Annotated in this window: 53 protein-coding genes, 1 tRNA gene and 1 pseudogene; 32 read left to right on the top strand and 23 right to left on the bottom strand. The window is 35.3% G+C overall.

Annotation, left to right across the window (positions count from 1 at the left end):
• The first annotated feature begins 53 nt into the window (after positions 1–53).
• From AB674_RS12905 to AB674_RS12890, 4 genes are all read left to right on the top strand, one after another.
• The gene (locus AB674_RS12905) at positions 54–854 is read left to right on the top strand and encodes a helix-turn-helix domain-containing protein (RefSeq protein WP_117610327.1); all 801 of its coding nucleotides are present in this window, start codon (positions 54–56) and stop codon (positions 852–854) included.
• 464 nt (positions 855–1,318) lie between these two features.
• Positions 1,319–1,747 carry a DoxX family membrane protein gene (locus AB674_RS12900; RefSeq protein WP_047777206.1) on the top strand — a complete coding sequence of 143 codons (429 nt, stop codon included), beginning with the start codon at positions 1,319–1,321 and terminating at the stop codon, positions 1,745–1,747.
• 12 nt (positions 1,748–1,759) lie between these two features.
• Positions 1,760–2,104: a cupin domain-containing protein gene (locus AB674_RS12895; protein WP_047777205.1), complete on the top strand. Its 345-nt coding sequence runs from the start codon at positions 1,760–1,762 to the stop codon at positions 2,102–2,104.
• A gap of 162 nt (positions 2,105–2,266) precedes the next feature.
• On the top strand, positions 2,267–3,412 hold the full coding sequence (locus AB674_RS12890) for a putative phage abortive infection protein (protein WP_047777203.1): 1,146 nt from the start codon (positions 2,267–2,269) through the stop codon (positions 3,410–3,412).
• 734 nt (positions 3,413–4,146) lie between these two features.
• On the opposite strand, the gene AB674_RS12885 is transcribed toward AB674_RS12890, so the two are convergent.
• The gene (locus AB674_RS12885; RefSeq protein ID WP_047777200.1) at positions 4,147–4,365 is read right to left on the bottom strand and encodes a hypothetical protein; all 219 of its coding nucleotides are present in this window, start codon (positions 4,363–4,365) and stop codon (positions 4,147–4,149) included.
• A 250-nt stretch (positions 4,366–4,615) separates the two neighbouring features.
• Positions 4,616–5,467: an AraC family transcriptional regulator gene (locus tag AB674_RS12880; RefSeq protein WP_047777199.1), complete on the bottom strand. Its 852-nt coding sequence runs from the start codon at positions 5,465–5,467 to the stop codon at positions 4,616–4,618.
• 97 nt (positions 5,468–5,564) lie between these two features.
• Between AB674_RS12880 and AB674_RS12875 the strand changes: the two genes are divergently transcribed.
• The gene (locus AB674_RS12875; RefSeq protein ID WP_047777196.1) at positions 5,565–6,494 is read left to right on the top strand and encodes a ketopantoate reductase family protein; all 930 of its coding nucleotides are present in this window, start codon (positions 5,565–5,567) and stop codon (positions 6,492–6,494) included.
• Positions 6,495–6,906: 412 nt separating this feature from the next.
• Here AB674_RS12875 and AB674_RS12870 read toward each other — a convergent pair whose 3' ends face one another.
• A complete protein-coding gene (locus tag AB674_RS12870) occupies positions 6,907–7,302 on the bottom strand; it encodes a hypothetical protein (protein ID WP_047777195.1) in 396 nt (131 codons plus the stop codon).
• A gap of 507 nt (positions 7,303–7,809) precedes the next feature.
• Between AB674_RS12870 and AB674_RS12865 the strand changes: the two genes are divergently transcribed.
• The 10 genes from AB674_RS12865 (at position 7,810) to AB674_RS12820 (ending at position 18,609) form a co-directional block, all read left to right on the top strand.
• Entirely contained in the window at positions 7,810–8,403 is a 594-nt protein-coding gene (locus AB674_RS12865; protein WP_047777193.1) for a TetR/AcrR family transcriptional regulator, read from the top strand.
• A 313-nt stretch (positions 8,404–8,716) separates the two neighbouring features.
• Positions 8,717–9,865 carry an efflux RND transporter periplasmic adaptor subunit gene (locus tag AB674_RS12860; protein ID WP_240478089.1) on the top strand — a complete coding sequence of 383 codons (1,149 nt, stop codon included), beginning with the start codon at positions 8,717–8,719 and terminating at the stop codon, positions 9,863–9,865.
• 11 nt (positions 9,866–9,876) lie between these two features.
• Entirely contained in the window at positions 9,877–13,041 is a 3,165-nt protein-coding gene (locus tag AB674_RS12855; RefSeq protein ID WP_047777189.1) for an efflux RND transporter permease subunit, read from the top strand.
• A gap of 132 nt (positions 13,042–13,173) precedes the next feature.
• Positions 13,174–14,592, top strand: coding sequence for a TolC family protein (locus AB674_RS12850; RefSeq protein WP_047777187.1), 1,419 nt, complete (start codon positions 13,174–13,176; stop codon positions 14,590–14,592).
• 408 nt (positions 14,593–15,000) lie between these two features.
• Positions 15,001–15,606, top strand: coding sequence for a Crp/Fnr family transcriptional regulator (locus tag AB674_RS12845; protein ID WP_047777185.1), 606 nt, complete (start codon positions 15,001–15,003; stop codon positions 15,604–15,606).
• Between the two features lie 73 nt (positions 15,607–15,679).
• The gene (locus AB674_RS12840) at positions 15,680–16,411 is read left to right on the top strand and encodes a GNAT family N-acetyltransferase (RefSeq protein ID WP_047777183.1); all 732 of its coding nucleotides are present in this window, start codon (positions 15,680–15,682) and stop codon (positions 16,409–16,411) included.
• 535 nt (positions 16,412–16,946) lie between these two features.
• On the top strand, positions 16,947–17,327 hold the full coding sequence (locus tag AB674_RS12835) for a DoxX family protein (protein WP_047777181.1): 381 nt from the start codon (positions 16,947–16,949) through the stop codon (positions 17,325–17,327).
• 10 nt (positions 17,328–17,337) lie between these two features.
• A complete protein-coding gene (locus AB674_RS12830; RefSeq protein ID WP_047777179.1) occupies positions 17,338–17,547 on the top strand; it encodes a hypothetical protein in 210 nt (69 codons plus the stop codon).
• Positions 17,548–17,595: 48 nt separating this feature from the next.
• Positions 17,596–18,105, top strand: a complete 510-nt coding sequence (locus AB674_RS12825) for a DinB family protein (RefSeq protein ID WP_047777174.1) — start codon at positions 17,596–17,598, stop codon at positions 18,103–18,105.
• Between the two features lie 42 nt (positions 18,106–18,147).
• Positions 18,148–18,609, top strand: coding sequence for a DUF1440 domain-containing protein (locus AB674_RS12820; RefSeq protein WP_047777172.1), 462 nt, complete (start codon positions 18,148–18,150; stop codon positions 18,607–18,609).
• A gap of 115 nt (positions 18,610–18,724) precedes the next feature.
• Here AB674_RS12820 and AB674_RS22150 read toward each other — a convergent pair whose 3' ends face one another.
• The gene (locus tag AB674_RS22150; RefSeq protein WP_047777346.1) at positions 18,725–18,886 is read right to left on the bottom strand and encodes a DUF1328 family protein; all 162 of its coding nucleotides are present in this window, start codon (positions 18,884–18,886) and stop codon (positions 18,725–18,727) included.
• A gap of 276 nt (positions 18,887–19,162) precedes the next feature.
• Here AB674_RS22150 and AB674_RS12810 point away from each other — a divergent pair, with 276 nt between their 5' ends.
• From AB674_RS12810 to AB674_RS12780, 7 genes are all read left to right on the top strand, one after another.
• Positions 19,163–20,221, top strand: a complete 1,059-nt coding sequence (locus AB674_RS12810; protein WP_047777344.1) for a pesticidal protein Cry7Aa — start codon at positions 19,163–19,165, stop codon at positions 20,219–20,221.
• On the top strand, positions 20,202–22,472 hold the full coding sequence (locus AB674_RS12805; RefSeq protein ID WP_047777170.1) for a glycosyltransferase: 2,271 nt from the start codon (positions 20,202–20,204) through the stop codon (positions 22,470–22,472). Before AB674_RS12810 ends, AB674_RS12805 begins: the two co-directional genes overlap by 20 nt.
• Before the next feature lie 278 nt (positions 22,473–22,750).
• The gene (locus tag AB674_RS12800) at positions 22,751–23,509 is read left to right on the top strand and encodes an MlaE family ABC transporter permease (protein ID WP_047777168.1); all 759 of its coding nucleotides are present in this window, start codon (positions 22,751–22,753) and stop codon (positions 23,507–23,509) included.
• A gap of 2 nt (positions 23,510–23,511) precedes the next feature.
• Complete coding sequence (locus AB674_RS12795; RefSeq protein WP_047777165.1) at positions 23,512–24,291, top strand: ABC transporter ATP-binding protein; 780 nt, start codon at positions 23,512–23,514, stop codon at positions 24,289–24,291.
• Between the two features lie 18 nt (positions 24,292–24,309).
• Entirely contained in the window at positions 24,310–25,152 is an 843-nt protein-coding gene (locus tag AB674_RS12790; RefSeq protein WP_047777162.1) for an MlaD family protein, read from the top strand.
• Between the two features lie 7 nt (positions 25,153–25,159).
• A complete protein-coding gene (locus tag AB674_RS12785; RefSeq protein ID WP_047777160.1) occupies positions 25,160–25,648 on the top strand; it encodes a low affinity iron permease family protein in 489 nt (162 codons plus the stop codon).
• Complete coding sequence (locus tag AB674_RS12780; protein WP_047777159.1) at positions 25,645–26,844, top strand: NAD(P)/FAD-dependent oxidoreductase; 1,200 nt, start codon at positions 25,645–25,647, stop codon at positions 26,842–26,844. The genes AB674_RS12785 and AB674_RS12780 overlap by 4 nt, the downstream gene beginning before the upstream one ends.
• Before the next feature lie 46 nt (positions 26,845–26,890).
• On the opposite strand, the gene AB674_RS12775 is transcribed toward AB674_RS12780, so the two are convergent.
• Entirely contained in the window at positions 26,891–27,913 is a 1,023-nt protein-coding gene (locus AB674_RS12775) for a helix-turn-helix domain-containing protein (RefSeq protein ID WP_047777157.1), read from the bottom strand.
• 210 nt (positions 27,914–28,123) lie between these two features.
• Here AB674_RS12775 and AB674_RS12770 point away from each other — a divergent pair, with 210 nt between their 5' ends.
• From AB674_RS12770 to AB674_RS12755, 3 genes are all read left to right on the top strand, one after another.
• Entirely contained in the window at positions 28,124–28,627 is a 504-nt protein-coding gene (locus tag AB674_RS12770; protein WP_047777155.1) for a DNA-deoxyinosine glycosylase, read from the top strand.
• Positions 28,628–28,850: 223 nt separating this feature from the next.
• Positions 28,851–29,285 (top strand): DUF6526 family protein, encoded by a 435-nt coding sequence (locus tag AB674_RS12765; protein WP_047777154.1) that lies wholly within the window; start codon positions 28,851–28,853, stop codon positions 29,283–29,285.
• Between the two features lie 272 nt (positions 29,286–29,557).
• Positions 29,558–30,472 carry a hypothetical protein gene (locus AB674_RS12755; RefSeq protein ID WP_047777151.1) on the top strand — a complete coding sequence of 305 codons (915 nt, stop codon included), beginning with the start codon at positions 29,558–29,560 and terminating at the stop codon, positions 30,470–30,472.
• Positions 30,473–30,564: 92 nt separating this feature from the next.
• Here AB674_RS12755 and AB674_RS12750 read toward each other — a convergent pair whose 3' ends face one another.
• The 7 genes from AB674_RS12750 to AB674_RS12725 all read right to left on the bottom strand — a co-directional run bounded on the left by AB674_RS12750 (position 30,565) and on the right by AB674_RS12725 (position 40,488).
• Complete coding sequence (locus tag AB674_RS12750; RefSeq protein WP_047777149.1) at positions 30,565–32,583, bottom strand: glycoside hydrolase family 97 protein; 2,019 nt, start codon at positions 32,581–32,583, stop codon at positions 30,565–30,567.
• A 27-nt stretch (positions 32,584–32,610) separates the two neighbouring features.
• Entirely contained in the window at positions 32,611–33,855 is a 1,245-nt protein-coding gene (locus AB674_RS12745) for a glycoside hydrolase family 71/99-like protein (protein WP_047777147.1), read from the bottom strand.
• Positions 33,856–33,865: 10 nt separating this feature from the next.
• Entirely contained in the window at positions 33,866–34,000 is a 135-nt protein-coding gene (locus AB674_RS23155) for a hypothetical protein (protein WP_262487204.1), read from the bottom strand.
• Between the two features lie 287 nt (positions 34,001–34,287).
• Entirely contained in the window at positions 34,288–35,799 is a 1,512-nt protein-coding gene (locus AB674_RS12740) for a RagB/SusD family nutrient uptake outer membrane protein (protein WP_047777146.1), read from the bottom strand.
• Between the two features lie 28 nt (positions 35,800–35,827).
• A complete protein-coding gene (locus AB674_RS12735) occupies positions 35,828–38,845 on the bottom strand; it encodes a SusC/RagA family TonB-linked outer membrane protein (protein ID WP_240478088.1) in 3,018 nt (1,005 codons plus the stop codon).
• Positions 38,846–38,874: 29 nt separating this feature from the next.
• Positions 38,875–39,957, bottom strand: coding sequence for a hypothetical protein (locus tag AB674_RS12730; protein WP_047777143.1), 1,083 nt, complete (start codon positions 39,955–39,957; stop codon positions 38,875–38,877).
• A gap of 9 nt (positions 39,958–39,966) precedes the next feature.
• Positions 39,967–40,488, bottom strand: coding sequence for a DUF5004 domain-containing protein (locus AB674_RS12725; RefSeq protein ID WP_047777141.1), 522 nt, complete (start codon positions 40,486–40,488; stop codon positions 39,967–39,969).
• Positions 40,489–40,937: 449 nt separating this feature from the next.
• Here AB674_RS12725 and AB674_RS12720 point away from each other — a divergent pair, with 449 nt between their 5' ends.
• The gene (locus AB674_RS12720; RefSeq protein WP_047777342.1) at positions 40,938–42,536 is read left to right on the top strand and encodes a DUF6377 domain-containing protein; all 1,599 of its coding nucleotides are present in this window, start codon (positions 40,938–40,940) and stop codon (positions 42,534–42,536) included.
• A 357-nt stretch (positions 42,537–42,893) separates the two neighbouring features.
• Here AB674_RS12720 and AB674_RS12715 read toward each other — a convergent pair whose 3' ends face one another.
• The 10 genes from AB674_RS12715 to AB674_RS12675 all read right to left on the bottom strand — a co-directional run bounded on the left by AB674_RS12715 (position 42,894) and on the right by AB674_RS12675 (position 51,982).
• Positions 42,894–44,117 (bottom strand): sterol desaturase family protein, encoded by a 1,224-nt coding sequence (locus tag AB674_RS12715; RefSeq protein ID WP_047777140.1) that lies wholly within the window; start codon positions 44,115–44,117, stop codon positions 42,894–42,896.
• Between the two features lie 129 nt (positions 44,118–44,246).
• Positions 44,247–45,533, bottom strand: coding sequence for a Glu/Leu/Phe/Val family dehydrogenase (locus tag AB674_RS12710; protein WP_240478087.1), 1,287 nt, complete (start codon positions 45,531–45,533; stop codon positions 44,247–44,249).
• Between the two features lie 455 nt (positions 45,534–45,988).
• The gene (locus AB674_RS12705) at positions 45,989–46,840 is read right to left on the bottom strand and encodes an EamA family transporter (protein ID WP_047777137.1); all 852 of its coding nucleotides are present in this window, start codon (positions 46,838–46,840) and stop codon (positions 45,989–45,991) included.
• 61 nt (positions 46,841–46,901) lie between these two features.
• Complete coding sequence (locus AB674_RS12700) at positions 46,902–47,495, bottom strand: 2OG-Fe(II) oxygenase (RefSeq protein WP_047777135.1); 594 nt, start codon at positions 47,493–47,495, stop codon at positions 46,902–46,904.
• Positions 47,496–47,741: 246 nt separating this feature from the next.
• Positions 47,742–49,205: an AAA family ATPase gene (locus tag AB674_RS12695; RefSeq protein WP_047777133.1), complete on the bottom strand. Its 1,464-nt coding sequence runs from the start codon at positions 49,203–49,205 to the stop codon at positions 47,742–47,744.
• A gap of 104 nt (positions 49,206–49,309) precedes the next feature.
• On the bottom strand, positions 49,310–50,428 hold the full coding sequence (locus AB674_RS12690) for a vWA domain-containing protein (protein WP_047777132.1): 1,119 nt from the start codon (positions 50,426–50,428) through the stop codon (positions 49,310–49,312).
• A 106-nt stretch (positions 50,429–50,534) separates the two neighbouring features.
• Positions 50,535–50,933 carry a YchJ family protein gene (locus AB674_RS12685; RefSeq protein WP_240478086.1) on the bottom strand — a complete coding sequence of 133 codons (399 nt, stop codon included), beginning with the start codon at positions 50,931–50,933 and terminating at the stop codon, positions 50,535–50,537.
• Positions 50,905–51,138 (bottom strand): hypothetical protein, encoded by a 234-nt coding sequence (locus AB674_RS12680; protein WP_047777341.1) that lies wholly within the window; start codon positions 51,136–51,138, stop codon positions 50,905–50,907. Before AB674_RS12680 ends, AB674_RS12685 begins: the two co-directional genes overlap by 29 nt.
• Before the next feature lie 161 nt (positions 51,139–51,299).
• Positions 51,300–51,443 carry a hypothetical protein gene (locus AB674_RS22840; RefSeq protein ID WP_165579378.1) on the bottom strand — a complete coding sequence of 48 codons (144 nt, stop codon included), beginning with the start codon at positions 51,441–51,443 and terminating at the stop codon, positions 51,300–51,302.
• Complete coding sequence (locus AB674_RS12675) at positions 51,443–51,982, bottom strand: hypothetical protein (RefSeq protein WP_047777127.1); 540 nt, start codon at positions 51,980–51,982, stop codon at positions 51,443–51,445. The genes AB674_RS22840 and AB674_RS12675 overlap by 1 nt, the downstream gene beginning before the upstream one ends.
• Positions 51,983–52,071: 89 nt before the next feature.
• Here AB674_RS12675 and AB674_RS12670 point away from each other — a divergent pair, with 89 nt between their 5' ends.
• From AB674_RS12670 to AB674_RS12645, 5 genes and pseudogenes are all read left to right on the top strand, one after another.
• Positions 52,072–52,323, top strand: coding sequence for a hypothetical protein (locus AB674_RS12670; RefSeq protein ID WP_047777125.1), 252 nt, complete (start codon positions 52,072–52,074; stop codon positions 52,321–52,323).
• Between the two features lie 264 nt (positions 52,324–52,587).
• The gene (locus tag AB674_RS12660) at positions 52,588–53,028 is read left to right on the top strand and encodes a KTSC domain-containing protein (protein ID WP_047777121.1); all 441 of its coding nucleotides are present in this window, start codon (positions 52,588–52,590) and stop codon (positions 53,026–53,028) included.
• Positions 53,029–53,288: 260 nt separating this feature from the next.
• Entirely contained in the window at positions 53,289–54,050 is a 762-nt protein-coding gene (locus AB674_RS12655) for a DUF4369 domain-containing protein (RefSeq protein WP_047777119.1), read from the top strand.
• Between the two features lie 18 nt (positions 54,051–54,068).
• Positions 54,069–54,455: pseudogene (locus AB674_RS12650) on the top strand (TlpA family protein disulfide reductase); the annotation flags it as partial.
• 948 nt (positions 54,456–55,403) lie between these two features.
• A tRNA-Tyr gene (locus AB674_RS12645) sits at positions 55,404–55,487 on the top strand.
• A 274-nt stretch (positions 55,488–55,761) separates the two neighbouring features.
• Here the strand turns inward: AB674_RS12645 and AB674_RS22575 are convergent.
• Positions 55,762–55,914: an IS6 family transposase gene (locus AB674_RS22575; protein ID WP_047777116.1), complete on the bottom strand. Its 153-nt coding sequence runs from the start codon at positions 55,912–55,914 to the stop codon at positions 55,762–55,764.
• A gap of 366 nt (positions 55,915–56,280) precedes the next feature.
• Between AB674_RS22575 and AB674_RS12635 the strand changes: the two genes are divergently transcribed.
• Positions 56,281–57,671: SprB repeat-containing protein (locus AB674_RS12635; protein ID WP_047777114.1), on the top strand; the 1,391-nt coding region annotated here is incomplete at its 3' end.

The following is a 57,671-nucleotide window of genomic DNA, read 5'->3' as shown; positions in this document are numbered from 1 at the left end:
CCATAAAACCTAAAATTTCCTACTTTTGATTCAAAGAACTCAATTCACTTCTCATGCAGGAAATGATTACCTTAAAAACATTCGATCAGGCAGTTGAATTAGCGCAGCCAAGACGTGTCTTAAAATACGTTTTGATCTTTTGTACTGCTGGATCAGCAACAATTTCTGTAGACGAAAAGGAATTTATCCTAACCGAAAACTCCGTCCTGACCATTACTTCGGGGCAAATTCATTATTTCAAAAACAGCCAAAATACAAAAGGATATATTTTAGAATTCACCTATAATTTCTTTTGCAAAGACGACACCGACATGGAATTGATTTTCCACAATGGTTTGTTTTGCCATTTTGCAATGAATGAAATGATTCGCGTTGACAACAGTCCCGTAATCATCAAAGAATTAGAAGAAATCGGAAAAGAATTAATCGAAACTCCGTATCAATACCTTATTTCGGTTCATAGTCGGATTGAATTAATTCTAATCGAAATCAACCGTACCAAAATCAATCGTGGCGACGAAATCTATAAACCCGACGCTTTGTTTCTTCACTTTTTAGAAACTGTTCTAAAAAACTTCGACAAGAATCTTTCAGTTACCGAAATCGCCACTTTAATCGGGACAACAGAATCTAAACTAAACGAACTCTCCAAACTTCACACCAATAAAACGGCTCAAAACGTCATTTTCGGATTAATCATTTCTGAGGCTAAACGACTTTTTAATTATGAGAAGTTGTCGGTCAAAGAAGTTGCTTACGCTTTGGGATTTAATGACCCTTTTTATTTCTCTAATTTCTTCAAGAAACACACTAAAATCTCTCCTAAATCTTATAAAGAAAAGGTACTAAATTAATAGTACATGCTTTTTCGGGAATTCTCTATTCTTTACAATCCAAGACTGTTACATCTTTGTATCAGAATCACAGCTAAACTATTTCGCTTAATTTTTTTAACACATAGAGACATAGGTTTTTATTTTCAAAGACATATAAAAGATAAAACATTATTTCACAGAGCTATGTTTTTTTAAACTAGTAAAACGCCTGATATCGATATAGCAAAACTATGTCTCTATGTGTTAGAGAAAATTAAGCTCACAGTTTAGTTACAAATCAAATCATTAAAAAAACACAACTAAACTAGCACGCTTTATTTGAAAGTTATTTTTAACACATAGAGACATAGATTTTTTATTTTCAAAGACATATAAAAGTTTCAATAGCTATGTTTCTTTAAACTAGTGAAACGCCTGCTATTGATATAGCAAAACTATGTCTCTATGTGTTAAAAAAATGTTTAGTTACAAACCAAATCATTATGAAAAAATATCAGGATCATGCCATTTTCCTATTACGAATGACATTGGCAGCAGGATTTTCTTCTGCCGTTTTAAGTCGGTTGGGATTATTAGGAAAATATTCCTCCGGCTGGGGAAAGTTTTTAGCTTACGCCGAAGAAGTAAATTCTTTTGCACCAAAAAGCGCTATTCCAACAATCGCCGTTACCGCAACAACAGTCGAAGCGCTTTTGGCAGTTCTATTATTACTTGGCTACAAAACAAGATTAGCCGCAACCGGAGCCTCAATTCTGACTTTCCTATTTGCACTCGCAATGACCTACTCTTTTGGAATTAAAGACCCATTGGATTACTCCGTATTTGTATTCTCTATGGCCGCTCTTCTATTGTCAACCGTAGAACACTACCGATGGAGTTTAGATGAAATTTTAAACAATAAAACAAACTAAAAAACAATAAAAATGGAAAAACAAATCACAAGAACCAGCGAACTCAATTGGAAACCTTTAATCGAAGAAGGTGTAAACACAGCAGGAATTTCGGCAAAAATTTTATGTTTTGACCCGATTGCCAACAGACCAACAGCTTTTCTATTAAAATTCGAATCCGGTTCTTCCTACCCCAATCACGTTCATCCTGCGGGAGAAGAAATCTTTGTTCTCGAAGGCGAAATTCGTTCCGGAAAAGACGAATTAAAAACAGGTGATTATTTGTACATGCCGCCGGGAAGTACACATTCTGTATTTACTAAAACGGGCTGTACTTTGTTGTTTAAGGTTCCGGAGGAGGTTGTGATATTGAGGTAAGAACCTTTTTAAGCCTTCAAAAAGATAAACTTTTTGAGGGTTTTTTCTGTTTACAAAAAAGCTAATTACAAAAAAATCTTACTTTACGGTTTCTCGTAACCAAATTGATAAAATAATTTTTACATTTAACAAACTGAAATAACCCCAAATAAAAGATTTTAAATGACATTTTTCGCTAGTTTATGTTCTCTAATTGCAGCAATTGCATTGTTCTTTTCTGTATTCTTCCTATTTCACAACTCAAAGAAAAATCAAACGCAGAAAAAAAGCAAAACGATAATTATATCTTTACTGTTATTGAGTATTTGTTCCTTTTTCTTAGCAATTACATTAGATTTTACAAATGACTTATTGACTGAACCTCTTACTACGACAATAGATTATTCTAAAGTAGGCCCTTACGGCGACTTAATTGGTGGAATTTTAAACCCCCTTATTGCTTTTATTGGAATAATAGCTGCCTCTCTTGCTTTTTATGCTCAATATCAAGCCAATCATCAAGTACAAGAACAATTTAAAATTCAACAATTTGAAAGCCAATTTTATGAAATGTTGCGATTGCATAAAGACAACGTAAATGAAGTTTCTATTTCCGAAAAAAAAGTTCTTTACCAATCTTTCAGAAACAGTCAAGCAACACTAGTTGATATTAATGGGAGAAAAGCTTTCGAATACCATGTTAAGGAAATAGAACTATATTATAATGCTGCAAAAACTATCTTCAAAAAAGAAAATAATGAGTATTGGTTAAAAAAGGCCTATCACTTATATTTTTTCGGAATAAATAATGGCGGAACGAATAATTTCTACAGACCTTCCAATAGAAGACCTCCTAAAAACCCAACAGTAGAGCAACTGTTTTACAATGAAATCGCAAAAGCAAATATTAAATTTAATACAGAGAAAATCGAAGGACATGCCACTTATTTAGCACACTTGTATAGGCATCTTTTTCAAATAGTAAAATTCGTTGCTAGTCAGCAAGAGAGTTTTATTTCTTACGAAGAAAAAAGAAAATATTTAAGAATCTTAAGAGCACAATTATCTAATCCGGAACAAGTAATGTTATTCTACAACTGGAAATCCGGTTTTGGTTTTAAATGGGAACAATCCGAAAAAGATAAAAAAGATAATTCAAAACAAAATAGATTTTTTACTGATTATAGGATGATTCATAATGTATATCAAGATATTCTTATTCAAGATTTTAATCTTACTGAAATTTTTGATTTAAAAGGCGATTTTAGAAAAGAGGAAGGGAAAGACCGTGATCCCTTATTTGAGTTTGAAGATTGGGATAATGATTAGTTATTTTTCAATAAAACTATTGTAATTAAGCAACAATTCTTCGCTGACGCGAGCGCAATGTCATTAAGTTAAGAAAAATTTTCACGCAGATTCTGCAGATTTTGCGGATTTTTTTTATTGCATCCTGCTAAAATCTGCAGAATCTGCGTGAGACTTTTTTTAAAGCAATCCTTAACTTAATGACATTGGGTGCGAGCGTCCCGCTCGTGAACTCGCTCATGTATTAAGTACTAGAAAAAAGCAAAAATAACTTAAATTTGATGACGTATAGCACGAGCGGGACGCTCGCTCCAGCAAACAACTAAAAAAAATGATAACGTATACCGCAGTACAAAATGACTTATAAAAAAGAATATCAAAATATATTTTTACTTTCTATCATATCGTCCTGTATAATGCTATTCAGCTTCCTTGTCTCTATAATTACAGGCCCACAAACTGCACACTATATTAATATCTACGCTTTCTTAATTACTATTGGCTCACTATTAATTTTAATTAAAAATAAACTGTTCAGTTTTATGACTATCGCAAGTATTATTTTCAACTTATCACTGGGTATATTCATAGCAAGTTTAAAATATGGATATACGGGATGGCATTACAGTAACTTATTTACCATAGTCATTCCCAAGTGAGAAAACTTTTGTAATGATAATGTAATAATTACAAAGAATAAAAAAACCTCCATCTTTTCAAGATCGAGGTTTAAAAATTTTAAAATCAAACAAAGTCTATTCCTTATCCAAATAAGGATTTAAAACTTCGGCCAATTCATTTAACCAATAAAAGTTATCTTCTAAATCGGTTGCCCCTTCTTCCTTTATAACTACTAAAGCGAGTATATAATTTACCTGTCTTAATACCTTAGCCATGTCTTTTCGGTCTATGGTATTGTTAAAAAAATCGATTAGCCTTGTTTCAGCTTTTTTTGAAAGTGTGTTGGTACTCATAATGTGAAGATTTAAGAATAATAGCCCTCATACGTTAGCAGTCTTACGCTTCTTCACGGCGTCAAAGTCCTTTCGGAGCTTTACTACATAGCACAAGGGCAAATTTAATTTTGTTCTTAATGTGAAGATTTAAGAACTATAAAAATAAGAAAATACTCTCATTTAAAGGTTTGCAATAATATATTAGAAACCTACAATTACATAATTCTAAAGTCACATTAACTTCAAATCTATCATTTCACCAACTTAATTAAATAACTCCAACACCATCCGTACTCAATGTTCTTTTAAAATCAGAGGGGGATTTTCCAGTGCTTTTCATGATAAACTTATTAAAATGACTGCTGTCTATAAACCCCAAATCGTTACTGATTTCTGAAAAAGTTAAATTGCTCTTTTTCAATTTTTCCGTAATAACATTCAGTTTCGTCTGTTCGATATAATCTCTTAAACTGATATTCAAATGCTTTTTAAAATATTCTCCAATGTAGTTTAAAGAAACATTAAAGTGATTCGCCATTTCCTTCTTTTTGAGCAAATGCGGATTTGCAATATGAACACGAATATAATTTAAAATCGTATCAATTTTTAAGATCTCCGTAACTTTATAATCGAGCGTATCGTAATTGTTGACTGCATTTCGTTTAATTAGCTGAATCAGGGTCATCATTAAACACTTAATAACACTTTCGTTTTGATTTTTCTGGTGGGCAACTTCATCGAGAATTTTTAAGATAATCGATTCACAAAAAACCTTGTCATCATCCAGAAAGATTAGATTTCCGTTGGTCTGATTGTGTAAAAAGAATAATTGTTCGATGTCTTCACTTTCACTTTTATCGGAGAAAAAACCCGGAAGAAATCGCAGACAATGAAACTTTGTTGGTTTTGCCGTTTTAAAAGAATGATAATCCTTTGGCGTCAGCAAATAAATATCGTCTTTTTTATACGAATGTTTATTCGAATTTAAAATGTGAATCCCTTCCCCATATTCAATAAACAGTATTTCGAAAAAATTATGTCGGTGCATTTCTTTCTTCCAAGTCAGTTCCTCTACCGAATAGATTTCAAAATCATTGTATATAAAAAAAGTGTTATTCATAATCCTCAATTTTTACAAATATAACCTATATTATTACATCTGTAAATTTCTTTGAATCTGTTTACTTTGTTATTCTATAAATTAAAACAAAAACAAAATGAACTCAGCTACAATAAAAATTGGAATTTTAGGAATTGGTGGTATTGGCGGTTTTATAGGTGCTCCGCTGGCGAAAAAATACCAAAATACCAATGTGCAGATTATTTTTATTTGCAGAGGAGAAACCAAAAACAACATTCAAAACAAGGGTCTGATTTTCGAATCAAAAGATAAAACAGAAACGGTACATCCCTACTTGGCATCCGACAATCCAAGCGAAATAGGAACATTAGACGTGATACTTCTGAGCTGCAAATCGTATTCTATAAACGAAATGTTATCGACTTACAAAGACTGTATTACGACCGATACTCAAATAATTACTTTGCAAAATGTAGTCAACGCTGCAGAGATAATTGGAAGCATCTTACCTGATTCAAAACCAATTATTGAAGGTTGCATTTATGTGGCATCCAATGTAAAAAAACCGGGGCACATACAACATATTGGAGGCCCTGGTAAAATTTTCATCGGAGGCAGCGAAAATTCTAAATGGATAACCGATATACTATTAAACGGAAATCTGGATATCACACAGGTTGATACCATAAAAGAGATTTTGTGGAAAAAGTATCTTTTCGTGGCTCCCGTTGCTGCTATTACTTCAGCTTATAAAGTGTCTTTCGGAGCACTACTGGAAAACAAAGAATTAATGCATATCCTCGAAAATATGATGGTCGAGATTCAATCCCTTGCCGGCAAAAACAATATCGTTCTTACTCATGAAGATATTGAAACGGCTAAAAATTTATTAGACAAGTTCCCTTATCAGTCCAAATCATCATTTCAGCTTGATTTTGAGAATAATAACAAAACCGAGAAAGCCTTTTTGGTTGACTATGTTATTGATGAATGTTTTAAAAATGGTATTCAAACACCGTTTTATGGTGCTGTCAATGATAAGATAAAGAGTTTATACGGGGCGTAATTTGCTCATGCTCTTTATGTGAATTAACTGCAAGGCTTGCGTATAATTTTATAACATTACGACTCCATTTTAATTTAGTACCTATGTTTTTGCACGCAGATTTAGCAGATTAGGCTGATCTATTTACCATATATAAAAAAATCTGCGCAATCTGCTGAATCTGCGTGCAAGAAAAAATATTTTCGAGTCTTGTCTTTAATTTTTTAATCGTAAAGACAAGACTCACAAAGATTTATTATAGCATTACGACTCCATTTTAATTTAATATCTATTTTTTTGCACGCAGATTTAGCAGATTAGGCTGATCTATTTACCTCATATAAAAAAATCTGCGCAATCTGCTAAATCTGCGTGCAAGAAAAAATATTTGCGAGTCTTGTCTTTAAATACACAAACTATATCTAATAATAATCTATAACTCAACAGACAAAAGTTCTTTACCTAAAGTATGTAAAGCATTTTCAATTTTTAAACGTTGCTCCTCTCTTGGATTTCTGTGACCAGAAGCATAATGTTGTATTTGTTTTTGATTTATACCCGTTATACGTTCAAGTGCAGAATTTGTAAATATTCCTTTGTAATAACTTAATAAACTAACGATATCAAACTTATAAACCAATTCATATTCTTTTTCAAGAAACTCTAATTTATTATCAGCATTAAGTTCTTTAAGCGTTTCAATACAATCTAATACATCTTGTTTGCATTCGTGAACGGTATCTCCACCACCCACAATTGCTTTCTCATTTTCGGCATATCCCCAAAAGCCATCCTCGTTTCTTTCGATAATAATTTTCATCTCATCCATTTCCTTCTATTAATTAGTTACGCAATATTACAAATACAAAATCATAAAAGAAAGAAAAATCTTTCTTTTATGATTTTCAATCTGACCTCAAAAGAAGCGATACCTTATTCATTCATCTTATTAAATTAAACTTTCACAATCGTGCCCTTTCGACAAAGGAGGCTCCAATGAAAGCGAATAGACGCAAATCACACAAGAAGCTCACGTACAGTTTGTCATCCTGAGGAACGAAGGATCTCCGTTCGCTGAATCGATTGTGGTGAACTTTACTTTAAGGAGCTACTTCTGAAGATACTTCGTTCCTCAATATGACAAGATTGCGGAAAATTGAAACGGAGCAACCTGTGTGATTTCTCCTTCGTCGAAATGACATTAAGGCTTGTAAAATCAGTCTTTTACAAGGTATTTATAGTGCTATAAGAAAAAACAATCGCAGAAAATTATTTTCTTTTAAAAAATCGCCATACATTTGCCTAACAGTGTTAAGTAATTTAATACTCAATCAAAATGGCAAGTAAAGATCGAATTTTAAGACAAAAAGAAGAAACAAGAAGTAACATTCTTGAAGCTGCTTATGACATCGTTAAAGATGAAGGATGGCAAGGTCTTAGTATGCGAAAAATTGCCGACAAAATTGAATACACTGCTCCGATTATCTATGAATATTTCTCTAACAAAGATGCCATATTACGTGAACTAACGGGTAAAGGCTTTATAAAGTTAGGAAAAGAACTGGAAGTAGCTAAAGCACAATTTGAAAAGCCGGAAGACCAATTAGAAGCCATGTGGATGGCGTATTGGGATTTTGCTTTTACCGATACCGAAATGTATCAAGTGATGTTTGGTGTACAAATGAACTGTTGCTCGGAGCAATGTGATGCTGCTAAAACACCTTATCGATTATTTACTGATGTAATTGCTAAGGTTATGAAAAACAGTAACCCAACTCAGGAAGTTATTACACAAAAATATTATACTTTCTTTTCTGTCATTCACGGTTTGATTGCGATCAATATCATAACTAAAAGTGACGTAATGGAAACAATCAACAATCAGATTCTCAAAGACGCGATTGGTGGTATCATAAAATCAATACAATAAAAAAAATTTAATCGTTACTTAACAGTGATAAATGATTTAATAGAGTAATTTAGACTTTTTTTTCTATTTCACTTAACACTGATAAATAATTTAATAAAGTAATATAGAACCCTTTTTTACTATTTTACTTAACGGTGATAAATAATTTAATACCAATTATGAAATAGATTTGGAAGGCATAATTATATGGAATTTTGCGCCAATTCACTTAACAACGTTAGAAAATTTAATACCATTAAAAATGAACTCAAATACAACTATAAATAAATATTTTAAAAACGAGAATGTCCAACAAATTAAAACCAATATTAAAATGAAAAATGTAATTATAACCAGTTTTATCCTGGCACTAGTATTAACCAGTTGTGCAGATAAATCACAAGGACCAGCTGCTGCACCGGCACCACTATTACCGGTTTTGGCCATAACAAGCGAAAACACTACCACAGATGCTGAATATCCGGCTTCTATACAAGGAACTGTTGATGTTGAAATCCGTCCACAGGTTAGTGGAAATTTAGACCGTGTTTTGGTAGATGAAGGCGCTTATGTTTCTAAAGGGCAGTCTTTATTCAAAATAAACGAACGTCCGTTTCGTGAGCAATTAAACAATGCATTGGCAAATCTTCACGCTGCTGAAGCGGCTTTAATCAATGCGCAGTTAGAAGTCGATAAATTAACTCCTTTGGTACAAAACAAAGTTGTTTCTGATTATCAGTTAAAAACCGCTAAAGCTTCTCAAAAAATTGCTTCAGCCAATATCGAACAAGCAAAAGCAATGGTTGAATCTGCCAAAATTAATTTAGGCTATACCAACGTTACTGCTCCAGTAAGTGGTTATATCGGAAGATTACCTAAAAAACAAGGAAGTTTAGTTTCGGCAACCGATGTAGAGGCTTTGACAACACTTTCAGATGTGCATGAAGTTTTTGTTTACTTCTCTTTGGGTGAAACTGATTTCATCAACTTTAAAGCACAATATGCAGGAAACAGCATTGGAGACAAAATAAAAAAATTACCTCCGGTTTCTTTAATATTAGCAGACAACAACGCTTATCCCCAATCGGGAAAAATTGATATGGTTGACGGTCAGTTTGATAAAACTACAGGTGCCATTACGTTAAGAGCCACTTTTCCAAATGCCAACGGAACTTTACGTTCGGGAAATACAGGAAGAATTCGTTTAGGTCTTCAACATGACGATGCTATTCTGGTTCCTCAATCAGCGACAATCGAAATGCAGGATAAAGTCTTTGTTTTTACTGTGAACAAAGAAAACAAAGTAACCAAAATGCCTATTACTGTTATCGGTAAAAGTGGTACTAATTATCTAATCAAAGACGGTGTAAAATCCGGTGACCAAATTGTATTGAGTGGTATTGACAAACTACAGGAAGGTCAGGCCATTCAGCCTGAGAAATCAAATACAACAAAAGTTGCCCAAATAATTAACAAAAAATAATTTTTACGAAAATGTTCAAAATATTTATACAAAGACCCGTACTGGCAACCGTCATCTCCATACTGTTGGTGATTTTGGGAGTGCTCGGACTTACAAAATTGCCTTTACAACAGTTTCCTGATATTGCACCGCCATCAGTTTTGGTAACGGCAGTTTATCCGGGAGCCAATGCAGAAACGGTTCTGCGTTCTGTTGCTCCTTCCCTGGAAGAATCTATAAATGGTGTTGAGAATATGACTTATATGAGCTCAACTGCCAGTAATGATGGTACTTTGGCTATTACCGTGTTCTTTAAACTGGGTACAGATGCCGATCAGGCAGCGGTTAACGTTCAGAACAGAGTGGCTCAGGCGACAAGTCAGTTGCCTGCAGAAGTGGTTCAGCAAGGTGTAATCACCGCAAAACAACAGAACAGTTTTATCATGGCAATCGGTATGTACACCGATGATGAATCTAAATATGATCAGACCTTTGTTGCCAATTATGCACAAATCAATATTATTCCCGAAATCAAACGTATTCCGGGTGTAGGTTCTGCGAGTATTTTTGGAGGTGTAAAAGATTACTCGATGCGTGTTTGGTTAAATCCAACGCAAATGTCAACTTATAATGTGACGCCAAATGAAGTTATGGCAGCCATTCAAGACAAAAGTTTGGAAGCTGCTCCGGGTAAATTTGGAGAGAGAAGTAAAGAAGTTTTCGAATATGTAATTAAATACAAAGGAAAACTGACCAAACCGGAAGATTATCAAAATATTGCTATTCGTTCTAATGCTGACGGTTCAGTCCTTCGCTTGAAAGATGTGGCTAGAGTTGAACTTGGTGCATATTCGTACAACAGTTTGACCCGTTTAAACGGTAAAAAAGGAGTTGTAATTGGTATCATTCAGTTGGCCGGATCAAACTCCAACGATATTCAGGTGGCGATTAACGAATTGATGGTTAAAGCTTCTAAAGATTTCCCAACAGGAATAAAACACAATATTTTCTACAGTACAAAAGTATCTCTGGATCAATCTATTGCTCAGGTGGAACATACTTTAATTGAAGCTTTTATATTAGTATTTATTGTGGTATTTATTTTCCTTCAGGATTTTAGATCGACTTTAATTCCGGCCATTGCTGTTCCCGTGGCAATCTTAGGAACGTTCTTCTTCATGCAGTTGTTCGGATTCTCGATTAACCTTTTGACGCTTTTTGCTTTAATCTTAGCCATTGGTATTGTCGTCGATGATGCGATTGTGGTCGTCGAAGCCGTGCACGCCAAAATGGAACACAAACAACTGTCTCCAAAAGTAGCAACGCATGAAGCCATGCACGAAATTACGGGTGCTATTATCTCGATTACGCTGGTAATGGCTGCTGTATTCCTGCCGGTTGGTTTTATGGAAGGTTCAACAGGTGTTTTCTACCGTCAGTTTGCTTTCACTATGGCTATTGCTATTGTAATTTCGGCAGTAAACGCCTTGACTTTAAGTCCTGCTCTTGCTGCTTTATTCCTAAAAGATAATCATGGTGTACATGATGATGCAACTCCTTATGTGAAACAAGGATTTAAAGAAAAATTCTTTGCCGGATTTAATAACAGTTTCAACGCTTTGACCAACCGTTATGTTGGTGGATTAAAATTCTTAATTCGCAACAAATGGGTTAGCTTAGGAGGTTTGGTTCTAATTACATTCGCAACGATTGTAATGGTAAAAACGACGCCATCAGGGTTTATTCCAACAGAAGATCAAGGATTTATTGCTATTGCGGTTAATACGCCTTCGGGGACTTCTTTAGACGGAACTCAAAAAGTAATGACTCAAGCCGAAAATACGCTGAGAGGTATGGATCCTTTCCGTTTTGTAACCGCTATTTCAGGTTTCAACTTACTGACCAATTCTACAAGTCCGTCTTCTGCCGTTATTTTTGTATTGCTTAAACCAAATGAAGAACGTGGCAAAATCAAAAATATCGATGAAGTCATGAATGAGGTTCGTGGCAAACTAGGTTCGATATCAGGAGGAAGTTTCTTCGTATTCAGTTTTCCAACTGTACCGGGGTTTAGTAATGTTGAAGCATTAGATTTAGTATTACAGGATAAAACCGGAGGTAAATTGGATAAGTTTAGTGGAATCTCTCAAACATTCATTGGAGAATTAATGAAACGTCCCGAGATTGCTGTGGCCTTTACCAGTTTCAAAGCCGATTATCCACAATTACAATTGGATATTAATGATGAAAAAGCCGATCAGTTGGGTGTAAAAGTCAAAGACATACTACAAACCATGCAAGCCTATTTTGGTAGTGCACAGGCCTCTGACTTTAACCGATTTGGTAAATACTACCGAGTGGTAGTTCAGGCAGATATTGACGACAGAGCAGACCCGTCAGCTATTGACCGAGTATTTGTGAAAAACAAAAATGGCGAAATGGTTCCGATAAATACCTTGGTAAAACTAAGCCGTATTTATGGTTCAGAAACCGCTTCGAGATATAATTTGTTTAATTCCATTTCGATCAATGCGATTCCAAAACCGGGATTTAGTTCGGGAGACGCGATTAAAGCGATTGAAGAAGTTGCGGCTCAACAATTACCTGCAGGTTACAGTTATGAATTTTCGGGACAAACCCGTGAAGAAATTTCTTCCGGAGGACAATCGGCAACTATTTTCTTATTGTGTTTGATATTCATCTATTTCTTACTTGCTGCACAATATGAAAGTTACATTTTGCCTTTGGCCGTAATCTTATCAATCCCTGCAGGTATATTTGGCGTATTCGTAGCCATTGGTTTAACCGGAATTGAAAACAATATTTATGTACAAGTTGCTTTAGTAATGCTTATCGGATTACTTGCCAAAAATGCCATTCTTATTGTAGAGTTTGCGGTACAAAAAAGAAAATCAGGTCAGGCATTGGTCAAAGCCTCGATAGATGCTGCCAAATTACGTTTGCGTCCGATTATCATGACGTCACTGGCTTTCGTAGTAGGATTAATTCCGATGATGAGCGCCACAGGACCATCGGCACAAGGGAATCATTCGATTAGTATTGGTGCCGCAGGTGGAATGATTTCGGGAGTAATTCTCGGGTTACTTATCATCCCGGTTTTATTCATCGTATTCCAACATTTACAAGAAAAAGTTTCGGGAAAACCCGTAGCTGTAATTCATAACGACGAAAAATAAAAATGGAAAACTATATAACGACAATTCTAATGACGGTTATCGTCTTCGTTGCTTATCTCTCCTATAAAGTGTCCAAAGATCTTGACACCAGAGAAGATAAATGTCCTGAAATTTAATTACGATAAAGTAAAAATGAAAAAGTATATAACCAAAATCGTGCTGGTCGCCATTCTGATCACCACTATAATATCCTGTAAAGTTTCGAAGGATATTGAAACTCCAAAAGATGCCTTTCCTGAGAATTTCAGGAATGCATCGGTTTCAAAAGATACGACAAGTATTGCCGATTTGGAGTGGAAAAATTTCTTTACCGAACAAGATATCATTCAATTAATTGACAGTGCTGTAACCCGAAATAATGATTTACAAATCGCTGCCAAAAACATTGAAATCGCACAATACAGATTTACACAATCTAAATGGAATAACGTTCCTCAGGTCAATGCTTTTGCAAATGCAAGCATCAATCGTCCTTCTGAAAACAGTTTCAACGGGATGAATTTGAATCAAGCATTAGGAAAACAACATGTTGAAGATTATTCGGTAGGTGTTTCGCTGGCTTGGGAGGCTGATATTTGGGGAAAGATCAAAAACCAGAAAAAAGGTGCTTTTGCTAGTTATCTGCAATCTGAAGAAGTAAAAAAAGCATTGCAGACCACTATTGTAGCCAATGTTTCAAAAGGATATTACAATCTTTTGATGTTGGATGCCCAATTGGAAATCGCTAAACAAAATGTGAAATTAAATGACAGTACCACCAAAATCATCAAACTAAAATACGATGCTGGACAAGTTACTTCATTAGCCATTCAACAATCGGAAGCACAAAAATTAAGTGCGGCACAATTGGTTCCTTTATTAGAACAAAACATTGCCATTCAGGAAAATGCTTTGAGTGTTTTGACAGGTTCGTTTCCAAATGCGAAAAAAAGAAATCTTCTTTTGACTTCCATTGAGGTTAAGAATAATGCTGCTATTGGAGTTCCTTCTTCTTTAGTAAGCAGAAGACCGGATGTAAAAAGTGCCGAATTGGCCTTAAAAGTCGCAAATGCAAATGTCGGAATCACAAAAGCAGATTTATATCCTGCCTTAAGAATCACGGCTCAGGGTGGATTAAATTCATTCGAAACCAGCAGTTGGTTTAACATTCCGGCTTCTTTATTCGGAACGGCTCTTGGTGGTTTGACACAACCATTATTGAACAATAAAAAAGTAAAAACAGAATATAATATTGCCAAAGTTCAAAGAGAAAAAGCAGTTCTGAATTTCAGACAAACCGTTCTGGTAGCGGTAAGCGAAGTGGCGGATGCTATGGTAAAAATAGAAAAACTGCAACAACAGGAAACGTTTCTTCAGGAACGCGTAAAGACCTTGTTACAGGCTATCAAAAATTCGAATTTGTTATTTAAAAATGGAATGGCAGAATATCTGGAAGTTTTAACCGCTCAATCCAATTTATTGCAAAGCGAGTTAGAATTAGCAAACCTAAAAAGAGAACAATTATCTGCCAATACCGAGTTATATCGCGCATTGGGCGGAGGTTGGAGATAATACCCGTTTTTTAATTATTTATTTGAGTGACGCTGTGAGACTTCGGTTTTGCAGCGTTTTTTTTATTGGGTTATTTGCTGGGTTTTTCGCCACGAATTGCACGAATTAGCACGAATTTTTTAAGTTATTATCATTTGGTGTGTCAGTCTGAGCGAAGTCGGAGGGCTTTTGTGGTAAAAAGGGTCTTCGACTTCGCTCAGACTGACAATTGTGAGTGACATGTGTAATCTTATTTCTGAATCTTGAATTGCCTCAAAACCTTAATAATTATCATTTGGTGTCACCCTGAGCGAAGTCGAAGGCTTTTGTGGTAAAAAGGTCTTCGACTTCGCTCAGACTGACAATTGTGAGTGACATGTGTAATCTTATTTCTGTATTTTTGAATAGTCTAAAAAACCTCAGCAAAAAATGATCTTCGATAAAGAGAAATACCTCAACGATTTAAAACTAAACTTTCAAAGTTATGCTCCTATTTCTGAGGAATCCTGGGAATTACTTGAAAACCTAGTTGAATTTCAATCTGTAAAAAAAGGGGATATACTGCTGCATATCGGTCAGGTTGCTAAAGAACTTTACTTTATTTGCAAAGGCGCTTTACGAGCTTTCATTACCGATACGGCAGGAAATAGCTATAACAAGAATATTTTTCTTGATGGTTATTTTGCAGGTTCCAAAGCCTCATCCATACAACAGACAGCATCTGATTTTTCTATAGAGGCTTTAGAAGATTCTATTTTGATCTGTATCAATTATAAAAAATACAGAGAATTGATTTTCAGCAAGGAAGATCTAAAAAACTTCTACATTGCTTATCTGGAGAAAAATTGGGTGATCGAAAAAGAAAAAAGAGAAATTTCAATAGTGATGGACAATGCAACAGAAAGGTACCTGCAATTGCTTCATAAACATCCTGACATTTCGCAAAGAATTCCGCTACTGCATATCGCATCGCATTTGGGGATTACACCAACTCAATTAAGTCGTATCAGAAAAAATCTGGAAAAAGAGCTCTGAATCAACATATGTAAAGACTTTCGACAAATTCTAAACTTAACTTTGTAGTACAATCCCATTAATTACAACAGCAATGAAAAATAGCAATCTAATCGAAAAAAATATTGATAATCTTACCGGTTTATGGAAAACCGTTGGAGCTTCTTCCCTATCCTATCATAAAAACGAAAACTTAGAATATTCTAAAATTGAAAATTCCGATTGGCCCAATAAGTTGTGGCTTCGTGAAGATATTTCAGAAAATAATGCCCAGAAAGCCATTGAAACAATAAAAGCCAATTCGGATTTAGTTATTCCGTATTTTGATATCTACAACAGTAATTCGAATAAAATTCTGGAAGCCAAAGGTCTGGTTGTAAAATCCGAACAAGTGGCAATGGCTTTAAAATTAGATCAAAAATTCACACTGGAAAACAAACTGAATTATAAACGAATTACATCAGAGGAAGAGGCCGGAATCTGGGCAACTCTTTATCCAAGTGCTTTTGGATATGTGATTGGTAAAAAAATCCTCGTTCAGAATCATACGAAAGTACATTTTTATTTAGTTTCTCTCGATAAACAAGCCATTGGTACGCTGATGCTTTATCAAACCGAAAATTTCGCAGGTATTCACGGTGTGGGCGTCATCCCCGAGATGAGACGCAAAGGTTTTGCCGAAGAAATCATGAAATTTGCTCTTAATCTTTCGATAGATTTAAAAGCGGAATATGCTTTGCTGCAAGCCTCCGCCATGGGGAAAGATATCTATACCAGATTGGGGTTTGTGGACTTATTCGTGATCAAAAATTACATCTTGGGGTAAATTCCAAATTTTTTAAAATTCCAAATTCCAAACTTTTGGTCACTGGTTTCTTTGTTGTGTTTAGGGTGCTTGTTGTTCTTAGAAAATCCACATAAATTTCCATGAAAAATTTCGCACAAAGACGCTAAGTCGCAAAGTTTTTATACTCCTTAAAATTCTAAACTTTTTTGGGAGCTGCAAATCTTTTTTTCTATGTGGATTTTAATAAAAAGTTTGTTTTTGTTTTGTCAACCAAGTAAAAGCAATCCAAATAAATCAGCTAAATCTGCCAAATCTGCGTGAAAATTTCGCACAAAGACGCAAAGCCACAAAGTTTTTATACATCTCAAATTGACTAAATCCAACTGAGACCGAAAACTGAGACTGAAAACTGAGACTGAAAACTGAGACTGAGAACTGAGAACGAGACTAAAAACCAAAGGCAAACACAATTGTCCCAAATGACCCTAAAATAGTCATAAATACGTATTTAATAAAAAGAATAAGATTAGTAGATTTGTAACTCGTTAACCAATAACCATTTAAACAAATTTTTATGAAATCAACCAAAATTATTTTCTGGACTACTACTATCCTTATTTTTTTATTTGAAGGCGTTATGCCGGCATTAACTTCACAAAGTGAACTTGCAAAAGAAGGCATCAGACATTTGGGCTATCCTGAATACTTCGGAAATGCTTTAGTTGTTTTTAAAATTCTGGGCGTTTTGGCCTTAATCATCCCGCAGGTTCCGGCACGCATTAAAGAATGGGCCTATGCTGGTTTTGGTTTTGATTTTACATTTGCTTCTATCAGCCATTTTGCCGTTGACGGAATAGGTTTTCAGGCGTTTTTCCCGCTGATCGTTTTTGCGGTTCTAATCCTTTCTTATGTTTCGTATCATAAACTAGAGCGATTTAAAAGAATTGCACTATAAATCATTTTTTATGATTGAAGTTTTTAAAACAAATGTTCAGGAAGAAGACCAATCGACACTTATTATTGGAAAACTTCTTGAGCATTTTCCAAACAGCCTAATCAGCTTTGATTTGGAAGACTGCGATAAAATTCTGCGTATTCACAGTTCCTCCATTTCAAATAAAAAAATTATAGCAATTTTGAATTCACACGGGTATTGGTGTGAAGCCTTGTTGTAAATCAAAAAACGAAAAAAATAGTTTTAATTTTAATTTAAAGCATTAAAAATGAAAACAGCACTTCAAGAAAATATCGTTAACACCTTTAAAAAACTGAATGATTCGCTTTCTTCTTTTTCAGAAAGTGAATTGAATACGGTTCCTTTTGAAGGTAGCTGGACTGCAGCGCAAGTCATTAGACATCTTATTACAGGTTGTTCCGGTTATCCCGAAATGTTTGCCGGAAAAACGGAAAAAACAATCCGAAAACCGGATGAAAAAATAAAAGATATAGAAGCTCTTTTCTATGACTTTGACATCAGAATGGAAGCTCCTGAGTTCCTAATTCCCTCCAATAAAGAATATAATAAAAATTCCTTAACTTTAGCTCTGTTAAAAATAGAGGAAGAATTATTAACCGTTTCAGAAACGCATGATTTAACTTTAACTTATCTTGATTTTGAACTTCCGGGCTTCGGTAAATTCACTTTTTATGAATGGATTAATTTTGCTCTCATTCATATCACAAGACATCTTAGACAGTTAGACAGCATTTCTAAAATAGTACAAAAACAGTAAAACGACCGCTATTTTATTTTCAATTTAAAGCAACTTTAAAATATGAATTCAAAAATCGGAACTGTTTTTTTGTCAGGATTAATTGCCGGAACATTAGATATCCTTGCTGCAATTGTTATTTACGCTCTTATTTTACAAAAAACTACCCCACTAAAGATTCTACAATCCATTGCCAGTGGTGTTTTCAAAAAAGAAGCTTATACCGGTGGTCCTGAAATGGCATGGTATGGACTCGGTTTTCATTTCTTAATTGCGTTACTTTTTGCTTGGTTTTACTTTATCCTTTATCCCTACCTCCCACTCTTAAAAAAGAGCACTTTAGTTGCCGGCATTTTATACGGTATTTTAGTTTGGATTGTAATGAATCTGGTTGTTTTACCAATCGTCTTCCCGGTTCTACCTGCAAAAAGCCTGGACTTCCCGACCCTGTTGTCCGTCTTAATTCTGATATTCTGTATCGGACTTCCAATTGCCTGTATCACGAGGAAGTATTATGATCGGTAGTTTTCGGTCTTAGTCACAATTTGGCATTTCACAAAAAACATTTCACAATACACAAGAAGCGTCGCAAGTACTTACTACTGCGACGCTTCTTTTTTATACGATTAATAAATTATTGCTACACTTTTGTTCTTCCTGATATTAATGAAATAACAAATAACACTAAAAATATAAAGAATAAAACTTTTGCAATACTAGCTGCTCCGGCGGCAATTCCGCCAAAACCAAATATTCCCGCAATGATGGCAAGAATAATAAAAATGACTGTCCAACGTAACATAGGATTTGTTTTTAATTTATAAATTGAACTATAAGCTCTTAATTTCTTATTCAAATTTCTTACTAAAAAACAATGGCTCTTAACGCAATCCGTTTTTTTATTAGCGCAATCAAATACAAAACCCAATAAATTTCAGAAAGAAAGCAGAAGTATCAGAATTTCACTTGATGCGTTATAAAATTCCAATGAAAATGTTTTTGAGTTAATTTTTTAGTGGATTGGATTACTCCTACCATTTTGTTCGTTCTAATTTTAGATAAAATAAATTTAGAAAATATGGAGTTAGCTACAAAACATGGTGTGGTTTTAGAAAAAACGGAGCGCCCTTTTGAAGAACTGGGTGTTTTAAATCCTGCCATTTATCAGGACGGAAATACAGTTCATATGTTTTACAGAGCCGCCAAGAAAGGCAATTTTTCAACGGTGGGGTATTGTCGCTTTGAAGGGCCTACCACTTTAGTAGAGCGAAATTCAGAGCCACTCTTTTCTCCTGAATATATTTATGAAATTCATGGTGTTGAAGATCCCCGAATCTCTAAAATTGATGATTTGTATTATCTTACTTATGTGACTTATGACGGGATAAATGCCTGTGGTGCTTTGGCCGTTTCTAAAGATTTAAAAAGCTTTAAGAAGAAAGGCATTATCACGCCACGATTTATACTGAATGAATTTACAAATCTTATCCGCAAGCATTTACAAAATCCCAGTGTGGCCAAAATACTTGCTTTTAATGTAGAAAGAAACTACCCATTAACAGAAACCATCAAGGACAATTTATATGTATGGGATAAAAACGTAGTATTATTTCCGAAAAAGATTAAAGGAAAATTTGTTGCATTACACCGTTTATTTCCATCCATTCAAATTTTCAGTTTTGAGGATAAAAAAGAACTGACTGAGGATTTCTGGAAACTATATATGAAAGATCTCCCGGATCATATCGTTATGGAGCCCCAATTTGATCACGAAACAAGTCATATTGGTCCCGGTGCTCCACCTATAGAAACACCTGACGGCTGGTTATTAATTTACCATGCCGCAGAACGCAGAGAAAAAGGATTGGTTTATCATGCCTGTGCCGCATTATTGGATCTGAATAATCCGAAGGTGGTGCTGTCAAGATTAAAAGTTCCGCTAATAACTCCATCGGAATATTACGAAAGACATGGGTATGTAAACTATGTTATTTTCCCGACCGGAACGGCTCTTTTTGATGAGCGGCTTTATATTTATTATGGTGCCGCCGATGATAAAATCGCAGTGGCCTCTGTGAACCTGAATGATTTGTTAAACGAACTAAAAAAGAATCCCTATGAAAGCACTATCGACTAAATCAAAAATAGTTTTTCTATCAACTTTTCCACCAACACAATGTGGAATAGCTACTTATACGCAGGATACAATCAAAGGAATTGCCGATGTTTATGGTAAATCAATACTTTGTGAAATTTGTGAATTGGTTGATAAACCAAAAATAAAACCAACTCAGGCATTTACTTTAAATACAAAAAACAGAAAAGAATACACGACCGTAGCTGAAGAAATGAATACTGACAAAAGCATTAAGCTGGTGCACATTCAACATGAATTTGGTTTATTCGGAGGGAATTATGGCGATCATTTGCTGGACTTTTTAAATGTTATCAAAAAACCGGTGACTTTTACTTTTCACAGCGTGATTCCAAATCCAAACGATGAATTGAGGACTTTTGTAAAATTACTTTTGAGGTATAGTCATTCGGTTTTTGTAATGACCAATCAGTCACAAGAAATCCTGGTTACTGATTATGGCATTTCAAAAGAACTCATTACTTGCGTCCCACACGGAACACATGTGGTCGTGTATGAAACTCCTTTTAGCGCAAAGAAAAAATTCGACATTCAGGACCGACTGGTTTTATCCACTTTTGGACTTTTGGGTGAAGGAAAAAATATCGAAACGGGTCTAAAGGCATTGCCTAAAATCATCAAAAATACACCAAATGTACTCTACCTCATTATCGGGAAAACGCACCCAAACAACATCATCAATGGCGTTGATGCTTATAGAAACCGACTGGAGCAAATGGTTGATGATTTACAACTGCGCGACAATGTCCGATTTGTAAACGAATACCTCGATACTCCTCATCTTTTAGAGTATTTAAAAGCCACTGACATTTATATGTTTACTTCCAAAGATCCTAATCAGGCGGTTAGCGGTACGTTTTCTTATGCGATGAGTTGTGCTTGTCCGCTGGTTGCATCAAAAATTCCGCATACTTTGGAGGTACTGACTTCTGATTCGGGTATTTTAGTTGATATCGGAGATGCGGATCAGTTTGCCGAAGCCGCAATTCAATTGCTTTCCGACGAAAAACGAAGAGAAGAAATGGGAATTAATGCCTTCCGGAAAACACGAGCTTCCTCTTGGGAAAACGTAGCCATAACACATATGAATACCTATAAAAAACTTATGGATAAAACCTATGAAATCAAATACAGCTATCCTGCAATAGAACTGGCACACATCAAAAAAATGACTACCGAGTTGGGAATTATTCAATTCAGTAAAATTTCTGTTCCTGATCCTTCCTCCGGTTATACTTTAGACGATAATGCACGCGCATTGATTGCGTTTTGTATGCACTATAAATTAACCGAAGACAAAGACGATTTGCCTTATATCTTAATTTACCTCGATTTTATAGAACGTTGCCAAAAACCCAAAGGCAACTTTATGAATTATATTGACGAAAACAACCGAGAACATCTTGAGCAAAATGCAGCTGCAAATCTCGAAGATTCAAATGCACGCGCAATCTGGGCACTGGGGACTGTTGTTTCTCATTCGGCAATTTTACCGGACTCCATTTCCAAAAAAGCATCCAAATGTTTGCTAAATGCTTTAAAATGGTCCGAAAATATTCAGTCACCGCGTTCGATTGGTTTTGCAACAAAAGGATTGTATTTATACCATAGCACGATTCCCAATTTATATGTAGCGGCAATCATCAATAAATTAAATGCAAAATTGCTTTCTAACTATGAAATTCATGCGTCTAAAAACTGGAAATGGTATGAAAATTATCTGACCTATGCCAACGGAATCCTTCCGGAATCCATGTTATATGCCTATCTGGTAACCAACAAACCAATCTATAAAAAAGTAGCATTGGAATCTCTTGATTTTCTGACTTCAAAAATGTTTCTGGATGACAACTTCCGTGTAATTTCAAACAAGGGCTGGTATCAGAAAAATACAGAACCGCATCCATACGGAGAACAACCGATTGATGTGTCCTATACCATTCAGACTTTAAATGCTTTTTACAATGCCACTAAATCCCCGGAATACAAACAACAAATGAAAACAGCCTTCAACTGGTTTTTGGGTAAAAATCATTTAAATCAAATTATGTACAACCCCGTTAGCGGAGGCGGCTACGATGGTTTAGAAAGAGAAAATGTCAATCTGAATCAAGGGGCTGAATCAACAATCTGTTATTTGACCGCAAGATTAATAATGGAAAACCTAAAGGCCACGGACAGTAAAGTAATTCCTTTACTAAAATCCAGAACCACTATGGCCATCCACTCCTAAATATATTTAACTACACTTTTAACTAAAGTAATTCTACAACCCATTATTGCTCTTAAAATCCCTTTTCTCAAAGGGATTTTTTGTTTTATACTCTTCAGGGCAACGTTACTTCGTTTGATTTTACCTCCCGATGTAAATTATATAAACTTCCTCAAAAGTTCTGTAATATTTTTCGCCTATTACCAAAGTAACTTTAATACGGTCAATAATACAAAAGCAACTTTAAAATAAGCCATTGTTTTTTTGACTTTATAAACAATAACTAAAAACAACCTATTTTGATTCTCACTTTAAAAAATACATTCGAAGAAGTAGGAAATGCAACCTTGTTTGCGGGCAAGTTCTTTAAGGAGCTTTTTATTCCACCTTATGAACTAAAAGAGCTCAGAAAACAATGTTATGTTATTGGTTATAAATCTTTACCACTTGTTGCCATTACGGGCTTTATTATGGGGTTGGTACTTACACTTCAATCCCGTCCGACCTTAGTGGAATTTGGAGCTGAATCCTGGTTACCGGGTATGGTGGCACTCTCGCTCATACGGGAAATTGCTCCTGTAATTACGGCTCTAATTTGTGCGGGAAAAATTTCATCGGGAATTGGTGCCGAACTAGGATCGATGAAAGTAACGGAACAAATTGATGCAATGGAAGTTTCGGCTATCAATCCTTATAATTATCTGGTGGTTACCCGCATTTTGGCTACAACTTTAATGGTGCCGATATTAGTCATTTTTGCAGATGCTGTCGGAATACTTGGTGGTTATATCGGGATCAACATTCACGATGATATTAATTTCAATCGCTACATCGCCCAAATTTTCGAATCGTTGAATTATTCCGATTTGATTCCGGCGACCATCAAAACATTTTTCTTTGGTTTTTTTATCGGAATGATTGGGTGCTACAAAGGTTTTAATGCTGCTAATGGAACCGAAAGTGTCGGGAAAGCAGCAAACTCGGCCGTTGTAACCGCTTCGTTGGCCATTTTTATTATCGATATGATTGCCGTACAATTAACTGATTTAATCTTTTAAAAATGATTGAAGAAAAAAAACATACTAAACCTAAAGTAAAAGAGAAAAATCAGACCCCGATAATCGAGATCAAAAACCTGTGTAAAACATTTGGTAAAGATAACGAGGTATTGAAAGGCGTCAATCTTACCGTAAACAAAGGAGAGGATTTGGTTATTTTAGGTCGATCAGGTTCCGGTAAATCGGTAACTATAAAATGCATCGTTGGTTTAATTGAACCCGATAAAGGCGAAATAAAAGTATTTGATGAAAATGTTTTGAACCTTAAAAAAAAGGAACTGAATGCAATCAGAGTCCGAATTGGTTTTTTGTTTCAGGGCGGAGCCTTGTACGATTCTATGTCGGTTAGGGAAAATCTGGCCTTTACCTTAAAAAAACACCAACGAGAATTAACTCCCGAAGAAGTAGAAAGTGAAGTTCTAGAAGCACTTGATAATGTAGGTCTGAGTGATGCGATAGATAAAATGCCCTCCGAATTATCCGGTGGTATGCAAAAGAGAATTGGTCTGGCGCGTACGCTAATTCTAAAACCTGAAATTATTCTGTACGATGAGCCAACAACAGGACTGGACACGATCACCTCAAGAGAAATAAGCGAATTGATACTTGATATTAAACACAAACGCAAAACAACATCTATCATTATTACACACGATATGGCTTGTGCAAAACTGACAGCAGACCGCATTATGGTACTAAAAGAGGGTGTGATACATGCCGAAGGCACTTACAAAGAACTGGAAAAAAGTGAAGATGAATGGGTAAGTTCTTTCTTTAAATAAAACTAAAAAATAGAAATCATGGCGAAGCAATCTGGATATACTTGGAAATTAGGAATGTTTGTAACAATAGGTTTGTTGCTGTTTATACTTGCCATTTATTTTATTGGGAAACAAAAAAACCTGTTTGGTGATACCTTCAGAATTACCTCCAATTTTAAAACCGTCAGTGGTTTGCAGGTTGGAAATAACGTACGCTTTTCAGGGATAAACATCGGAACAATCGAAGAAATCAGATTGATAAACGATTCCTCTGTTGTAGTGGGTATGGTTATTAAAGACGAAGTCCGCGAATTTATAAAGACAGATGCCCGTGCCAGTATTGGTTCTGACGGGTTAATGGGAGACAAAGTACTTACCATTTCTCCCGGTGTGCATTCACAAAAAATAATTCAGAACAATGGAAAAATCGCTTCAATTAATGGAATTGAAATGAACGATATTATGAAAAGCGTGAAAAAAAGTGTGGATAATGTCGGCGTTATTTCTGAAGAATTAGCCATTTTCAGCCACAGTATGAATAACGGAAACGGGGCATTAGCCCGATTAGTAAGGGATGATAAAATGGCCAACAGCGTTTCTAATACACTGTCTAATCTGGAAACCGGAACGAAAGGTTTTAGTGATAATATGGAAGCCGCCAAAAGTAACTTTCTGTTTAGAGGTTATTACAAGAAAAAAGAAAAGCAAAAAGAGAAAGAGCAAGAAGAGCTAAAAGAGAAAAAGGAAGAGCAACAGGACAAAGCCAATAAAGAAAAAGAAAACAAGGAAAAGGAACAAAAAGCAAAAGAGGAAAAAGCAAAAGAGGAAAAGCAAAAAGAAGTAGACGCTAAAAAAGCGGAGGCTGAAAAAAACAAAAAATAGTATTGAAATGAAAACTAAAAAACAAAATAGCACCAGTGCGTTCGAAAAATTTGCTTCGCACGTTTCAAAGGCAGCAGGAAGTACACCCGCTTTTATTGGCGCTTTTTCAATTGTTGTGGTTTGGGCGGTTTGCGGTCCTTTTTTCGATTATTCAGAAACCTGGCAATTGATTATCAATACCGGGACTACCATTATCACTTTCCTGATGGTTTTTTTAATTCAAAAAGCGCAAAACAAAGATTCGCTGGCTATTCAATTAAAATTAAACGAATTAGTCGCTTCAAACGAATATTCCAGTAATAGTTTGGTAGATATTGAAAGCATGACCGAAGAAGAGATGATTATAGTACAGAAATATTACCACAGACTTAGCGAATTGGCTAAAAAAGAGGAAAGTGTACGAACCTCCCACTCTATTGCAGAAGCACACGAACAACACCAACGAAAAGATAAAAATCGAACAAAAATACGTACCCAAAAAAGCCCGAAAAAATGAAGCTACGTTCTACAGAAACCTTTTGGCCCTTAAAACACGCAATGGAAGTAAGTTATCCATCCCTAAGTTCCGATTTAGAAACTGAAATTCTAATTATTGGCGGTGGAATTACCGGAGCTTTGATTGCTTACAAACTCCTAAACGAAGGGAAAAAAGTCGTAATGGCCGATCGCCGTGATATTTGCAACGGAAGCACGGCAGCAAGTACCGCATTATTGCAATATGAAATTGATGTGTCACTACACGAACTAATAAAAGTCAGAGGATTAGAATGCGCTATCGACAGCTATAGGAATGGGAAAAAAGCCATTTTTGATCTGCGGGCTATAGTCGATACAATAAAAAGTGACTGCCAGTTTGAATTCAAAAAAAGCATTTATTTCTGTTCTTTAAAAAAAGATCTTCCGTTTCTAAGAACAGAATTCAAATGCCGAAAAGAGAGTGGTTTCGATGTCAGTTGGCTCGAAAAATGGGACCTTGAGAAATTGGGATTAAATGCTCTGGCCGCCATAGAATCTAAAACCGCAGCGGTTATGGATCCCTATCAATTTGCTCAGGATTTAATCCGTTATTGCAAAAAAAAAGGAATGCAGGTTTTTGACCGCACGAACATTACGGCCATTCAAAATCAAAAAGGAAAACTTATTGCCCATACGGAAGCGAAATACAATATCGTGGCTGATCATGTTGTACACTGCAGCGGATATGAGAGCACCGAAACAATCACAGAAAAAGTGGTTGATCTAAAAAGTACTTATGTGATTGCCTCAGAAAGTCTTCCGGATTTACCCAAATATTTTAAAACCGCTATTTTTTGGGACACCTCCTCTCCCTATTTATACTTTCGAGCAACAAAGGACAACCGAATCATTATGGGCGGCGGAGACGAAGAATTTAAAGACCCGAAAAAACGAGACAAACTACTCCCTAAAAAAGAGCAATTTCTATTGAATAAATTTCAAAGAAAATTTCCAAAAATCGATTTCAAAATCGATTATTCCTGGGCAGGTACTTTTGGAGAAACCAAAGATGGCTTACCGTATTTCGGAAAACCAAATCCAAATAAAAATGAACACTATGTTTTAGGTTTCGGAGGAAACGGAATCACCTTTAGCGTCATCGGAATGAATTCGATTTTGCACTCGATCGAAGATAAAAAACATCCAGATTTAGAGTATTATAAGTTTCACAGATAGTTCTTTTTCTAAGCATCTCAGACTCTCAAAACTTAGTCACTCAAATCTAAGCGGTAATAGCCAAAGGATTCAGATTAATTTTATACTCTTTGGGACTGCAATTGAATTTTTGCTTAAAAATTTTAGAGAAGTAACTTCTGCTTGTAAATCCAATACAATAAACAACCTCAGAAATGTTTAAATCCGAGGTCCGAATTAAGATTTCCGCTTTTAAAACTCTTGTATGGGTAATAAAATCATTGACGGTACGATTGTGAATCATCTTAAATCCCTCTTGCAGTTTGTTTGGAGACAAGCCAGATTTTTTACTCAGCCATTTAATTGTAAAAGCTTCTTCCGGATTGGATTGTATCGTTTCTGAAAGTTCTTTTATTTCTTCCATTTCTCTTAAAGTCAAGCAGCTGAAATCTTTTGATGCAGTGGCTAAATCATCCGCGTGTTGCTGAATTTCTGTAGCCAGAATGATTCTTAAAATACCTTCTTTTAGTAAATGACGCACAATACCGGTTTGCGTGATCGAGCTCAATTGTTCTATTTTCTCTGCAATTCTCCTGTAAGACCCCAGATAAAAGAAATTCTCCTGACTATTATTCTCAAAAAAAGTTTCTTTTACTTTCGTGTTTAAAGAATTAGTCTGATCCATCGCACCGGACTGGTTTCCAACTGTAATTAAAGTAAATTTCGTTTTTATGCCCTTTTCAAAGAGCAAAACATTTTCTTCTTTTTCTCTTGCGGAGAGAATGGCGGTCTGAAACATTTCCAGTTTTTTTTCTTCTTCCAAAACACTAAACCGATGAGACAAATTACCTTCTGAGCAATACGCAAAATAAACCGGTGAAGCATTTAAATTTGCGATATTCATTCTCACCTCATCAGAAAAGGTCATATCAAACTGCATATAAGAAATCGCATCATTAAACGAAGCTCCGATAATGGAGCCTTGCGCCGAAGCATTATGAAATTCTAAAGTATATTCCTCTAAATCACAAGTAATTTTTCCGCCTAAATGCAAGGCTAATGTTTCAAATATATTCTTAATTTTATCTGTTTGTATGTTAATTATTTTCATTTGGGCAGGATTTAAAAATTCAACACTAAAAGGGTATAGATTACTCGGTAGAGCGAATTTGTTTTTAAGTACAAATTCTTTACAATCTATACTCCAAAGTTCGATTAAACAACACCGAAAAATGTTATACAATTTTTAGATTTTGTTTTATAATTACCTATTAATGACTATATTAACAACTATTTTACCAGTTTAATTTCAATAAAAAGCATGAAAAGTTTTTCCTTCCCTCCATTTAGTTCTGACCAGTCTAATGTATTGATTTTGGGCACGATGCCGGGATTAAAGTCTTTAGAACTCAATCAATATTACGGGCACAATCAGAACAATTTCTGGAAATTTTTGTTCCCAATTCTGAACGAAGATTTTTCAAATGACTACGAAACCAGAAAAGCGCTTTTGCAAAAAAACAATATTGCTATCTGGGATGTTTTACAATTCTGCGACAGAGTCGGAAGTTTAGACAGCGCCATAAAAAATGAAATTGCCAATGACTTCGAATCCTTCTTAAACGAACATCCAAACATCACAACGATTCTCTTTAACGGACAAAAAGCAGCGGCATTCTTTAAAAAATATGTTACGCTTGAAAAATCCTATCAGCTCATTACGCTCCCATCGTCGAGTCCGGCAAATGCGAGCCAATCGTTCGAATCAAAATTAACCGAGTGGAAAGTCATAAATTCACTCACAAACAATCGAACAGATATTTGAATTCTATAATATTATCTTGGTAAAGTATAATAATTTCGTCCGGCAATCTGATAATTTTACCAAAAGGTTTTTGAAGTATTTTAGTACTGGACTCCTTAGTAATGGCAAGTCACCTACTAAGGCTATAGTATAAGAAATGCCGATAGTTAGTTTATTTAAAAAGCTATTCTTTTATTAGGATAGCTTTTATACTTTTATGGTTTATTTTTTTAACCAAATAATTATGAAAATTCAAACATACCGTAATCATATACGGTTTTATACACCTCATCATTTTATATATTACCCAATTCTGATTGGGTTTTTAGCAGCTAGTATTTATTTTGCGTGTACTACAGAAGACAAGCTAATCTGGGCTTTTATAAGTATTGGGTTTGTATTTTTATTCTGGCTTGCTTATATGCTTCGCCAGCATTATGCTTTAACCTTGCAAAACAGAATTATACGATTAGAACTTCGCTATCGTTATTTTACACTTACAGGAAAAAGATTCGAGGAATTCGAATACAAACTAACCGACGATCAGGTTTTTGCGCTACGTTTTGCACCCGATAACGAGTTAATAACACTTGTAGCAAATACCCTTGAAAATAATCTGACAGGAGCTGCTATAAAAAAAGCAATCGTACACTGGCGAGCTGATTATAACAGGGTTTAAGAAAAAATCATATTAAAACAACAATGCCAATAGCAATAAAAAATGCAGTCTAAAAATTGCAATCTACTTATTGCTATTGGCATTTTTATTGTCTTCTATCTCTGAGCCTTTGCTACTTTGAACCCCTGAGTCTTTCCCCTTCACCAAAAACCATACAAAACTGATAAACAGATTATTGCACAAAATAATCAAAGTAATTAAAACAAATGAATGATTTTTTTTGTTAACTTTAATAGCTACAAACATCCAGGTAAAATCTAAAATTTAATCTTATGAAAAAATTATTTTACTTTTTGACCGCTTCATTATTAGGGTTGACATCTAATGCACAAACCGTTGCTGAAATAACTCCAACTGACACTTTAACTGTAATTCAGAACCAAAATAAAATCGAACAGGATACTTATTCTGAAGATTTACCTTGGCATGCCAGACGCTTTAAAGTTTCTGCGGGAAGTTTTTTTCCTGTAAATAATACTCAAATTCAGGTAGGTACTAATAACGGAAAAATCGGTACTACAATAGACCTCGAAGATGATTTAGGATTTACTAAATCAAGTGCTTCCTTTTTAGGGACATTTGATTGGCGTATTTCAAGAAGATCACGATTAGGATTTGAATACTTTTCGCTGGACAGAAGCTCCTCTAAAACCTTACAAAGAGAAATTAATTTTGGGGAGCATACTTACGATGTAAATGCTAGAGTAACGGCATTTTTTAACGTTCAGATTGCAAGAATCGCCTATGGCTACGCCTTTTTATCTAAACCAAAATACGAAGCCGGATTGTTAATTGGTGCGCATGTGCTTTTTGCGGATCTGGGTTTACGTGTAGATGCCAATCAGGCCGTCGCTGAAGTACATGATAATTTTAACTTCACTGCGCCATTACCGGATATTGGCTTATGGGGAGAATTTGTACTCGGAAAACGTTTTGGTCTGTATGCCAATGTAAATTATCTGGCCTTAAAAATTGATACTATAGACGGTCGAATCCTAAGCTACAATTTATCTCTTCTGTACAATGTGTATAAAAACTTTAGTCTTACAGCCGGATATACAGGTTTAAACTTTAAAGTCGAAGACATCGAAAAACACCTTAACGGTTCTCTGAAATGGGGGTATAATGGACCAACTCTTACGGCTGTTTATACCTTTGGACATCATGTTAAGCTCTATAAACACTAGAGTTTTAAATTCCAAAAGTTAAATTCCAAATTCCAAAAAAAAAATTAAACCCGACAGGTTTTTGAAACCTGTCGGGTTAATTTTTTTATTTTTTATTTATCTATTGGGGTGAATTTTATTGCGGTTCCTCCACCTGCTGCCAATTTTAGATTTAAGACTGTATTGTGGTTTACTTTTTGTTTGCTGATTGCAACGGGATACGGATTTGTTTTGTAATTTGCTCCCGCTCCATCCGCATATATCTCTGCTTCGTATTCTTTGTCATTATCTAAAAAAGAAAGTTTTACTTCGAGATTACGGGCTTTACTGTTCGTGATTGACCCTAAATACCAGTTTTTTTCACTCCAGTCTTTACGGACAATGGTCGTATATTCTCCAATCTTCGAATCCAAAACTTTGGTGTCTGACCAGGTACACGGAACTTCTTTTATAAATTGAAATGCTGGTTTGCCTTCGTAATTTTCGGGTAAATCGGAAGCCATTTGCAACGGACTAAAAATAATCACATACAATGCCAATTGATTTGCCAAAGTGGTTTGTACTCGGGCTCCCGAAGGCGTTTTATAATCAAAATTGAAGTTCCCAGGTGTATAATCAAACGGACCTGATAACATTCTCGTAAAAGGTAAAGTCGTTAAATGTTCCGGGGTGTTTCCGCCGTCAACCGACCATGCGTTGTATTCCTGCCCTCTTCCGCCTTCCTGCGACATAAAGTTCGGGTATGTGCGTTGGATTCCGGTTCCTTTCATCGGTTCGTGGTTGTCAATCATGATGTGGTATTTTGCAGCTGTTTCAATTACTTTTCGGTAATGACGCGCTCCATATTGACTATCATGCCATTCCTTTTTATCTAAAAACTTATTTACGTACCCTGTTTTCACCGAATTAACACCCATTTTTTGATACAATTTAAAAGCATCTTCCAACTGATTTTCGTAATTTTTGGTTGCTCCGGCTGTTTCATGATGTCCTATCAAACGAACATTTTTCATCGCGGCATATTTTGTAATTTCTTCCAGATTAAAATCCGGATAGGCTTTTACAAAACTAAAAGCAGAACCATCAGCTGTCCAATCGCCATCCCAGCCTTCGTTCCAGCCTTCTACTAAAACACCGTCAAAATTATTCTTTGCCGCAAAATCAATGTACTCTTTTGTATTCTTGGTTGTTGCCCCGTGTTTTGGACCTTGTCCCCAAGTGAATTTTTCCAGATGCATTCCCCACCAGATTCCAATATACTTAGACGGTGTAATCCACGATAAATCTTCAATTTTTGAAGGCTCGTTTAAATTCAGCATAATCGTCGAAGTGGCAACCTCTCCGGGAGTTTTACCCACAACAATTGTTCTCCATGGAGTTTTAAAAGGAGTTTCGGCATACACTTTTACACCATCGGCCCACGGCACTAAATCACTTTTGTATTGTTTGTCGGTTGTTTTTAATAAAGTCATTGAGGCAAAATCCGTTAAATTGGCTTCGTGAATGGCGACATACAATTTGTCTTTCGTTTCAAAAGTTGCAGGCGTATTGATCGTATCCGTTTTACTCATTAACGTTTTGCGATAGGTACTTTCGTAATAACTATTTTCACGGTGCACCGGAATCCACCAGACTTCATTATTGTCTTTAAAAGTAAACTGCGTCACTTCATTCAAGATTTTTACCTTTCCTAAATGAGGCTGTTTTGGAAATTCATAGCGGAATCCAAGGCCATCATCAAAAACCCTGAAAATAATATCTACAAGACGCTCTTCTCCTCCCGATTCTTTGAGGTGAACAATCATTTCATTATGTTGATCTCTTACTTTTTTGAATTCTCCCCAAGGCTGTTCCCAGGTCTGATCGGCTGTTTTTTCTTCGGTCGAAACCACTTCAAAATTTTCCGTCATTTTTGCAATTCCCTGAAATTCGAATCCCAATAAAGAAGGTTCAATAACCGATTTTCCATTAGAAGAGAAACTGTACTGCGGCTGACCCGAAGCGGTTAATTGAAAAACCAGTTCAGCGTTTTTCCCGGGAGAACTAATTGTATATGTTTTTTTAGTACTGCAGGCAAAAATAAGCATGGAGGCTAAAGTAATCAGGCAGTATCTATATCTTATGTTTTTCATTATTTAATTGTATTAATTACAATGCTTTTATTTAATTTCGTTAAGTACTTCTTTTGCTTTGGCAGATTGCATGGAAACAAAATAATTAAAGGCCTGATCTAGTTTATTCTGGGCATCGGCATTCCCTTTCTTTTGAATGCGCAAATTGTATAACTTACTAATCTCCGGAAATATATTTTCTGTGTTTTTAACGCCCGCAAATGTTTTTACCTTTTCGATATAGGTGTATCCAAATTCAACAGTTGGCTCGAACATTGTTCCTTCTCCAAAATCGTTCCATGTAATCAACTGTAAATAATCTAAATTGGCACTTTTAGCCATAGCCAGCGTTTCATCAAGTGTTGCTCCGTTATTGTGCGCAATATTCCAGCCAATTGCTGCTCCGCCACCGCCTTCGACATAAAAATCTTTAAAACCGGGATAGGCACTTCCTATTGCAACAGCGAGTTTTGGTTTTGTATTGGTATAAAAATTAGTCAAGTAAGAGCTGTTTTTATACACCCAGGCATATTCGCCGGACGCATTTACACCAGCTTCTACCGACTGATCCCAAAGTGTTATAAATGCAGGTTTCGTAGTCAAAGTATTAAAAACATTTGTCCATTCTGCAGGGGTTTGCAATACAATCGGACCGAAATTCAGCAATAGTGGTTTTCCGTTTATTTTAATATAATTGGCATCTTTAAAGTACTTATTCTGTACGTAAGCCAAATCGGTTTTGGCTGCGCTGGTTACCGAAATTGCTTTTCCGGCGTCAACGGCACTTTTGGTTACCCTGTCTTCATAAACAATGGCATATTCTAAGCCTACTTTGTTTAACATCGCAATAAGCTGTTCTGTATTTTCTTTTACCATCCTATAGTCATAAACATCATAGGTGCCGTACCAATCGATCAAAACACCATCAATTCCTGAATATTTCATCAACAATAAATGATTTTCAATTACATTTTTATCCCCCGAATGATACGGACCAATAAGTGGGTAATAGTAAGACGCAATCTCTCTATGACCGTCTGTTCCTATATTATTCGGATTTTTATTAGCCATCGTCCAGTGATATCCCCATTTTTTATCGGCACTGCTTTCATTGGTTTCGAACCAGGGCATATAATGCACATAAATCTTGGTGTTATTTGTTTTTTCAATCGCCACCGGAGCAAGTACTTCCGGTTCTGTCACTTTATCTGAACCTTTATCGTCACTACTGCAGCCAGAGGCGACGATAAGGTTTATGATACCCAAAAACAGTACTGTGATATATCTTTTCATACTTCGTTTATTATTTTATTTTTTTGCCATCGCTTACAAAAGCTTGCTTAATCTGTGGGAATCCTTTAAATCTGTGGCTAAAAATATTGGCAAAAGGTTTTTCTTTTTGCCACAGATTTAAAGGATTAAAAGGATTTTTTTTCAATCTTAAATTGCAATTCTAATCTGTGAAAATCTTTTTATTCTATTTAACTGCTTTTAAATCATTAACAAACAAATTGTTGTGTTCCGTTCATTTTAATTATTTTAATTTTTTTTTCACGCAGATTTAGCAGATTTAGATCATTGCTCTCTGCGAAAATCCGCTAAATCTGCCAAATCTGCGTGCCCTTTTTTTTTAAAACATTTCCTAATCTGAACAACATTCTACAAAAGTTAAAAACATGCCAGCCTTCCACGACTAACCAACATGAAAGACTGACATTCAACAACCTAGTTCACAGGATACCCCGGATTCTGCACCAGATTTTTATTTGTAGTTAACACACTGCTCGGAATTGGAAATATAGCTCTGGTTTTATCCGTAGCTCCTTTTTCCCACCATGGTAAGAAGAAGGTTCCGAAACGAATATTATCTGTTCTTCTTCTTCCTTCAAAAGTAAATTCCTTAAGCAATTCCTGATCTATAAATTTAAGGTCGATGATTGCTGGCATTTCTTCTCCGGCACGTCCTGTTATTTGTTGCAAGAATGGTTTTGCTAAATCCGGAGCACCTAAACGTACATGACATTCTGCTTGCATCATCAAAATTTCGGCATAGCGAATTAGTACCAAATCGTGATCACGTTCCCAGTTTTCTCCGGCTTTCATTTCGTATTTACCCAAGCGAACTCCTTCGTTTTCCTTGGCATCGGTCAGACTTGTTAAGTTCTCTGTGTAGGTTAGCGGCTCTCCGTTATCCATAATAATTACAGAACCCGTAGCCAAATTGATCTGATCTCCGGCAACCATGCATTTTTTTCTTTTATCGGTATCACCAAATTTTGAATAAAGACCTGGTTGTCCACACATCCCGTTAGCACTCCACGGATAATTTCCGGTTGGAGAAATTGCCAGTTTTTGTAAATAATGACAAGACATTGAGCTCATATAATTCCCAACTGTTCCTGCTTTTGAATCGTACGGAATGGCAAAAATAATCTCAGGAGAGGTTTGATTTTCTGTCGCAAAATTGGCAAAGAAATCCGGTGTTAAGGTATAACCCGTCACTTTCTGACACATCGTAAGACAATCCTGCCAACGCGCTGTTCCGATAAATGCTTCCGAATTAAGGTACAATCTTGCCAGAATAGCGTATGCCACATTTTTAGTCAATTTCGAGTACACCACATTTGAGTTCAAATGTGGTATGGCCTCCAACAATTCTTTCTCTACAAAATCGTAAACTTGTTTTCTTGTAGCATTAGAAGGCAAATCCAAATCTTCAAAATTGGTTACTATGGGCACATTCCCAAACAGATCCAAAAGATTGTAATAGTAATAGGCTCTTAGTGCTTTTAACTCTGCATAAATCGGTATTTTTGCCTGAGTGGTCAGAGAAGATTTGTCTATCTGATAGATGATTGCGTTGATTTTGGCAATTCCGGTATAGTTGTAACGCCAGGCCGAAAGAATCATTCTGTTGTCTGCTTTCCAGGTGTGTTTTTGTGCATCCTGATATTGCCCTCCATCGTACCAGTTTGTGCCTCTGGTTGGAATTGTAGCCTCATCAGAAACAACTTCATTCAAAAAGAAGACATATTCACAAGTCGGATAATTATTTGATATCCCATCTGCAAATCCTCTTAGCGAAGAATAAGCTCCTCCTACCAGCGCATCAATTTCTTTCGGCGTATTTCCAAAATTCCCATCTTCTACTTTATCATATAAATCTTCATTCAAATCTGTACATGACACCGTAAAAAACATGCTTAAAAGTATCGCTGCTGTTATTTTGATTTTCATTTTTACTATTTTATGGTTATCAATTCGCTTAGTTATTCAGCGTAAAATTTAGTCCAACAGAAATCGTTGTTGGTCGCGGATAATTATTGTATCGGTCTATACCGGGAGCCGCAAGTCCTGTTAAATCCATTACTCCGGTTTGGTTTATTCCGTCCTGAGCATTCAAACCAATTTCAGGATCCACCCCTTTATATTTCGTAAATACAGCAAGATTTTCTCCCATTAAATAAATTCTGAGTTTAGAACTTTTATATTTTAATGGTAAAGTATACCCAACAGCAACTGTCTGAAGTCTAAAGAAAGAAGCATCTTCTATCCAATAACTGGAGTATTTTGGAGCTGAAGTGATTCCGCTTGATAAGAAATCATCCGGAACATTAAAGGCCGGTAATCTGTTCGGATCATTCAGCATCATGTTTGTTGCGTTTAAAGCTTTTTGCCCAAACATTCCGTATCCTGAAATCCCCAAATCAAAATTTCCATAGGTAAAATTCATTCCGATTCCTAAAGTCAAATCGGGCTGTACATTTCCTAAATCTTTTTTATCGCCATCGACCAAAACATTGTCTGCTACTTTATCTCCTGCCGCATTGTAGTATAACATCTTTCCATCCGGATCAAGTCCTGCGCTTTGAAAACCCCAGAAAGTTCCAACCGGATATCCTTCGGCAATAATTTGTGAATACTGACCCGACATACCGGCTAGTCCGTGTAAAGATCCGCTGTAGATAACATCAGTTTTATAGGTTGGATTGGAAAGTTTTTCAATTTTTTGAATGTTGTGTCCAAGCGTTAAATTCGCATCCCAGGTAAATTTATCTCCTTTAATGATATTCGCATTCAAAGTAAGTTCAACCCCTTTGTTAGACATTTCACCTACGTTTGCCAGCATATTACCCACTAAATAAGGCGGTTGAGGCACTTCATAGGTATACAATAAATCTTTTGTGGTTTTAGAGTACCATTCAAATGATCCCGTAATTCTGTTGAAAAGACTAAAATCTACACCAATATTCAATTGTTGTGTGGACTCCCATTTCAAATCAGGATTAGGATTTTGCTTTGGAGAATACGCCAGACTCCATGTTTTAGTAACCGGATCGTAGTAACTGTCGTTTCCAACTCCTAAAATAGAAAGCGATTTGTATTCACCGATTCCATCCTGATTTCCTGTAACACCATAACCTATCCTCAATTTCAGGTTATCCAGCCAGCCTTTTGAAGCATCCATAAATTCTTCGCTTGAAATTTTCCATGCGGCAGAAGCTGACGGGAAAGTTCCCCATTTATTATTGTCCCCAAAACGGCTTGAACCGTCACGTCTTACAGTAGCTGTTAGCAAATATTTCCCGTCATAAGCGTAATTTGCACGGGCAAAAAACGAAACCAGATTTGATTTTCCTTTGTACGAATAAACATCCCCCAAACGATAATTGTAACCCGCTCCCAAGTTGTTGAAACTAAAAGCATCTGTTACAAAACCGCTTCTTTGCGCTCCGAAACCTTCATAAATATTCTCAAAATACGAATATCCCGCTAAGGCACCAATGGTATGTTTGTCTAAAGTTTTGTTGTAATTAACAAAAATCTCGCCTTGTGCATTGGTGTATTCTGCGTAAGTTTTTTGTGCATAACCGTCTTCTGTTCTCCCTTCCAGAACAGCATATGACGGTTTGTAGGTCCCTCCCTTTACTGCATTATGCTCCAACGAAATATTAGCTGATGCAGTAAAATCTCTAAGGAATTTAACTTCTGTTTTAAAATAGCCCAAAAGTCGGTGTCGCTCATTATCAACTGTTCTGTTGGTTAAAATTTCAACCGGATTTTCATAAATATTTCCACTCACAGAGGAAAAGTTTCCATTTGAATCATACACCGGAATCGTTGGATTTAAATTGTAAGCACGTTCAAAAATTCTGTAATCGATAGGATGCCATTTGTCGATATTAGCAAACAGCCCCATATCAAATTTCACCGCTTTATTGTCTCCGAGATATTGATAAGCGCTCACATTTCCACTGATTCTTTCCAGGCCTGATTTTTTAATAACGCCTTCATTATTCAAATAGGAAATGGAAGCTCTGAAACCGCTGTCTACTTTACCTGAATTAATACTCAAAGTATGAGATTGCGAAATAGCCGTTTGTTCAATTGCTTTCTGCCAATCGGTGTTTCCTCCGTAATCAACAGCATCCAAATTCCCGGTCTGACGTACATACCCGCGCCATTGATTGGCAGATAAAAGATCTAAATTATCCGTAACATAACCAATACTTGATAATCCGGTGTATACAACCGAAACGCCTTTGGTTCCGGATTTTGTCGTGATCATAATAACCCCATTGGCGCCTCTGGAACCATAAATAGCCGTTGCAGAAGCGTCTTTTAAAACGTCTATCGATTTGATATCTGAAGGTTGCACGACATTGATATCCACTCCCGCAATACCATCAACAACAATTAACGGACTGTTACTTGCCGTTAGCGAAGTTCCTCCACGCAAACGTATCGTCGAACCTGCAGCTGGATCACCCGAGGGACGAATAATATTCAATCCCGCTACTTTCCCTTGTAAAACCTGCTCCGTAGAAGAAAGAGTTCCTTTTACCAAATCATCTGCACCCACGGTCGAAATTGCTCCTGTTAAATCCGACTTTTTTACTTTTCCATATCCAACAGACACTACCTGAACTTCTGCCAAAGCATAACCGTCATTTTGAAGACGAACATCAAGATTAGCACTTGTTGCGGTAATAACAACTTTTTGTGTAGTCGATCCAATAAAAGATACTTCTATCGCACCTCCCACAGCTACCTGTAGTGTAAATTTCCCGTCAAAATCTGTTGTGGTTCCGTTTTTGGTTCCAACCTCAATAACAGAAGCTCCCGGCAATACACCTCCTGTATTGTCATAAACGGTACCTGATACCTGCTTTTTCCCCTGAGCAAAAATTCCCGCCGAAAGAAAAAGCATGAAAATCATCAATACCGCCGATTTAGTAGTCCACATTTGATGCAGGACTCCCTTTTTATTTTTACTATTCATTAGAATTGGTGTTTTAATTTGATAGTGAATTATTTGTCTAAAGTTTTAAGGGGAATCGAAGTATCTGAAATTGTTTTGTCTTTGTTATCCTTTACTAAGACATGAATTTCAGTTAAATTCGGAACTCCGTTTAACTCAGAAACTAAATTGACAAATCCTTTAATCTCTGCTGTTCCTCCCGAAAATTCACCAGAAATTATTTTACTGCCGGCCGTAATAGTGTACGTCAATTTGTTTACGCCCACTTCATTGTTTTTACGAGACATTCCCAGAAAATCCTTTTGACTGATTTGCGAAGGAAAAAATCTGAAAACCGGTGGTGGTGGTGGAACAAATTCGCCTGCATAAATAATCTGATCACCGGAATTCGTAGACCAATCTTTTGCTACCATTAGAAACGTAATGTTTTCCATGACAAAACCCGGTTCTGTATGATAATATTCCTGCGGTATCAAATCCATTCTGTAAAAACCATTTCCTAAATCTTTCAATTTTGTTTTTTCAGATACCTCCGGAAGCCAGGCTTGATACTCTTGTGAAACGGCCCAATTATTTAAACCGCTATGGAAATGTACACTCGGAACACCCGCAAAACCATCTTTTAAATTGGAATTAAATAAAATACTTACCGGTTTATCGATTGTCGGTTTTAAAGGATACGATCTGATTAGCTCATTAGCGGTATAAAATGAAGAGAAATCGGTGTAGGCAATGCTGGCAACATCACTTTGTTTTGATCCGTTTTTGTTTTTTATACGAAACCAGAATCCTGCACTTGCTGCAATTTCTTCCGGAGTTTTAGAAAAATAAACGGTCGGTGTTAAAGTGAAACTCCAAATTTTGTTTCCTTCATATTTCAGTTTTGCAAAATCAGATGAATTTTCAAAATTCCCTGCATCAGGTTCAGAAGGCGACCAAATCCACATATAAAGATCTTCCGTTTCTGTAAATGTGGTTCCTGAAAGATCAAAATACCACGTCACTTTTTCATCATACTTGTACACTACCGGAAATGATGACGTCGGTCCCACAGCACCTGCCGCTTCTTGCGCCTGAACAAAACCAGGAGCCAAGAACAGGGCAAGTAAAATTGTATATATAACTTTTTTCATATTCCTTTCTTAATTAATAGCATTCAATTTAAAGACATAAGACACAAAATCAACTCCACCCGAAGTACGCATTAACTGTAGTTGCATCTCCTTGTTTTTACCCGGAACCGAAGTCACACGGAGTTCATCTGTTTTTTGAGTTTTTTGAGCATCACTGTACAAAAGGATTCTGACTGCACTGGCATTCGTCTGCTGAAAATCGGAGCTTAATGCCCAATACCCTTTTGGAGCAAATAATGCGGGAACATCACCTGTAACCTCATAACTTGTAGGTCTGTTTTTTTCGTCTACGTTGAATTTGATTTTAAAATCCTCGTAATTAAAATAAGTACTCAAGTTTTCTTCACTTGGTTCGACTTTATTTGCCTTTGCAAATTCGTCAACCATTTTCAGGTTTGTTAATTCCCAATTGCCATTTACTTTTTCATAAATGGTAATCGGATCAACATGGCTTCCGTCTTCAATAGTATCACAGCCAATGGCTAGTAAACTTATCACGACAGCCAACCAATACATACTTTTACATTTCATAAATTTGTGGTTTGATTGTTAGTTTTTTTTATCCGAAAAGGACAGAGCGAAGCTAGAAGTTAAATAAATCTTAAAAAAAATATCTGAGAAAAATCAAGATGAAAATTGAGTTAAAAACAACACAACTAATTAAAAACTAAACACTTACAAAAATTGTAATTTTATAAAAATCAAGACTTTGTTTAGATTAAAAACGGCATCTAAATGACAATATGAAAATTAAAGTCTATAATTTTTTCACTATACCTATATATAATTGCTTTTTATTGTATAATTGTAAATTATTAGACTAGTTTTAACATTTACAAGCTGTTTTTAAATGTGTTACGTCTAAATTTGTTAACTTTTGAAGAATTACTGCACCTAAATGCTCCAACTTATTTAAAAGTAAAACTGAATTAACACCACCAACCCAAAAAACTAATTTTACCCTAAATCAAAACATGACCATGCAAAGAATACTAATTCTATATTTTTTCATTGCAGGTTTTTCTCTCACTGCGAAAGAGACCAATCCCGTCCTCGAAGAATTAGATAAAGTCCTTCTAAAAAAAGAAGTATACCTCAAAAAGAAATATCAAAAAATTGGGGTATTAAAAAAGAATATATCCAAATTCACATTGAATCAAAACAATGAGGGGCTTTATAACGGTTATATGGCGTTGTTTGATGCATACAAATCTTTTAAATATGATTCTGCTTATTATTATTTAGAAGAAGCCAAGATTAAAGCCATTGTTTTAAAAAATCCAAAATACCTCGCTAAAAGCCGTGTTAAGGAAGGTTTCGTATTACTTTCTTCCGGTTTATTCAAAGAAGCAATTGATACGCTAAATGTTATTGATGACAAAAAACTGGATCTCAAAGACAAAATTGAATATTACAATATAAAAGCCCGTGCTTACTACGACCTATCGGATTACAACCACGATCAGCGTTATAGCATTCATTATACACAGCAGGGAAATCATTTTTTAAGAAAGGCTCTAGAACTCACCGCAACCAATACCAACGAGTACTGGAGCGCAGAAAGTCTAAAACGATTAAAACAACAAGATTGGCGTGGTGCTGAATTTGCCTTTAGTTATTGGATCAATAATTATGATCTGCCACCTGATTATTATGGAATTGCTACTTCAAGTCTTGGTTATATTTATTCAGAAAGAGGGTATACAAAAAAAGCTGTTCAATATCTCGCACTTGCTGCCATTGCCGATGTTAAAAATGCGACAAAGGAAACCGTGGCACTCCGTAATTTAGCCAACGAACTCTTTAAAATGGGTTATCTGGACAAAGCAAACGAGTACATTAACATTGCCATGGATGATGCTACTTTTTACAATGCCAGACATCGCAAAATTGAGATTTCAATGATCCTCCCCATAATTGAAAAAGCACAACTCAATAATGTCAAAGAAAAAAATGATAAACTGGAAAGAATCATTATCCTTCTAACGATACTTACTGTGATTATCATTTTATTTTCGATTATTATTTTCAAACAATTAAAAGAAAGAAATAAGGCGAGAAAAATAATGGCTGACTCCTATAGTAAATTGCAGGAAATGAATATCAGCCTGAGTGAAGCCAATGCGATTAAAGAGGAATATATCACTTATTTTATTAAAGCAACCTCAGCTTTCATCAATAAAATAGACCATATCCAGAAAAGCACACTTCATAAAATCATTACCAAAAAAACAGATGAAGTCATCGCGAGTTTAAAGCGTTATAATGTAAAGGAAGAGCGCGAGAATTTATTCCACCAGTTTGATGAAATCTTCCTGAAATTGTTCCCCACTTTTGTAACCGATTTTAATCATTTATTTCCAAATGATCATAAATCGATTGTAAAAAAAGGAGAGCTTCTGAATACCGAACTCCGAATTTTTGCTTTATACCGACTGGGAATTCAGGACAGCAGTCAGATGGCAGAATTCCTGGAGCTTTCTGTAGCTACAATCTACACGTACAAAACCAGAATCAAAAGTAAATCAGACTTCAAGGATACTTTTGAAGAGAAAATTATGGCGATTAAGACTATCTGAGTTACTGAGGTTCTGAGGTTCTGAGATTCTGAGATTCTGAGTTTTCAGGAGCAAAGTTGCAGAGGTTTGAGCCTACTATCTTGTCATTTCGGTACTAGAAATCACGACAGAAATTCTGCATAAAAAAACGCCAATCTTTGTTGATTTGCGAGTGTGATTTCTCGACTTCGCTCGAAATGAACAAATAGGGAGACGATTGATAATTAATTCGTGGAAACGAAAACTAAACGCGAATAAATGCCACAGATTATACCGATTCGCACAGATTAAAAAATCATTTAATCTGTGGCAAAAAAAAAGCCACGAATTCGCACAAATTAATTCGCATAGATTCATGAAATTCGTGGCGACAAAAAACTATTCCGAAGTTTCTAACTGAAGAACAACATTCTGATAACGCTTGCTAAGTGAGAATAATTGCTCAGCAAAAATCATTATTGCTAAAGGAATAAAGAAAAAAGAAGTTAAGTTTTTCTCATATAAAAAATAGACCGCAACCATATAGATCCTGGCATACTCGAGATAATAAATCCACTTTCTTTGTTCTAATAAAGCACCGCAATTCACTAACGTAATCAATATAAAGAACAACACAAAAACCTTATCGAAGGCGCTTAAGAACTCAAAATAATACGTAAAAGCAGTCAGAATCAAAGTTGAAACTCCTAATTGAATGTACAGATAATTCTTAAACCGAAGTCGCTGATTGGGATTGGCTTTGTCCTGCAGAAACCGTTTTTCTAAGATTGGACGTATGTCTTGATCCATATGAGCCGGACTTCCGAACACAGCTTTCCACTTTTCTTTGAATCCTTTTGAACGTTTCCATAATTCGTAAATTTCAAAATAGTAGTGAAAATGCTGCCACAAAAAACTATAGCTTTTGAGTGGATGTGTTAATCCGTATTTTGGTTTCTCTTCTTCGGTTTGGAAAGTGCCGAAAAGATGGTCCCAAAAGGTGAACATATCTCCGTAGTTTTTATCTAAATATTTCTCATCAGAGGCATGATGAACCCCATGTACGGAAGGTGTCACAAAAATATACTCTAGCCATTTTATCTTTCCAATAAGCTGTGTATGGGTGAAAAACGAATAGGCACCATGAACAATTAACATCGTAATGACCATTTTAGGACGAAAACCTATAAAAGGAAGCACACACCAAAATCCGGTTCTGATAATGGCCTGAAAAGTTGTAATTCTCGCCGCTGCAGTAAAATTAAACTCTTCGCTGTGATGATGCACAATGTGCGCCGCCCAGAAAAAATTGACTTCATGTCCTAATCGATGGTACCAATACCATACAAAATCGGTTGCGAGAATTAAACCGAACCAAACCAAAATAGTTGACGGGATATCAAAAATGCGATAGTGATCGTAGATATAATCGTATAATTGGTAAAAACTTGCCGCAATAAATAAATTGATTAATCTTTCGGCTATACCAATACTAATATTCGAAACTGAGCTTTCATAATTGAAAATTTCCGGTCTTTTTTTTCGCTGCACTATTTTATATTCAATAAATAAAAAAAGGAAAAAGGCAGGCATTGCGAAGGCAAGAAAATTAATATGTTCCATTTTAAAAATTACTTTACTGCATTTATAAATAATTCAAAAAGAAAATATTTTCACCAATCCATGCAACATCCAGCTACAGAATGGCATCGATTGATGAAAATGATCTTACGCTGATTTTAGAGCGAATTTTTAATTTTGTTTATATTTCAAAGCATCCAACGCAACTTCTTTAACCGACTGCGTTACGGCTACTTTTTGCAAGGCAAGAATATAAGCCGCAATACGTGGCGTAACGTTGTGTTTCTTTGCTGTTCTGAAAACAGTATCAAAACTCTTCTCTAATATTACCTCCAGACGGGTATTAATCTGATGCATTCTCCATGATTCTGAAAGTGAATTCTGAAGCCATTCAAAATACGAAACGGTAACCCCACCGGCGTTGGCCAGAATATCCGGAACAACCAAAACATTATTGTCATGCAAAATTTTATCCGCATCGGAAGAAACCGGGCCATTTGCGCCCTCTACTATAATTTTAGCACGAATGTCGTTGGCATTTTTTTGTGTTATCACGTCTTCTTTTGCCGCCGGAATCAAGACATCAACATCCAAAAGCAACAACTCTTCGTGTTGAATCACAACTGAATTCGGATACCCTTTTATGCTTTTATTGTTTAAATTATAATACAAAATAAGCTCGGGAATATTGATCCCATCCGGATTGTAAAAAGCTTCTGAAACATCACTAACCGCTACTATTTTCAATCCTTTTTCGAATAAAAACAAAGCCGAATGCAAACCCACATTTCCAAAACCCTGAATTGCTGCACTTGCTCTTGCGGGTCTTATTTTTAACGTCTGAAGTGCCAGTAAACTAATGATACTAACGCCTCGTCCGGTTGCTTCTACTCTACCCAATGAACCTCCGGAATGCAAATGTTTTCCAGTAACTACAGCATGAGTTGTTTTGCCGTGTACCAGCGAAAATTCATCCATCAGCCAGCCCATTTCGTCCGGACCGGTTCCCATGTCGGGTGCGGGAACGTCTTTTTCAGGTCCAAAAATATCGGATAGGGCTTTGGTATAAGCTCTGGTTATTTTCTCTAATTCTGTTTTAGAATGTTTTCTCGGATCACAAATGATTCCGCCTTTAGCACCTCCAAACGGAATTCCCGTTACAGCAGATTTCCAGGTCATCCAAGCTGCCAATGCCTTTACTTCATCAAGGTTTACAGCGGTATCATAACGTATTCCTCCTTTTGACGGACCTAAGGCTGTATTGTGAATTACACGATAACCTTCAAAATTTTGGACTTCTCCATTGTCTAAAACTATAGAAAAGTTTACAACAATCTGCTTTTCCGGACGTTGCAATTTTTGTCTGATCGATTCTTCTAAATTAAGAATATCGGCCGCAATATTAAATCGATCAATCATAGATTGAAAGGGATTCTGTTTAATTATTTCTGTGCTCATAGCTATTTATCTTTTTATTTGGGTTATGCTTTCCTGCTTTAAGTGTTCAAAGTCAGAAAGTGATTTCTTTTACTACTCTGTTTAGTTAAGATTGCAACTGCTGCATGGAATTTTTATCAGACAGCACTGCATCATTGTATTTCTGTTTCGATTCGGTCTCATATTTTATTTTTTAATAATTCTAAAAAAAAGCCTTTCATGGTGCGTGAAAGGCTAAAAAAAAAAAATAACAAGTAGATCTTCTATTAACGCCATATCATAACACAATTCATCATGCAACACATCATTAAGCTGCACATAAACTGACTATTATTTGGACTAGAGTTTTTCATTGTTATTGCAAATTTATAAATTACTTCTTATATTCTATAGAATTAGTAGAATTAATTTCAAATAAAATGAAAAATAGTACAAAAACCATTGTAAATAAAGCGATTACAATATTAGAAAAACAACTAAAATTGCGACATAACAATCAAAATGATGGCAATTAATGCTAAAATGATCCCCACAAAGTTGATTTTCGATAATTTTTCTTTGAAAAAAAGTAAACCAATAAGGCTTCCCAGGATTATAACGCCCATATTCATTCCGGCAAAAACGGTAGAAGGATTGTCTGAAAAAGCTTGATGTGCTTTCAAGTAAAACAAAATATTTCCGAAATTAAAAAGACCAACCAATGCTCCAAAAAGAATGTTTTTAGATTCCAATTTTCCTCTTTTTACGACTACTTCATAACCAACAATACTCAGAGCAACAACCAATGCAATAACAAAAACAACAAATAAAGAAGTCGTATAAGGTAAAGTTGTGTATAATGCTATTTGCTTAAAAAGAATATCGATAACACCAAAACCAAGTAAAACAACAGCAGGATAAATCCATTTGTTCTCCGTATTTTCAGCTTGCTTTTTTAAGATTAGCAAAAGTGCCAAAAAGCCTATTATAAGTCCTACAACTTTATAGGTATTAAATTCTTCCTTAAAAATAAACCAAGCAGCAAGAATCGGAATAAACAGTGATAATCGTTGTGCAGTATCCGTTTTTACAATTCCCATATGTCGGATTGAAGCCACCAGGAAAAGAAAAATTACCGGCAACAGAACTCCAATTAAAAAGTAAATTCCCCAAGGTGCAGCTGAATTTACCGCACTTAGATCGGGACTAAATGTAAAATAACAAAGTGATAACGCAAATACATAATTAAAAGCTACAATCTGAGTTGGATTGGCCGCATATTTTCGTGTGATTTTAAAAATAACACCAACAATTACACTGCAAAATATACTTAGAATAAGGAATAACATACTATTTGATTTTGCAGACAAAAATAACGTTAATCCTTATTATAACTTCCAAAAAAGAATATTAATCGCTCTTTAGCCAACCCGTAATACTCATCCGCGTATTCTGAGTTACCAAAACTTCATGTATCAATTCATCACTTTTAAAGAAAACAGTTTTACCTTGTGTCGGCGCAATTTTCTGATTATTGTTTACTTGATGAATTAACAATTCTCCACCATCAGCTTCCTGCCAATTGCCGTTCAGATAACAAATCATTGAATACTTTCGGCTCGGATTATTTTTAAACTGATCTAAGTGTTTGAGATAAAAATCTCCTTTTTCGTATAAAGCATAATGAAATTCGTAACCGGTAATTCCTGCATAACAACTTTCATTTAAATAAAGTATAAAAGCGTCAATCTTGGCGAAAAATTCATTTTCAAAAACATTATTATGTTTTTTATCCAGCCAGTAAATCGAATCACTTCTTATGGCATCATCATATGCTGGTCTCTCATGATTTCCAATTCCGGCAGCTAACAACATTTTATTTTGATTTAAATCGAGTAAATTTTGTTTTAACTGATTTGCTAATACAGGACTCAAAAAATCTTCCGCTATTCCAACATTATTCTCAATATACGAAGCAATTAAATCTTCAAAACTATCTTCCATTTTATTTTTAGGAAAGACTGCAATTACAGCCAACGGAACAAGGTAGATGATTTTAAACTAGTAAAGCCTTTATTTTCAAAATAAAAAAACCGATGGCCTTTAAATAGCGATCGGTTTTTTTACAAAATCAACAGGTTTTGAAATCTTTCAGGTTTGTTATTATTTTTAAAATTAAATTTTTCTGATATGACTTATGTATTAAACCCGACAGGTTTTAAAAACCTGTCGGGTTTGTTTTTTAATTATTTAAAATTTACTAATATAACTTCCGTATATATCTTTAAACTGGTGTCCTTTTGCGAAGCGATCTTTACTTAGTTTTCGATATTCTACCAATCCCCATAAAACAAATTCTTTCACAAAATACCTGTCTTTTTTATCCAATTGCGGATGGTATTTTTTTACCAGAGTCTCTAAAGGAATTACTTCATCTAATATCCCTTGATAGTCTGCATCTGAACAATCGTCTAACAGTTCAAATCCGCTCTCTGCAAAAAACCAATCAATAATATCGGAATACGGAGTTTTTTCATCCGGTTTTTCGAGTTTTTCAATCTTAGGAAAAAGTTGCGAAAACAAAGTACGAACGGCTAATCCTATCAGATTTTGAGCGACAGCGGCAGCTCCCTCCTGCTCTCCTTCGTAAACCAACTCTACTTTTCCGGTAATAGATGGAATCACTCCAATAAAATCTGACAAACGCAAGGTCGTTTTATCAACTCCTGCAATCAAAGCACGACGTTCTGCGGTACTGATCAAATTCTCAAATGCTGTTATACTCATTCTGGCACTTACACCACTTTTATTGTCAATGTATTCGCTATCACGTGCTTCAAAACTTATTTGTTCCAGAATGTCTTTTGCCAGACTTGGTACATAGACAATTTCACTTTGATTTTCGTCTAATTTGGCTTCTTGCTCAGTAATTGTTCTGGCAATTTCTACCGTTTCCGGATAATGCGTTAAAATTTGAGAACCTATTCTGTCTTTAAGTGGTGTAACAATACTTCCTCTATTGGTATAATCTTCCGGATTTGCAGTAAAAACAAACTGCATATCTAGCGGCATTCTCAACTTAAAACCTCTAATCTGAATATCACCTTCCTGTAAAATATTAAACAAAGCCACCTGAATCCTGGCTTGTAAATCAGGCAATTCGTTAATTACAAAAATACAACGATTTGCTCTCGGAATCATTCCAAAATGGATCACGCGGTCGTCTGCATAAGATAACTTTAAATTGGCCGCTTTTATCGGATCAACATCACCTATTAAATCAGCAACAGTAACATCCGGAGTGGCCAGTTTTTCAAAAAAGCGATCGCTTCTGTGCAACCACGAAATTGGCGTGTCTTCTCCTTTCTCCAAAATAAGATCTTTTGCGAAACGGGAAATCGGATTTAAAGGATCATCATTTATTTCAGAACCGGAGACAAACGGAATATATTCGTCTAACAATTCGATCATTTTACGCGCTAATCTGGTTTTAGCCTGACCACGAAGGCCTAATAAATTAATATTATGACGGGACAAAATAGCGCGTTCCAACTCTGGAATTACGGTATTTTCAAAACCATGAACCCCTTCAAAAACAGGTTGTCCTGATTTAATTTTTTCTCTAAGATTTTCTCTCAATTCGTCTTTGATCGATTTGGTTTTATATCCTGATGTTTGTAATTGACCTAATGTATTTATGTTTTCTATTTTCATATTATTTATTTAAAAATTTGGTGGAGACGCACAGCAGTGCGTCTCTACGTGCGTCTTTAATGCTGTTTGTGGAGACGCACTGCTGTGCGTCTCTACGTGCGTCTCTACCTTACCCGTTTTTTTCTATTGGTTTCATAATCTTCAAAAATCATTTCCCCCAGACCTTTTAATCCGGTATAAAATGCTTTACCCTGATTGGCTTCCGTGAAATGATTCACAAAACGTTGCAAATAAGGATCATTTGCAATCATAAAGGTCGTAATCGGGATATGTAATTTTCTGGCTTGTTGTGCTTGCGTATAACATTTGTCTACGATATATTCGTCCAAACCGTTACTGTTCATATAATAGGAACCATCACGCTCACGGACACAACTCGGTTTTCCGTCGGTAATCATGAAAATTTGTTTGTTGGTATTTCGTTTTCTACGCAAAATATCCATCGCCAATTGCAAACCGGCAACAGTATTGGTATGGTAGGGACCAACTTGCAAATACGGTAAATCTTTGATTGGAATCGTCCAGGCATCATTTCCAAAAACCAAAATATCGAGAGTATCCTTCGGGTATCGTGTTGTGATTAATTCGGCTAATGCCATGGCTACTTTTTTTGCCGGTGTAATACGGTCTTCCCCATACAAAATCATACTGTGACTGATATCAATCATCAGAACGGTACTCATTTGTGCTTTGTATTGGGTTTCTTCGACCACCAAATCATTTTCGGTAAGCATAAAACTTTCCACGCCATTATTGATTTGAGCATTTCTTAAACTTTCTGTCAAAGAAATACGTTCCAGGCCGTCTCCAAAACTAAATTCACGGAATTCGCCTGTATGTTCATCACCGTTACCGGCATATTTGGTTTTATGATTTCCGTTACCGGAACGCTTCAAATTACCGAAAATCTGATCCAAAGCTTGTTGCCTGATGGCTCGTTCTGTTTTTGCTGTTATTCCAAAACCAGAAGTACCGTCTTCTTTGGCTTCGTCTTTTATATAACCTTTCTTTTTCAGATCTTCAATAAAATCATCGATAGTGTAGTGCTCATCGGTGAGTTTGTATTCCTTATCCAATTCGCGAAGCCAGTCTATAGCTTCATCAAAATCTCCTGAGGTATGAGTGATAAGCTCCTTGAAAATCCCGAAAAGCTTTTCAAACGGAGACTGAAACGGCGCTTCATATGTCTTAAAGTAAAAACCTTTTTTAAATTCGTTTTTCATAATTCTAAAATTACGGTTTTTTAGAATTATGAAAAACGAAACGCTTATTAATTTTTAGTTAAAAAAAATGCCGGAAATAGTCCGAAATTAGCTCTGAAATAGTATATTATTCAAACTTTCCGTCGAAATAAAACCAGCTATTATTTTCGAATTTAAAAGTAGAAAATTCGTAATGCGTTTGGGGTTTACGCTCGCTGTCTAAAAAATAAGCTTTAAATTCGACTGTTGTCTCGGCAAAACTTATAATTTCTAATTTTTGCCATTTATTAGCGGTCGCCCACTTCAGTATTTCGGCTTTTGAATAATACGGTCTTTCCGAAACATAAGTTGTTTCTAATAGATAATCGGCATTATGAGTTGCGTAGGCCGAATATCTGGAACGCATTAGAGCCAGTGCGGTTGGTGCTTGCTGATTCTTGTCAAGATATACCCCACAACAATCGTCAAACGACAAACCAGTATCACAGAAGCATTTTTTACTCTCCATCAACCTGCTCTTCTCCATTGATTTTCACATGCAGTTGATTTAATAAAACCTGGTACCTGCTAATTTCTCTTAATTCTTCATCTTCTTCTGCAAAATCAAGCAATTCGTCAAGAGTTTCGCTTACTTCCAGTAATTTATTATTGGCTTCCTTCTCTTGTTTGGCAGCTATTAAATCAATTATCTCTTGTACACTTGTTTTTAAATCTTCGAATTTTGTATTCATCTTTTTATGTTGTTTTATTTTTTTGCCACGAATTTCACGAATTATCACGAATTACTTTTTGAAAATAGTCGCCATCAAAATTCAGTCAATTATTAAATATCTCCCACTATTGAATATAAGATTAGTGACAATTCGTGAAATTCGTGGCAAACGTACTATTCCTAAGTAGCCTTATCTTCGTTGAACTTTTTTATAATTTCTTTTAACTTTTCTTTACGCGCAATTTCAGCCTGTTTCACTTTGTTTTGGGCTTTGTGCAATTTGTCATTGTGCTTTTTGATATTCCTTTCGTTGTTGCGTCCCATTATATTTCTCTTTTAATTTCTTCTAATGTTTTTTCAGTAAAAATCAATTCTGTGATTATCTTCTCTCTCAAAACGTCTATATCTTCTTCAAAATGTTTGGCCCAGGAAGTCAATTGCTGCAGATTTCTAATTTGTTTGATCCGTTTTGTGGTTTCAAAACTAGTTCTTAAAATTGCTTTTTTATCATACTCCGGATTGTTTTTATGCTGATAATTGACCGTATTCTGATCAAAATCGGCCTGAATATAATACAATTTTTCTATTGCATTGTCAGGATGAAATTCGCTCCAGGCCGCAAAACCTATTTTTGTTTTTGACACTGTTTCCGGCTCCATTGCTACCAATCGCCATTTGCTGTTAGCCAATCTTCCCCAATGATTCGAAATCCTGTACATTCCGTTTTCGGTATAATAATAGGTACTACCGGCTTTACTTTCGAACTGAATTTTTAAACCTGTAATCGCATCCGGTAAAACTTCCTGAAAGACACAAAATGTATTTTTAAAAGAATTAGGATGGGGTCTAAAGTTTTTTTGCATATGCAAATATACTCAGATTGTCCTGAACTCCCTAAACCAAACGATATATTGATTAACTTTGCAACTTCAATTTAAAAACAAAGAAAGTTATGTCTAAAGACTCACACGATAAAATGATGCAAAAAGGAGTTTATACCGGCGTTATAGAAAAAGATGAAAACAACAATTATTTTTGTGGAGCATATCTTTTAGATTACAAAATTGCCCACACTAATTTTACTGTTGGTGATATGATTACGATCAAATCGATTATCGAAAATCCAAGCGATATTAGCTACGATAAGTATCCAAAAAAATCTAAAAACTTCGATAAGGCGAATAACAAGCCGGAGAATAAGTAAAAAGAGTTTTCAGTCGCAGTTTTCAGTCGCAGTCGCTCCTTGCACGCCAACTGTCTTTGCGACTGAGACTGAAAACTGAGACTGAGACTGAGACTAAAAACTGGGACTACGACTGCAAACCAAGTCCCGGAACTTTAAAAATTCTGAATATTTTTTCCTTGAAATCTAAAAAGTTAAAAAAAAGTGTACCTTTGCAAAAAAATTGTCGTTTTGAAGTATTAAATATTCATTTCAAACTAATAGACAAGAAGTTACCTTTTATTTATGAAAAAAATAGTTGAATACCGTAAGTTATTAAATGTAGACAAAACTGCAGAATTAAAAGATCTTAAAACAATTTATCGTAATGCGATGAAAGAATCTCATCCTGATAAATTTCAAGGTGATGACGCTGGTTTGAAAGCTGCAGAAGAGAAAAGTAAAGCGATCATTGAAGCTTATCACTTTTTGGTAAGTATTAATCCTGAAACGATTAAAACTAATTTACCTGAATACACTGAAACAATTTCGACTTGTTCTATTACAGATTATAAATTTGTTGAAGGACGTTTAATTATCGATTTCTCTAACGGAAGTGTTTACGAATACATCAGTGTTCCTAAAGCTACTTATGTAAAAATGGTAAACGCAGATTCTCCTGGACGATTTGCAAAAAGACACATTTTGAACTCTTTTACCTGGAGAAAGAAAACAAATCAAGAATAGATTTACACACAAACTATCTATATAAGCATTCTGGCAACAGGATGCTTTTTTTATGTTTTTAAAATAAAAAATTGCGCTATTTACTTTGAAATAATAATAGCATTATAAGTTTCAGGTTCTTTTTTACAAACAAACAGCCTGACAACATGATAATTAACCCTAAAAAAACTATAACAAAATTTTAGGCGACAAAATTCTTTATATTTTATATTTTTAGATACTTTTGTTGCACAAATCAATTAACTAATTAATTTTTTATAATGAAAAAAATACTTTTTTTACTAACTGCTTCTGTAGCGATAATTTCATGCAGCAAAGTTAAAGACGGAGAATACCTAATTACAGGAACCGCAAAAGGAATTGAAAACGGAAAAACGATCATCCTACAAGGTCAGGACCCAGCAACAAAAATGACTGTCGCTCTTGACACTGTAAAAGTTGAAAACGGAAAATTCGAAATCAAAGGAAAAGTAACTGAACCGGCTTTTCATACTTTAATCCTTCAAGGAGCTAACAATCCAATCCCTTTTATCTTAGAAACAGGAGAAATTCTTGTTGCAGTTGATAAAGACAGCATTCACAAATCTAAAGTGTCAGGTACTTACAATAATGATGAGTATACTACATTTAATGCTGAACTTACTAAAACTCAAAAAAGATTAGCTGATTTTCAGAAAAACAACACTCAGAAAATGCAAGCAGCTCAACAAGCTCAAGATACAGCAACTATCAACGGTTTGATGAAACAATACATGACTATTCAAACAGAAGTACAAGCAGATTCTAAAAAGAAATATGTTGCTTATGCTGAAGGTCACCCAAAATCTTACATCTCTGCTTTGATCATTCAAGGTATGTTAGGAGATCCATCAACTGATATCAAAAAAGCTGAAGCTTTATACAACTCTTTAGATGAGTCTTTAAAAAACACGATTCCTGGTAAAGAAATCAAAACAAAAATAGGTCAAGCAAAAATGCCTGCAGTTGGTGCTACAGCTCCTGCCGTTGGTAACGCTAAATGAAGATCTGATTTTTCTGCGCCTAATCCGGAAGGAAAAGTTATTTCGCTTAAACAAAGTTTAGGAAAAGTAACCATTGTAGACTTTTGGGCATCTTGGTGTGGGCCATGCAGAAAAGAAAATCCTAATGTTGTAGCTATTTACAAAGAACTACATTCAAAAGGATTAAATATTGTTGGTGTTTCTTTAGACAAAGAAGCCGGTGCATGGAAAGAAGCAATCGCAAAAGATGGCCTTACATGGACACAGGTTTCTAACTTAAAATACTGGGAAGAGCCAATCGCGAAACAATACAATGTGGAATCGATTCCAGCTACTTTTATACTTGATGCAACCGGTAAAGTAGTTGCTCAAGACTTAAGAGGTCCTGAATTAAGAGCAAAAATCTTAGAACTTTTGGCTAAATAATAGCCGTCGGAATACCTTAAAAAAATCTCCCTTAGTGGAGATTTTTTTGTTATGTGAGGGGTTTTCTTGGGGGTTTTGTTTCAGGTTGAAAGTTTCACGTTTCAGGTTTCAAGTTGCAGGTTGCAGGTTGCAGGTTTCAAGTTAAACTGGGAGCGTCTTCTCTCAATTTACTTTGACTTGTTAACCGTAAAAGCTACAAATTTTATCCAAACGGTGTTGTTTTTAGCTCTTAGAGATACAAACTCTTTTTCTGTAGATTTCCACTAAGACTGTTCATTTTTGTTTCTTAGCGCGCGACTTAAGCACTATTGTTCTCAAAGTACCTTAGTCTTTAATCGTAATCCTCTACTAGAATTTAAATATTGTGCGTTGTTGTCGAAAATCTTTATCATAAGAAGAATAACTAACCTCTCAGAAGCGAAAACACATAGTTTTGGCTAAAGCCTCTCTATATCCCTTTTTTTATCTCCAGCTAAAGCTGGAGGCTATTAAACAAAACCTTGCCGCTTTGTCTCTTTATCTCTTTATCTCTTTATCTCTTTATCTCTTTATCTCTTTATCTCTTTATCTCTTTATCTCTTTATCTCTTTATCTCTTTATCTCTTTATCTCTTTATCTCTTTATCTCTTTATCTCTTTATCTCTTTATCTCTTTGTCTCTTTGCCTTTTTATTACTTTCACACTTTTCATCGGAAAAAACAACTACTCAAACTAAAAAAGACACATCTTAAGAGCAAAAACTCTAGGGCTTTCTACTAAATGACTTCAATATTCGGAACAAAGTAAAAAAAATCGTTGTTTGATACTTTTTTATTTTATTCAACACCAATGAGTTAAAAAACATCTTTAAAATAACTTAAAATTAAGTTCGGTTTTTGTTTGTAAACATAGAAAACGTTCCTATATTTGCAACCGCTTAGCACAACAAAGCGCAACAAAACAAGCTTCGGGGAGATACTCAAGCGGCCAACGAGGGCAGACTGTAAATCTGCTGTGTGAACTTCGCAGGTTCGAATCCTGCTCTCCCCACCAAAAAAGTCCTAATGAAAATTAGGACTTTTTTTTATTTCAAAGAGACTCAAAAATTGTGAGAAGATCTGAAAATTTAAGGATTAGAAATGACTGAGCGCTCATTATCTATTTTTTCCGGTCAAAAGAAAGCCTACCGTATTGCCTAATTTATCTACCGCTATATATAAATAACATCAAATACCTTTTACTTTGATATAGGTCTTATCCAATCTACAACTCTCCTCCACTCTACCTTTTCTCTTCTTCATATCTGCCTCAAGCAAAAGTCAAACTTTTAAATCCAATGCTGAATCGTGGCATGATCTACAATCACTCCTCTAATCTTCATTATTTCTTCAACATCCCAATAACTAAGTGTAAATTTTAATTTGAAATATACTGACTGAAGAATTATGTATTTTGGAAAATAATGGCCTTCAGTATTCATTTTTTGATCGGTTTAAAATTCTAAAGACAAAGGTTATTCCAAAATGCGACAGATTTTTTTTGGCATCCTTTAATAAATCATTTTATAATTTGCAAAATAAAGACTTATTCTGAATACAATAGACCATTTTTTTTGCGATTATTAAGTTGAAAACTACTTTTCAACGAGTATTTAAGTAATTCAAAGATAAAGAAAATCAAATCAAAATAAACATTATAATTTTGATCTCGTAATTAATATGTTAATTTTTTAAGATAATCTTAATCTCGACTTATTACCGCTCCTTAATTTTAATCAACTTTAAACTGATTAAAAACACGCAAAAAGTTCATAGTACATCCTGTCAAATTTTAAAAATAAGAGATTATGAAAAACATTACTTCTTTTTTTAAAAACCTGAAAAACGTTTTCATAACGTTGCTTCTAATATTTAATATTTATTCTTCATTTTCTCAAGTAGATTTAAGAACCTGTGGTTTTAGTTGTACATCAAACAATTATACGCTAACAGATGTGTATCTAAGTCTTTCCAATGTAAATGGAGTTCCCATTACCAATACAACCTGCACAATTGGTCAAGTACAGCAGGTTTATATTTATCTTAATTACTCTTCCAACTCAAATTCCAGTATCCACTTTGCACGATTAAATTCCGATTTAACTATTGCAGGAACTACCACTTTTTTAAATGTTTTATTAGGAGATATTGTTCCTGGGTCAAATAAAAAGTTATTATATGGTCCATTCAACTGGACTTGTGGGGACGAATTAAGCCTTACAAACACAATAATAGCTTGGAAAACGAATAGTAATAATGATCCTGGGCCAAACTATCAATGTAGTAGTTTTTCAAATTCTCAATGTGATTTTACAAATTCATTTATTATTTCTAAACCTTTAGCGGTTCAGTTCAGTTACAAAGCATGTAAGGTTGGTACAAATACTACGGTTAACTTTACATCGACAACAAATGGGGGAAAACCTCCTTATACCTATGCTTGGGATTTCAAAAATGATGGTGGGGCACCCGATTCAACTATAGCTAATCCAACCTATACTTATACAACTTCAAATAATACGGCAAAATTAACCGTTATAGATTCCCAAAACATATCAAATTCATATACACTTCAAATAATAGAGCCGACTGAACTAATGTTGAGTGAAACCCATACCAATGTAGGTTGCAGTGGGGGTACTTCTTCTATCACATTGAATGTCGCTGGTGGTACACCTAATTATACGTATCTATGGAGTACCGGTGCTACTACAAAAGATTTAGCAAATGTTACCTCCGGAACCTATACTGTTACCGTTACGGACAGCAACAACTGTACAAAACAACTTTCTGTAACAATAACTAATGGAGATACAATTAAACCGATAATCGCTCCATTACCTTCTCCTACAACGATTAATTGTCCAAACACACCTGTATTTGATCAAGCAACAGCTACTGATAACAGTGGGACAGTCACCTCGCTTACATTCGTTGATGTAAATACCCCCGGATCATGCCTTGGTAAGTACTCAATTACCAGAACGTGGACAGCAAAAGACGCCTGTAATAACACTTCACTTCCAGTAAGTCAAACAATAAATGTTGTAGACAATACAGCTCCTACTTGGACTACAGCACCAACGAATCTTAATGTAACTTTACAATGTAGTAATACTGCAGGTTTAGCTAATGCTCAAGCACAATTCCCGATTGCAACTGACGCTTGTGATACGGATGTGACAAACATTGTAAAAGT

This window comes from Flavobacterium sp. ABG, assembly GCF_001027725.1.
Lineage (GTDB): Bacteria > Bacteroidota > Bacteroidia > Flavobacteriales > Flavobacteriaceae > Flavobacterium > Flavobacterium cupriresistens.
The sequence above is the reverse complement of the archived record's forward strand: the minus strand, read 5'-3'. Positions and strand labels throughout refer to the sequence as shown.

What these genes read in the sequence shown, in the direction of transcription:
- AB674_RS12715 (WP_047777140.1), bottom strand. Translation starts at nt 44,117, where the DNA reads ATGGAACATATTAATTTTCTTGCCTTCGCAATGCCTGCCTTTTTCCTT.
- AB674_RS12845 (WP_047777185.1), top strand. Translation starts at nt 15,001, where the DNA reads ATGATCTTCGATAAAGAGAAATACCTCAACGATTTAAAACTAAACTTT.
- AB674_RS12655 (WP_047777119.1), top strand. Translation starts at nt 53,289, where the DNA reads ATGAAAAAAATACTTTTTTTACTAACTGCTTCTGTAGCGATAATTTCA.
- AB674_RS12805 (WP_047777170.1), top strand. Translation starts at nt 20,202, where the DNA reads ATGAAAGCACTATCGACTAAATCAAAAATAGTTTTTCTATCAACTTTT.
- AB674_RS12745 (WP_047777147.1), bottom strand. Translation starts at nt 33,855, where the DNA reads ATGAAAAGATATATCACAGTACTGTTTTTGGGTATCATAAACCTTATC.
- AB674_RS12755 (WP_047777151.1), top strand. Translation starts at nt 29,558, where the DNA reads ATGAAAAAATTATTTTACTTTTTGACCGCTTCATTATTAGGGTTGACA.
- AB674_RS12705 (WP_047777137.1), bottom strand. Translation starts at nt 46,840, where the DNA reads ATGTTATTCCTTATTCTAAGTATATTTTGCAGTGTAATTGTTGGTGTT.
- AB674_RS12750 (WP_047777149.1), bottom strand. Translation starts at nt 32,583, where the DNA reads ATGAAAAACATAAGATATAGATACTGCCTGATTACTTTAGCCTCCATG.
- AB674_RS12795 (WP_047777165.1), top strand. Translation starts at nt 23,512, where the DNA reads ATGATTGAAGAAAAAAAACATACTAAACCTAAAGTAAAAGAGAAAAAT.
- AB674_RS12895 (WP_047777205.1), top strand. Translation starts at nt 1,760, where the DNA reads ATGGAAAAACAAATCACAAGAACCAGCGAACTCAATTGGAAACCTTTA.
- AB674_RS12855 (WP_047777189.1), top strand. Translation starts at nt 9,877, where the DNA reads ATGTTCAAAATATTTATACAAAGACCCGTACTGGCAACCGTCATCTCC.
- AB674_RS12695 (WP_047777133.1), bottom strand. Translation starts at nt 49,205, where the DNA reads ATGAAAATAGAAAACATAAATACATTAGGTCAATTACAAACATCAGGA.
- AB674_RS12865 (WP_047777193.1), top strand. Translation starts at nt 7,810, where the DNA reads ATGGCAAGTAAAGATCGAATTTTAAGACAAAAAGAAGAAACAAGAAGT.
- AB674_RS12850 (WP_047777187.1), top strand. Translation starts at nt 13,174, where the DNA reads ATGAAAAAGTATATAACCAAAATCGTGCTGGTCGCCATTCTGATCACC.
- AB674_RS12905 (WP_117610327.1), top strand. Translation starts at nt 54, where the DNA reads ATGCAGGAAATGATTACCTTAAAAACATTCGATCAGGCAGTTGAATTA.
- AB674_RS12680 (WP_047777341.1), bottom strand. Translation starts at nt 51,138, where the DNA reads ATGAATACAAAATTCGAAGATTTAAAAACAAGTGTACAAGAGATAATT.
- AB674_RS12870 (WP_047777195.1), bottom strand. Translation starts at nt 7,302, where the DNA reads ATGGATGAGATGAAAATTATTATCGAAAGAAACGAGGATGGCTTTTGG.
- AB674_RS12730 (WP_047777143.1), bottom strand. Translation starts at nt 39,957, where the DNA reads ATGAAAAAAGTTATATATACAATTTTACTTGCCCTGTTCTTGGCTCCT.
- AB674_RS12835 (WP_047777181.1), top strand. Translation starts at nt 16,947, where the DNA reads ATGAAATCAACCAAAATTATTTTCTGGACTACTACTATCCTTATTTTT.
- AB674_RS12775 (WP_047777157.1), bottom strand. Translation starts at nt 27,913, where the DNA reads ATGAAAATAATTAACATACAAACAGATAAAATTAAGAATATATTTGAA.
- AB674_RS12685 (WP_240478086.1), bottom strand. Translation starts at nt 50,933, where the DNA reads ATGGAGAAGAGCAGGTTGATGGAGAGTAAAAAATGCTTCTGTGATACT.
- AB674_RS12890 (WP_047777203.1), top strand. Translation starts at nt 2,267, where the DNA reads ATGACATTTTTCGCTAGTTTATGTTCTCTAATTGCAGCAATTGCATTG.
- AB674_RS12700 (WP_047777135.1), bottom strand. Translation starts at nt 47,495, where the DNA reads ATGGAAGATAGTTTTGAAGATTTAATTGCTTCGTATATTGAGAATAAT.
- AB674_RS12880 (WP_047777199.1), bottom strand. Translation starts at nt 5,467, where the DNA reads ATGAATAACACTTTTTTTATATACAATGATTTTGAAATCTATTCGGTA.
- AB674_RS12675 (WP_047777127.1), bottom strand. Translation starts at nt 51,982, where the DNA reads ATGCAAAAAAACTTTAGACCCCATCCTAATTCTTTTAAAAATACATTT.
- AB674_RS12670 (WP_047777125.1), top strand. Translation starts at nt 52,072, where the DNA reads ATGTCTAAAGACTCACACGATAAAATGATGCAAAAAGGAGTTTATACC.
- AB674_RS12785 (WP_047777160.1), top strand. Translation starts at nt 25,160, where the DNA reads ATGAAAACTAAAAAACAAAATAGCACCAGTGCGTTCGAAAAATTTGCT.
- AB674_RS12735 (WP_240478088.1), bottom strand. Translation starts at nt 38,845, where the DNA reads ATGAATAGTAAAAATAAAAAGGGAGTCCTGCATCAAATGTGGACTACT.
- AB674_RS12740 (WP_047777146.1), bottom strand. Translation starts at nt 35,799, where the DNA reads ATGAAAATCAAAATAACAGCAGCGATACTTTTAAGCATGTTTTTTACG.
- AB674_RS12790 (WP_047777162.1), top strand. Translation starts at nt 24,310, where the DNA reads ATGGCGAAGCAATCTGGATATACTTGGAAATTAGGAATGTTTGTAACA.
- AB674_RS12820 (WP_047777172.1), top strand. Translation starts at nt 18,148, where the DNA reads ATGAATTCAAAAATCGGAACTGTTTTTTTGTCAGGATTAATTGCCGGA.
- AB674_RS12660 (WP_047777121.1), top strand. Translation starts at nt 52,588, where the DNA reads ATGAAAAAAATAGTTGAATACCGTAAGTTATTAAATGTAGACAAAACT.
- AB674_RS12885 (WP_047777200.1), bottom strand. Translation starts at nt 4,365, where the DNA reads ATGAGTACCAACACACTTTCAAAAAAAGCTGAAACAAGGCTAATCGAT.
- AB674_RS12875 (WP_047777196.1), top strand. Translation starts at nt 5,565, where the DNA reads ATGAACTCAGCTACAATAAAAATTGGAATTTTAGGAATTGGTGGTATT.
- AB674_RS12840 (WP_047777183.1), top strand. Translation starts at nt 15,680, where the DNA reads ATGAAAAATAGCAATCTAATCGAAAAAAATATTGATAATCTTACCGGT.
- AB674_RS22840 (WP_165579378.1), bottom strand. Translation starts at nt 51,443, where the DNA reads ATGGGACGCAACAACGAAAGGAATATCAAAAAGCACAATGACAAATTG.
- AB674_RS12780 (WP_047777159.1), top strand. Translation starts at nt 25,645, where the DNA reads ATGAAGCTACGTTCTACAGAAACCTTTTGGCCCTTAAAACACGCAATG.
- AB674_RS22150 (WP_047777346.1), bottom strand. Translation starts at nt 18,886, where the DNA reads ATGTTACGTTGGACAGTCATTTTTATTATTCTTGCCATCATTGCGGGA.
- AB674_RS12770 (WP_047777155.1), top strand. Translation starts at nt 28,124, where the DNA reads ATGAAAAGTTTTTCCTTCCCTCCATTTAGTTCTGACCAGTCTAATGTA.
- AB674_RS12830 (WP_047777179.1), top strand. Translation starts at nt 17,338, where the DNA reads ATGATTGAAGTTTTTAAAACAAATGTTCAGGAAGAAGACCAATCGACA.
- AB674_RS12720 (WP_047777342.1), top strand. Translation starts at nt 40,938, where the DNA reads ATGCAAAGAATACTAATTCTATATTTTTTCATTGCAGGTTTTTCTCTC.
- AB674_RS12825 (WP_047777174.1), top strand. Translation starts at nt 17,596, where the DNA reads ATGAAAACAGCACTTCAAGAAAATATCGTTAACACCTTTAAAAAACTG.
- AB674_RS12900 (WP_047777206.1), top strand. Translation starts at nt 1,319, where the DNA reads ATGAAAAAATATCAGGATCATGCCATTTTCCTATTACGAATGACATTG.
- AB674_RS12725 (WP_047777141.1), bottom strand. Translation starts at nt 40,488, where the DNA reads ATGAAATGTAAAAGTATGTATTGGTTGGCTGTCGTGATAAGTTTACTA.
- AB674_RS12810 (WP_047777344.1), top strand. Translation starts at nt 19,163, where the DNA reads ATGGAGTTAGCTACAAAACATGGTGTGGTTTTAGAAAAAACGGAGCGC.
- AB674_RS12710 (WP_240478087.1), bottom strand. Translation starts at nt 45,533, where the DNA reads ATGAGCACAGAAATAATTAAACAGAATCCCTTTCAATCTATGATTGAT.
- AB674_RS12690 (WP_047777132.1), bottom strand. Translation starts at nt 50,428, where the DNA reads ATGAAAAACGAATTTAAAAAAGGTTTTTACTTTAAGACATATGAAGCG.
- AB674_RS22575 (WP_047777116.1), bottom strand. Translation starts at nt 55,914, where the DNA reads ATGAATACTGAAGGCCATTATTTTCCAAAATACATAATTCTTCAGTCA.
- AB674_RS12860 (WP_240478089.1), top strand. Translation starts at nt 8,717, where the DNA reads ATGAAAAATGTAATTATAACCAGTTTTATCCTGGCACTAGTATTAACC.
- AB674_RS12765 (WP_047777154.1), top strand. Translation starts at nt 28,851, where the DNA reads ATGAAAATTCAAACATACCGTAATCATATACGGTTTTATACACCTCAT.